The sequence below is a fragment of the Desulfofundulus luciae genome (assembly GCF_030813795.1).
GTDB classification, from domain to species: Bacteria; Bacillota; Desulfotomaculia; order Desulfotomaculales; family Desulfovirgulaceae; genus Desulfofundulus; species Desulfofundulus luciae.
This window is the reverse complement of sequence record NZ_JAUSUX010000013.1, coordinates 1-57,671: the sequence shown is the minus strand read 5'-3', so window position 1 is coordinate 57,671 and position 57,671 is coordinate 1. Positions and strand designations below refer to the sequence as shown.

The 57,671-nt window shown below is 55.6% G+C and carries 54 protein-coding genes (1 of these 54 running past the window's edge); 47 read left to right on the top strand and 7 right to left on the bottom strand.

The annotated features are described in order from the left end of the window. The 41 genes from J2Z49_RS09240 to J2Z49_RS09040 form a co-directional block, all read left to right on the top strand. On the top strand, positions 1-749 hold the 3' portion of the coding sequence (locus J2Z49_RS09240) for an ATP-binding protein (RefSeq protein WP_307402355.1). 673 nt of this gene lie to the left of the window's left edge; the window shows 749 of its 1,422 coding nt (coding positions 674-1,422); the start codon falls outside the window, past its left edge; the stop codon is at positions 747-749. Between the two features lie 61 nt (positions 750-810). Continuing rightward, positions 811-1,341, top strand: coding sequence for a YkgJ family cysteine cluster protein (locus J2Z49_RS09235; protein WP_307402354.1), 531 nt, complete (start codon positions 811-813; stop codon positions 1,339-1,341). A gap of 260 nt (positions 1,342-1,601) precedes the next feature. Next, positions 1,602-2,015, top strand: a complete 414-nt coding sequence (locus J2Z49_RS09230; protein ID WP_072866926.1) for a secondary thiamine-phosphate synthase enzyme YjbQ — start codon at positions 1,602-1,604, stop codon at positions 2,013-2,015. A gap of 112 nt (positions 2,016-2,127) precedes the next feature. Beyond that, entirely contained in the window at positions 2,128-2,376 is a 249-nt protein-coding gene (locus J2Z49_RS09225; RefSeq protein WP_013823890.1) for an AbrB/MazE/SpoVT family DNA-binding domain-containing protein, read from the top strand. Next, entirely contained in the window at positions 2,369-2,803 is a 435-nt protein-coding gene (locus tag J2Z49_RS09220; RefSeq protein ID WP_307402350.1) for a type II toxin-antitoxin system VapC family toxin, read from the top strand. Before J2Z49_RS09225 ends, J2Z49_RS09220 begins: the two co-directional genes overlap by 8 nt. A gap of 80 nt (positions 2,804-2,883) precedes the next feature. Continuing rightward, positions 2,884-3,825: an EAL domain-containing protein gene (locus J2Z49_RS09215; protein ID WP_307402349.1), complete on the top strand. Its 942-nt coding sequence runs from the start codon at positions 2,884-2,886 to the stop codon at positions 3,823-3,825. A gap of 341 nt (positions 3,826-4,166) precedes the next feature. Continuing rightward, positions 4,167-5,327, top strand: coding sequence for a tRNA pseudouridine(13) synthase TruD (truD, locus tag J2Z49_RS09210; RefSeq protein WP_307402347.1), 1,161 nt, complete (start codon positions 4,167-4,169; stop codon positions 5,325-5,327). Positions 5,328-5,412: 85 nt separating this feature from the next. Continuing rightward, complete coding sequence (locus J2Z49_RS09205; protein ID WP_307402346.1) at positions 5,413-6,153, top strand: pseudouridine synthase; 741 nt, start codon at positions 5,413-5,415, stop codon at positions 6,151-6,153. Positions 6,154-6,468: 315 nt separating this feature from the next. After that, positions 6,469-7,524, top strand: coding sequence for a TRAP transporter substrate-binding protein (locus tag J2Z49_RS09200; RefSeq protein ID WP_307402345.1), 1,056 nt, complete (start codon positions 6,469-6,471; stop codon positions 7,522-7,524). A gap of 230 nt (positions 7,525-7,754) precedes the next feature. Further along, on the top strand, positions 7,755-8,303 hold the full coding sequence (locus J2Z49_RS09195; RefSeq protein ID WP_307402343.1) for a TRAP transporter small permease: 549 nt from the start codon (positions 7,755-7,757) through the stop codon (positions 8,301-8,303). Continuing rightward, the gene (locus J2Z49_RS09190) at positions 8,300-9,592 is read left to right on the top strand and encodes a TRAP transporter large permease (RefSeq protein WP_307402341.1); all 1,293 of its coding nucleotides are present in this window, start codon (positions 8,300-8,302) and stop codon (positions 9,590-9,592) included. The genes J2Z49_RS09195 and J2Z49_RS09190 overlap by 4 nt, the downstream gene beginning before the upstream one ends. Positions 9,593-9,633: 41 nt before the next feature. Next, positions 9,634-11,454 (top strand): indolepyruvate ferredoxin oxidoreductase subunit alpha, encoded by a 1,821-nt coding sequence (gene iorA / locus J2Z49_RS09185; RefSeq protein ID WP_307402340.1) that lies wholly within the window; start codon positions 9,634-9,636, stop codon positions 11,452-11,454. Next, positions 11,444-12,034, top strand: a complete 591-nt coding sequence (locus J2Z49_RS09180) for an indolepyruvate oxidoreductase subunit beta (RefSeq protein WP_307402339.1) — start codon at positions 11,444-11,446, stop codon at positions 12,032-12,034. The genes iorA and J2Z49_RS09180 overlap by 11 nt, the downstream gene beginning before the upstream one ends. Positions 12,035-12,106: 72 nt before the next feature. After that, entirely contained in the window at positions 12,107-13,321 is a 1,215-nt protein-coding gene (locus J2Z49_RS09175) for a phenylacetate--CoA ligase family protein (RefSeq protein ID WP_407650074.1), read from the top strand. A gap of 211 nt (positions 13,322-13,532) precedes the next feature. After that, positions 13,533-15,332 carry an ATP-binding protein gene (locus J2Z49_RS09170; RefSeq protein WP_307402337.1) on the top strand — a complete coding sequence of 600 codons (1,800 nt, stop codon included), beginning with the start codon at positions 13,533-13,535 and terminating at the stop codon, positions 15,330-15,332. Positions 15,333-15,367: 35 nt separating this feature from the next. Next, complete coding sequence (locus J2Z49_RS09165) at positions 15,368-16,729, top strand: sigma-54-dependent transcriptional regulator (RefSeq protein ID WP_307402336.1); 1,362 nt, start codon at positions 15,368-15,370, stop codon at positions 16,727-16,729. Between the two features lie 40 nt (positions 16,730-16,769). Continuing rightward, positions 16,770-17,279: a CBS domain-containing protein gene (locus J2Z49_RS09160; RefSeq protein WP_307402334.1), complete on the top strand. Its 510-nt coding sequence runs from the start codon at positions 16,770-16,772 to the stop codon at positions 17,277-17,279. A 462-nt stretch (positions 17,280-17,741) separates the two neighbouring features. Further along, positions 17,742-17,984, top strand: a complete 243-nt coding sequence (locus tag J2Z49_RS09155) for a hypothetical protein (protein WP_307402333.1) — start codon at positions 17,742-17,744, stop codon at positions 17,982-17,984. A 1-nt stretch (position 17,985) separates the two neighbouring features. Further along, positions 17,986-19,158, top strand: a complete 1,173-nt coding sequence (locus tag J2Z49_RS09150) for a sulfite exporter TauE/SafE family protein (RefSeq protein WP_307402332.1) — start codon at positions 17,986-17,988, stop codon at positions 19,156-19,158. Positions 19,159-19,261: 103 nt separating this feature from the next. Beyond that, positions 19,262-19,510 (top strand): hypothetical protein, encoded by a 249-nt coding sequence (locus J2Z49_RS09145; protein WP_307402330.1) that lies wholly within the window; start codon positions 19,262-19,264, stop codon positions 19,508-19,510. A gap of 92 nt (positions 19,511-19,602) precedes the next feature. Beyond that, positions 19,603-20,268 (top strand): hypothetical protein, encoded by a 666-nt coding sequence (locus J2Z49_RS09140; protein WP_307402329.1) that lies wholly within the window; start codon positions 19,603-19,605, stop codon positions 20,266-20,268. A 24-nt stretch (positions 20,269-20,292) separates the two neighbouring features. Beyond that, the gene (locus J2Z49_RS09135) at positions 20,293-20,790 is read left to right on the top strand and encodes a CBS domain-containing protein (RefSeq protein WP_307402328.1); all 498 of its coding nucleotides are present in this window, start codon (positions 20,293-20,295) and stop codon (positions 20,788-20,790) included. A gap of 487 nt (positions 20,791-21,277) precedes the next feature. Then, positions 21,278-23,233, top strand: a complete 1,956-nt coding sequence (acs, locus tag J2Z49_RS09130; RefSeq protein WP_307402327.1) for an acetate--CoA ligase — start codon at positions 21,278-21,280, stop codon at positions 23,231-23,233. Between the two features lie 291 nt (positions 23,234-23,524). After that, positions 23,525-24,856, top strand: coding sequence for a histidine kinase (locus tag J2Z49_RS09125; RefSeq protein WP_307402326.1), 1,332 nt, complete (start codon positions 23,525-23,527; stop codon positions 24,854-24,856). Beyond that, a complete protein-coding gene (locus J2Z49_RS09120) occupies positions 24,828-25,616 on the top strand; it encodes a LytR/AlgR family response regulator transcription factor (RefSeq protein ID WP_307402325.1) in 789 nt (262 codons plus the stop codon). Before J2Z49_RS09125 ends, J2Z49_RS09120 begins: the two co-directional genes overlap by 29 nt. Positions 25,617-25,763: 147 nt before the next feature. Next, the gene (locus J2Z49_RS09115; protein WP_307402324.1) at positions 25,764-26,147 is read left to right on the top strand and encodes a hypothetical protein; all 384 of its coding nucleotides are present in this window, start codon (positions 25,764-25,766) and stop codon (positions 26,145-26,147) included. Between the two features lie 99 nt (positions 26,148-26,246). Then, a complete protein-coding gene (acpS, locus tag J2Z49_RS09110) occupies positions 26,247-26,648 on the top strand; it encodes a holo-ACP synthase (protein ID WP_307402323.1) in 402 nt (133 codons plus the stop codon). Positions 26,649-26,670: 22 nt separating this feature from the next. Beyond that, positions 26,671-28,263 carry an NAD(P)H-hydrate dehydratase gene (locus tag J2Z49_RS09105; RefSeq protein WP_307402381.1) on the top strand — a complete coding sequence of 531 codons (1,593 nt, stop codon included), beginning with the start codon at positions 26,671-26,673 and terminating at the stop codon, positions 28,261-28,263. A gap of 144 nt (positions 28,264-28,407) precedes the next feature. Continuing rightward, complete coding sequence (locus J2Z49_RS09100; RefSeq protein WP_072869616.1) at positions 28,408-28,746, top strand: P-II family nitrogen regulator; 339 nt, start codon at positions 28,408-28,410, stop codon at positions 28,744-28,746. Between the two features lie 199 nt (positions 28,747-28,945). Then, entirely contained in the window at positions 28,946-30,268 is a 1,323-nt protein-coding gene (locus J2Z49_RS09095; RefSeq protein ID WP_307402321.1) for an ammonium transporter, read from the top strand. Positions 30,269-30,880: 612 nt separating this feature from the next. Further along, positions 30,881-32,263 (top strand): ammonium transporter, encoded by a 1,383-nt coding sequence (locus J2Z49_RS09090; protein ID WP_307402379.1) that lies wholly within the window; start codon positions 30,881-30,883, stop codon positions 32,261-32,263. 62 nt (positions 32,264-32,325) lie between these two features. Next, positions 32,326-32,664 carry a P-II family nitrogen regulator gene (locus tag J2Z49_RS09085; protein WP_013824337.1) on the top strand — a complete coding sequence of 113 codons (339 nt, stop codon included), beginning with the start codon at positions 32,326-32,328 and terminating at the stop codon, positions 32,662-32,664. A 237-nt stretch (positions 32,665-32,901) separates the two neighbouring features. Then, a complete protein-coding gene (gene nifH / locus J2Z49_RS09080; RefSeq protein ID WP_307402319.1) occupies positions 32,902-33,729 on the top strand; it encodes a nitrogenase iron protein in 828 nt (275 codons plus the stop codon). A gap of 83 nt (positions 33,730-33,812) precedes the next feature. Continuing rightward, positions 33,813-34,130 (top strand): P-II family nitrogen regulator, encoded by a 318-nt coding sequence (locus J2Z49_RS09075; RefSeq protein ID WP_307402317.1) that lies wholly within the window; start codon positions 33,813-33,815, stop codon positions 34,128-34,130. A 93-nt stretch (positions 34,131-34,223) separates the two neighbouring features. After that, a complete protein-coding gene (locus J2Z49_RS09070) occupies positions 34,224-34,586 on the top strand; it encodes a P-II family nitrogen regulator (RefSeq protein WP_307402315.1) in 363 nt (120 codons plus the stop codon). 114 nt (positions 34,587-34,700) lie between these two features. Next, the gene (locus tag J2Z49_RS09065) at positions 34,701-36,161 is read left to right on the top strand and encodes a nitrogenase component I subunit alpha (protein ID WP_307402313.1); all 1,461 of its coding nucleotides are present in this window, start codon (positions 34,701-34,703) and stop codon (positions 36,159-36,161) included. After that, the gene (locus tag J2Z49_RS09060; protein ID WP_307402311.1) at positions 36,152-37,630 is read left to right on the top strand and encodes a nitrogenase component 1; all 1,479 of its coding nucleotides are present in this window, start codon (positions 36,152-36,154) and stop codon (positions 37,628-37,630) included. The genes J2Z49_RS09065 and J2Z49_RS09060 overlap by 10 nt, the downstream gene beginning before the upstream one ends. 223 nt (positions 37,631-37,853) lie before the next feature. After that, on the top strand, positions 37,854-39,212 hold the full coding sequence (locus J2Z49_RS09055) for a nitrogenase component 1 (RefSeq protein WP_307402309.1): 1,359 nt from the start codon (positions 37,854-37,856) through the stop codon (positions 39,210-39,212). Positions 39,213-39,319: 107 nt separating this feature from the next. After that, the gene (locus tag J2Z49_RS09050; RefSeq protein WP_307402308.1) at positions 39,320-40,135 is read left to right on the top strand and encodes a radical SAM protein; all 816 of its coding nucleotides are present in this window, start codon (positions 39,320-39,322) and stop codon (positions 40,133-40,135) included. Then, a complete protein-coding gene (locus J2Z49_RS09045) occupies positions 40,132-41,046 on the top strand; it encodes a beta/alpha barrel domain-containing protein (protein ID WP_307402306.1) in 915 nt (304 codons plus the stop codon). The genes J2Z49_RS09050 and J2Z49_RS09045 overlap by 4 nt, the downstream gene beginning before the upstream one ends. A gap of 129 nt (positions 41,047-41,175) precedes the next feature. Continuing rightward, entirely contained in the window at positions 41,176-42,660 is a 1,485-nt protein-coding gene (locus J2Z49_RS09040) for a methyl-accepting chemotaxis protein (RefSeq protein ID WP_307402305.1), read from the top strand. Between the two features lie 82 nt (positions 42,661-42,742). Here J2Z49_RS09040 and J2Z49_RS09035 read toward each other — a convergent pair whose 3' ends face one another. Beyond that, on the bottom strand, positions 42,743-43,315 hold the full coding sequence (locus tag J2Z49_RS09035; RefSeq protein ID WP_307402304.1) for a Uma2 family endonuclease: 573 nt from the start codon (positions 43,313-43,315) through the stop codon (positions 42,743-42,745). A 238-nt stretch (positions 43,316-43,553) separates the two neighbouring features. Here J2Z49_RS09035 and J2Z49_RS09030 point away from each other — a divergent pair, with 238 nt between their 5' ends. Further along, positions 43,554-45,299, top strand: a complete 1,746-nt coding sequence (locus J2Z49_RS09030) for an NAD+ synthase (RefSeq protein WP_307402303.1) — start codon at positions 43,554-43,556, stop codon at positions 45,297-45,299. A 61-nt stretch (positions 45,300-45,360) separates the two neighbouring features. On the opposite strand, the gene J2Z49_RS09025 is transcribed toward J2Z49_RS09030, so the two are convergent. From J2Z49_RS09025 to J2Z49_RS09010, 4 genes are all read right to left on the bottom strand, one after another. Then, positions 45,361-46,731, bottom strand: a complete 1,371-nt coding sequence (locus J2Z49_RS09025; protein WP_307402301.1) for a bifunctional diguanylate cyclase/phosphohydrolase — start codon at positions 46,729-46,731, stop codon at positions 45,361-45,363. A gap of 350 nt (positions 46,732-47,081) precedes the next feature. Continuing rightward, on the bottom strand, positions 47,082-47,213 hold the full coding sequence (locus tag J2Z49_RS09020) for a cyclic lactone autoinducer peptide (RefSeq protein WP_307402299.1): 132 nt from the start codon (positions 47,211-47,213) through the stop codon (positions 47,082-47,084). Between the two features lie 21 nt (positions 47,214-47,234). Further along, a complete protein-coding gene (locus J2Z49_RS09015; protein ID WP_307402298.1) occupies positions 47,235-47,864 on the bottom strand; it encodes an accessory gene regulator ArgB-like protein in 630 nt (209 codons plus the stop codon). A gap of 7 nt (positions 47,865-47,871) precedes the next feature. After that, the gene (locus J2Z49_RS09010; RefSeq protein ID WP_307402297.1) at positions 47,872-48,348 is read right to left on the bottom strand and encodes a hypothetical protein; all 477 of its coding nucleotides are present in this window, start codon (positions 48,346-48,348) and stop codon (positions 47,872-47,874) included. A gap of 314 nt (positions 48,349-48,662) precedes the next feature. On the opposite strand from J2Z49_RS09010, the gene J2Z49_RS09005 reads away from it, so the two are divergent. The 5 genes from J2Z49_RS09005 (at position 48,663) to J2Z49_RS08985 (ending at position 55,869) form a co-directional block, all read left to right on the top strand. After that, entirely contained in the window at positions 48,663-48,827 is a 165-nt protein-coding gene (locus J2Z49_RS09005; RefSeq protein WP_307402296.1) for a hypothetical protein, read from the top strand. A 637-nt stretch (positions 48,828-49,464) separates the two neighbouring features. Next, positions 49,465-52,017 (top strand): DUF4350 domain-containing protein, encoded by a 2,553-nt coding sequence (locus tag J2Z49_RS09000; RefSeq protein WP_307402295.1) that lies wholly within the window; start codon positions 49,465-49,467, stop codon positions 52,015-52,017. Further along, positions 52,014-52,940: an ABC transporter ATP-binding protein gene (locus tag J2Z49_RS08995; protein WP_307402293.1), complete on the top strand. Its 927-nt coding sequence runs from the start codon at positions 52,014-52,016 to the stop codon at positions 52,938-52,940. Before J2Z49_RS09000 ends, J2Z49_RS08995 begins: the two co-directional genes overlap by 4 nt. Continuing rightward, positions 52,937-53,995, top strand: coding sequence for an ABC transporter permease (locus tag J2Z49_RS08990; RefSeq protein WP_307402292.1), 1,059 nt, complete (start codon positions 52,937-52,939; stop codon positions 53,993-53,995). Before J2Z49_RS08995 ends, J2Z49_RS08990 begins: the two co-directional genes overlap by 4 nt. After that, positions 53,992-55,869: a hypothetical protein gene (locus tag J2Z49_RS08985; RefSeq protein ID WP_307402290.1), complete on the top strand. Its 1,878-nt coding sequence runs from the start codon at positions 53,992-53,994 to the stop codon at positions 55,867-55,869. Before J2Z49_RS08990 ends, J2Z49_RS08985 begins: the two co-directional genes overlap by 4 nt. A gap of 26 nt (positions 55,870-55,895) precedes the next feature. Here J2Z49_RS08985 and J2Z49_RS08980 read toward each other — a convergent pair whose 3' ends face one another. Together J2Z49_RS08980 and J2Z49_RS08975 are read right to left on the bottom strand one after the other, a co-directional pair. Continuing rightward, positions 55,896-56,900: an anti sigma factor C-terminal domain-containing protein gene (locus J2Z49_RS08980; RefSeq protein WP_307402289.1), complete on the bottom strand. Its 1,005-nt coding sequence runs from the start codon at positions 56,898-56,900 to the stop codon at positions 55,896-55,898. A 2-nt stretch (positions 56,901-56,902) separates the two neighbouring features. Next, the gene (locus J2Z49_RS08975; RefSeq protein ID WP_307402287.1) at positions 56,903-57,382 is read right to left on the bottom strand and encodes an RNA polymerase sigma factor; all 480 of its coding nucleotides are present in this window, start codon (positions 57,380-57,382) and stop codon (positions 56,903-56,905) included. Positions 57,383-57,671 lie beyond the last annotated feature (289 nt).

The following is a 57,671-nucleotide window of genomic DNA, read 5'->3' as shown; positions in this document are numbered from 1 at the left end:
CCTTCCTCTATGAAGAACCGCGTTTTCTTCTCATGCAGGAACTGCGGGAGCCGGCCAATTATTTTGCCGTGCTCAGGGCCATTGCCCACGGCAAAACCCGCCTGAATGAAATCACCCAGGCGGCAGGCCTGCGCGACCGCAGCGCCGCTTCCCGTTACCTGGACATATTAAGGGACATGGGTTTAATCCAGCGTCTGGTGCCGGTGACGGAAAAGCAGCCGCAGAAAAGCCGCCGGGGTATTTACCGGTTACAGGATCAATTTCTGCGCTTCTGGTTTCGCTTCGTTTACCCCAACCGCAGCGACCTGGAGGAGGGAAAAGCGGAGAGGGTGCTGGAAACCAGGATCAAGCCCCATTTTCCGGAGTTTGTTGGCCCGGCCTTTGAAGAGGTTTGCCGGCAGCATTTGCGCCTTTTAGGGCGGCGGGGGAAACTTCCCTTTTATCCCCACCGACTGGGCTCCTGGTGGGACGGGCAGAACGAACTGGACCTGCTGGCCATCAGTGAGGATGAAGCGGCCATTATGGTGGGCGAGTGCAAGTGGTGGGCAAAACCGGTAGGGGCGAATGTACTCTCCGAACTCCAGCAAAAGGCCAAAGCCGTGCTGCCCCATTTTCAGCGGCCGCCGCATGTGTATTACGCCCTGTTTGCCCGGAATGGTTTCACTGAAGAGCTGCGTGAGATGGCGGCGGAACGACACGACCTGCTGCTTATTGAAGCCAGTAAGTTCCATGGTGCAGGCGATTTGTGAACGTTTATTCGCTGTGATTAAGTTTTCTAAAAGGCATTCTTTCCGCTGAGGTGAGCCAATTATGGTTATTGAAATTGCGCCGGAAAAGCTTAAATTAATAGCCGCGCAGAAAGAAGATGAAAACTGGGAATTCCGTTCCTTTTTAAAGACCAGGATTGCGGGTGAAGAAGTGGATTCCCTGGTGCACAGGTTGTATAAAGATATTTCCTCGCAGGTTGACTGCAAACAGTGCGCCAACTGTTGCCGGGAATGCAGTCCAGTTCTGCACGATAAAGATATCACGAGGTTATCTCAAGGGACGGGTATTCCGGTTTCCGAATTTATAGAGAAATACTTGAAAAAAGTTGAAAACGACTATGTTTTCAACCAGAAACCCTGCCCGTTTCTAAAGGACAATCTGTGTACGCAATATTCATACCGTCCCGGTGATTGCAGGAGTTATCCTCACTTGCACAAAAAGGGTTTTGTTTTCCGGTTAATTAGGGTAATTGATAATTATGCCGTCTGTCCAATTGTATTTCATGTTTACGAGGAACTGAAGAAAGAGTTGGGCTGGAAGAAAAGGACCAGACCCGGAAGAATGCCGACGTAAGGTTAACGCCAGCACCCTGTCAGCCCTAAAATTGTAAAGCGTGACAATCCTTGTAACGGGCGTGGAACACAAAACAGGCCTCTGATCAGGAAAGAGCATCTGCGGGAAAAAAATTGATTGTTCATCGGAGGTGTGTCATGCTTACCAAACTTCTCGCCAGCACTGGCATTGGTTCTTTGTCCCCATTTCCACATTGGATGCCACCTTTAATTTCCCGTTTAATTTGCGGAACAAAAAAATTTCCTTAGGGAGCTGTTACAATGAAGTCTTACACCGAGTACCTCTGGTTCAACACTGCCCGCCGGAGGGAGTACATCAATATAACCTCTCAGGTGGAGGAGGCGGTAAAAAAGTCCGGTATTAAGGAGGGGCTGGTGCTGGTCTCGGCCATGCACATTACCGCCGGGGTCTATGTCAATGATGCCGAGGAGGGGATTATCCAGGACATAGACAATATGCTGGAGAAGCTGGCCCCCTTTGGTCCGGATTACCTGCACCACCGCACCGGGGAGGACAACGGCGACGCCCATTTGAAGAGCATCCTGGTCCACCACCAGGTGATCCTCCCGGTGACCGGCGGAAGACTTGACCTGGGCCCCTGGCAGCAGGTTTATTATGCTGAATTCGATGGCCGCCGGCGGAAAAGGGTCATTATTAAAGTGCTGGGGGAATAACCAACCTGGATCTACAACATAAGATGTGGGTTTACTTTCAGGTTTTGGATGCATTCTGTCTTGTAATAGGAATATACGTCTTGTATACTGTAAGAAATGGGAGGTGTGTTGTTTGAGCACAAGAAATATCATTAAAACCACTGTCAGTCACCGTTACCAGACCGTTATTCCAGCCGGGATTAGGGAACGCTATAATATCCGGGAAGGGACGCGCATAGCCTGGATCGACCAGGGCGGGGAGATAAAAATAATTCCTTTGCCAGCTGAACCGGGTAAACTTTTCCGGGGTGCTGGAAAGGGAAAGGATTTGCTCGGTTTACTGATGAAGTACCGGGAAAAGGAACGGAAAGTAAATGAGTGACATCAAAAAATACGTGCTGGACACCAGTGCCCTGTTGACCTATTACCAGGATGAAGCAGGAGCTGACCTGATCGAAGAGGTATTTGTACAAGCTTCCTCAGGTAAGGCAATTGTTTATATTTCGTTCATGAGTATTTTTGAGATTGCTTATCTGGTCATGTCCAGGGAGAATCTGGATGAGGCAACAAAACTGGTTCTCCAGCTAAGGGAATTGCCACTGGAAGAAGTCTGGCCTGACGAGGAGTTGCTCTGGTTGGCCGCACAAATAAAAGCAAAGGGCGGGTTAAGCGTGGCTGATGCTTTTATTGCTGGCCTGGCAAGGAAAAAAGCTGCTACGCTGGTGCACCGGGATCCGGAATTCAGCAGAGTTGATCTGGAAATTGATCAGTTGATGCTTCCGGCTAAAAATATCCCGAATTCTCAATAACCAGTTCGGATAAAAATTGGGCTGAAATCCTCTGGCAATGCTCAACATAGTTTTTTAAGCAGAGCGGCAGGAATACACGATTGTTTTTAAACATCCAGCCGCAGTGGCTTTGCCCTTTCATGGGCCAGGAGCGAAAATTTCCCACCCTGGAATATCTTGAAGAATTTGGTATTAGTGCTGGCCAGATTGTGGTGGAAATAAGCGAAACAGAATTCTGTGCAGACATCGAAAGCCTTTCCATGCTGGTTGCCAGGTATCGCGAAGCCGGTTGCCGGATTGCCGTTGATGACGTTGGCCGCGGTTTCAACAACCTGGAGAGAATTATTGCTACTCGTCCGGATTTTTTGAAGGTGGATACCCTGCTGGTCAGGAAGAGCATGCAGGAAGAGTCGGCCCGTTACTTGCTGGAAGCCCTGGGTTATTTTGCAGAAAAATCGGGGGTGAGCCTGATTCTTGAAGGAATTGAAGATGCAGAGTTGTTGCGGTTAGGGCTGGAAATCGGCGCACGTTACTACCAGGGCTTATTTTTGGCTCCCCCGGCACCTCGTTTGGCCGAAACTGCTGGCCTCGCGGAGATCTTGAAACGAGAAGTCGAAGGTTATGTGCGTGATGAAATTCAGTGGCGTAACAGACGATGGCGGGAGGCCGAAGAACTAGATAAGCTTCTGAAAAACCTTTGCTTTTCTGGCACTACTCAAAACCTCGATGAATACATAGGTAGGTTAATGCATTGCCTGCCCGGATATTGTTTTCGTATCTATGTATGTGACGGTTATGGCTATCAAAAAACGCCCAACTTCACCCGCAATCCGTGTGGCGGGTGGACCGTTTCCGGTGAATATCTCAACCGTAACTGGAGTTGGCGCCCATACTTTCCTCGTGGTATCACTTTTGCCAGACAGCTGGGCAAAGGAATTGCTTCCGAACCCTATTTCGACCTGGAAACCCGTCTAAAGATATGGACATTTTGTTATTTCCTGGCTGACGATCTGTACCTGTTTATTGACAGCCGGGTGAATTAAAAAAGATTTCAGCTAGAAAGGTTAAAAATACCTGGATGGTGCGGGACACGCCCGGCCTTCCAGTTTTTTGTGGGGGAGCCAGTCCCATTGTCCCGCAAGGAGGCATCCATGTCCAGGCCCTGCTTGATGTAAAAAGGCAACAGAAAGCCGGCCCGGCTGGGACAACTGCCTGAAGCACGTTCCGGGGCCGGCTGAAAAAAGACCATGATCATCACAATCTATTCCTCGGTACCCGTAATATGGGAACCGGTTCCCAACCATCCGGTCAACCCATATTATTCCTAAACTGGAATCTGGGGTTGTCCGGTGGTTCTACTGCTATGATACGAGGAGTAAAGACGATGAAATTAAAGGTGATCCCCGGGGATTTCGTGGTGAGGGAATTGGCCCGGCTGCCTCTCCGGGAAAAAGGACCCTACCGGCTGTACCTTTTAGAAAAGAAGGGATGGAATACAATCGACCTTTTGCTCCAGCTTGCAAAGGCACATGGCCTTCCCTACCGCCTTTTTGCTTACGGGGGATTAAAGGACAGGCACGCCCATACCTTTCAGTACGTCACGGTTAAGCATCCCGCTAATTTAACCACCGGGGACAAAAACTTTTTCTTCCAGAGCATTGGCTATATGGACAGGCCCATGGGGCCCGATCTTCTGGAGGGAAACGAGTTTGCCATCACCATCCGCGCCCTCAGCCCGGAAGAGGTATCCCGCATCACCCGCCGGGTTGATGAGGTCAGGGGTTTTGGCTACCCCAATTACTATGATGACCAGCGTTTTGGCAGCATGGACCGCCAGATGGGCTTCATGGCCGAGAGATTGCTGAAAAAGCACTATAACGGCAGCCTGCAGATCTACCTTACCGGTATTTACCCGGAAGAAAAAAAAGAGACCAAGGAACGAAAGCGCTTTTTCCGCGAACACTGGGGGGATTGGGCGACCTGCCTTTCCCGTGCCAAAACCACCATGGAAAATAGGATATTTTCCCTGCTCGCAGAGAAACCAAGGGCCTACATAGAGGCCTTGCAGATGATCCCCAGGGAAGAACTTTCGCTTCTTTTTTCGGCCTACCAGAGTTTTCTCTTTAACGAACTTTTAAGAAGGATTTTGCAGGATCTCGGGCTTGATCTTGCGGCTGTCTCCGGCGTGGCCGGACCCTATCTTTTTTACCGGCGCCTGGAAAGAAAAGAGCTTACCTATTTGAAGCCACTTTTCCTGCCGCTGGCTGCCAGCCGCATGGATTTTCCCGATGCCCGCACCGAACAACTATTTGCGGCCATCCTGGAGGAAAGAGGTATCAAGCGCAGCAGTTTCAACCTCCGCAAGGTGCGGCAGGCCTTTTTTAAATCGACTCCCAGGAATGCCGTCGTTTTCCCATGCGATTTTCGTTTGGAGCCGGCGGAACCCGATGACCTTTACCCCGGCAGGCAAAAAATCCGTCTTTTCTTTAAGCTGCCGCGGGGGAGCTACGGGACAATGCTCATCAAGAGGCTGACCATGCCTTGAACAATGATAATTACCCCTGTAATAGCCGGGATGGTATGCCCGGCTGAATAGGGCGCAGGTAAAGAATAGCGGTGGGGTGAGAAAAATGGCGGAAAAAGTGCGGCAGCGCCTGGATAAAGTGCTGGCACACATGGGGTTTGGCACGCGTAAAGAGATTAAAAAGCTGGTTAAAGAAAAAAGAGTCAGGGTCAACGGAGAGCTGGCCAATGACCCGGGATTACACGTTTTGCCCGGCCGTGATCACATTGAGGTGGACGGCGAACCCGTAGAATATAGACAGCACATCTATTTAATGCTAAATAAGCCGCAAGGTGTCCTGTCCGCCACTGAAGATAGATTTGCAAAAGTAGTAGTCGACCTTCTCCCACCTGAGTATCGTGTATTACATCTGTTCCCTGTAGGGCGGTTGGACAAAGATGCAGAGGGATTGCTTTTACTTACCAATGACGGCAAACTGGCCCATCAACTCCTGTCACCCAAAAAACATGTGCCCAAAACGTATTTTGCCGTGGTAAGCGGGATGGTTACAGAAACAGATGTGGAAGCATTTCGTCATGGGGTAATCTTGAATGACGGCTACCGTACCATGCCCGGCAAGTTAAAGATTCTTCGCTCCGGGCCGGAATCGGAGGTTGAACTCACCATTTATGAAGGAAAGTATCATCAGGTAAAGCGCATGTTTGAAGCTGTAGGCAAGAAAGTGACCTATCTTAAGCGGATTGCCATGGGACCCTTAATGCTGGATGAACCATTGAAGCCCGGAGAGTACCGTGAATTGACGGAAGAGGAAATTAGCAGGCTGCGGGAATTAAACCCGGCAAGATAGGGCCGCTTGGCGCTCATTCGCCTGGCTCCGCAAATAATAAAATTTTCTTGACATGTTCTTTCCTGGCGTGATAGCATTTTGCCAGGCAGGGTGCCGGAGGGTGCCCTGAGGTTTAACAAGCTAATAGAATAGAGTTGAGCTGAGGTGAGCTGAGATGAGTGGGTTGGGTTGATTGAACCAACACTCATCTATTTGAGTGTTGGTTTTTAATTTTCGCGAGGGGTGATTGAGGTTACGGTTAGTACGGTTAGTTATTAAGGCGTGGAGGTACCCACAAAAGGCCAACAAAAGAGCTTAGCTGAGGAGGGTTAGACTTTGAGGAAGAGTTTGTTAGGCGTTATTGCGGTTTTATTGCTGGCTGGCCTGGTGGTTACGGGCTGCAGCGGGGGTGCTGCAAAAGAGGGTAAAAAGCAAGAAGAATCCGGGGCCGCAAAGCCAATCGTCTTGAAATATGCTTTCTTTGCTCCCGCCAATACTTTCCCCGCCAGGCAAATGGAGAAGTGGAAGGAAGAACTGGAGAAGCGGACCAATAACAAGGTCAAGGTTGAGTTGTTCCCCGGGGGAACCCTGCTGACTGCCCAAAACATGTATGACGGGGTAAAGAATGGTGTGGCGGACATCGGTTTGTCCTGCCCGACCTACGAACCCGGCCGTTTCCCGCTGCTGGCCATTTCAGACTTGCCTTCCGGTTTCCCCAACTCCAGGGTAGCCAGCCGGGTGGTCTTCGATCTGATTAAGGAGTTTCCGCCCGACGCCTTTAAAGATTTTAAGATTATCACTGCTTTTGCTACTGAGCCTGCCCACCTGATGGTCACGAAGCCGGTCACCAACCTGCAGGACCTGAAAGGGAAACAAATTAGAATATCCGGAGCCCTTACCCCGGTCTTAAAGGAATTGGGCGCTTCCCCTGTGGGGATGCCCATGTCGGAGGTCCCGGAAGCTCTCCAAACAGGTATTATTGAGGGGCTGGTGAGTTCGCGGGAAGTCCTGATGGATTTGAAACTGGCGGAGAAACTCAAGTATACGACCGATTACCCCCTGACCATCACCAGCTTTGTGGCGGTGATGAATAAAGATGTCTGGAACTCCCTGCCGCCTGACGTGCAAAAGGTGATTGATGACTTGAGCCTCGAGATGGCCATTTGGACCGGCGAATACATGGATAACCACGTCAAGGAAGCCCTGGAATGGAGTAAAAAGGAACACGGCCTGCAAATAATCACCCTTTCCCCGGAGGAGAAGGCGGCCTGGGACAAAATCCTCAAACCCATCCAGGATAAATACGTTGAGGAATTGAAGGCAAAGGGCCTGCCTGCCGAGGAATACAAGAAGAGGCTCTATGAATTGAAGGAGAAGTACAGCAAGCAGTAATTCGTATTCAGCAAAACCGTAATGACGTGGATGCGGCGCGCATCTTACGCGAAGCACTGGAGTGAGCGAGGACCCAGCACTCACCGGGATACTGGCTCTTCCCAAAACCGGATGTGTCAGTTAAACCTGAAACACCGGGAGCAAAGTCATATTTGAGTGAGTGCTGGGCCGCATCCAATCGGGTTCGCTGAGCATTTACATGCGGGCTTGGTGAGGTGAACGTTTTGGGGTTGCTGGAAAAACAGGTGATGCATAAAAGGGCGGTAGCCGGCCTGCCCCGTAAGGTGGGGGCTCTTGACCGTTTAAACAGTCTGAGCCTCGTGCTCAATCAAGGGCTCGCCTGGCTGGCCGGCGGCAGTTTACTGTTGATGGTGCTGGTGGTCGTCGGTAATGCCATCCTGCGCGTGGTTTATGCGCCGTTTCCCGGTACCACGGAAATTGTCGGCTGGCTGGCGGCCGTTACTGGGGCTTTCGGGCTGGGTTATACCCAGGTTAACCGGGGCTACGTCGAGCTGGATGCCCTGGTTGAGCGGTTTTCTCCTGGTTTGCAGAAGGCCATCAGGCGTCTCATGCTTTTCATCAGCATGATCTTTTTTGCCCTGGTTGCATGGCAGATCACCGTTTACGGCCTGAATGTGGCTAAAAACGGCAACCTGTCGGAAACCATGGGGATACCCTTTTACCCCCTGATATTCCTGGTTTCGCTGGGTTTTGTGGGATTGACCCTGGCCATATTCGTTGATTTTCTCAAGGAGTTTAACGGGGGTGTCACCAGGTGAGTCCTGTCACCCTGGCCCTCATCGGTCTGGTTGTATTGTTTTTATTGATGTTTCTCCGGATGCCGATCAGTTTCTCCATGTTAATAGTGGGATTCCTGGGGTTGCTGGTGGTGGCGTCACCCAAGGCAGCCTTCAACGTTTTAACCGCAGATCTTTGGAATCAATTCTCCAGCTATACCATGAGTGTGATCCCTTTGTACATCCTGATGGGAGAAATTGTTTTCCGTACCGGGGTGAACGAGAGCCTTTTTAACGCCGCTTACAAATGGCTGGGACGGTTAAAAGGCGGCATGGCGGCCACCGTTGTCCTGGCCAGCACCGGATTTGCGGCCATCTGCGGTTCCAATTCGGCCACTGCCGCCGCCATGGGGACCATGGCTCTGCCTGAACTGAAAAAGTACAGGTACGATCAGACCTTCAGCGCAGCCACGGTGGCTGCCGGAGGAACCCTGGGCGTGATTATTCCTCCCAGTACGGTGCTGATTGTCATTGCTTTGCAAACCGAACAGTCCGTACGGCAGTTGTTCGTGGCCAGCGTGATTCCCGGCCTGCTCCTGGCGCTCTTGTTTCTGGGAACGGTATTCTTCCTTTGCCAGAGAAATCCCGAGCTTGGCCCGGACGGGCCCCGGGTGAGCCTGAAAGAGAAATTGTCCTCTTTACCCGGGTTTGTTCCTTCGCTTCTCCTGTTTGCCTTTGTGATTGGCGGGCTTTTTCTCGGCTGGTTCACCCCCACGGAGTCCGGGGCCTTCGGGGCTTTTGGCGCCATGCTGATTTCCCTCGCCATGCGTAAGCTGAATGCGGAGAACCTGAAAGCGGCGCTATTCGGTACCCTGAAATCGTCAACCATGGTGATCACGCTGGTGATCGGAGCGATGGTTTTCGGCCGTTTTCTGGCCATCACCCGGCTTCCCTACGAGGTAGCCAGCTGGGCCAGTTCCCTGCAGGTGCCGCCGGTACTGATTCTCGTGGCGATCCTGCTGGTGTATCTCATCGGTGGGGCCTTAATGGATGCCCTGGGGTTTTTGATCATATCCATCCCCATTTTTTACCCGACGGTAATTTCTTTGGGTTACGATCCCATCTGGTTTGCGGTGGTACTCTGCATTGTTACCAGCGCCGGGGCCATCACGCCGCCGGTAGGCGTGACGGTATTTGTGGTGAAAGGATTGTCGCCGGAAGTACCACTGATGTCAATTTTCAAAGGGGCATCTGTTTTCCTCATCAGTTACGCCGTCTTGCTCTCTTTGTTGGTGGCTTTCCCACAGATCATCACCTCCGTGGTTAGATAAAGATTGCTCAATCAGTTCACGCTACTGAAGGAGGCCTGTTCATGGCAGTCGCTGAAAAAATGCTCCTGATGGGTAATGAGGCTATTGCCAGGGGAGCGGTGGAAGCGGGGGTGCAGGTGGTTACGGGTTACCCCGGCACCCCTTCCTCGGAGGTTTTTGGGACGCTGGCTCATTTCGCCAAAGAATACGGTTATTACGCCGAGTGGTCCGTCAACGAAAAGGTGGCCCTGGAAGTGGCGGCCGGGGCGGCCTATGCCGGGGCCCGGGCTCTGGTAACCATGAAACAGGTTGGCCTCAATGTGGCGGCGGACCCCCTGATGACGCTGGCCTATATCGGTGTCAAAGGCGGCCTGGTCCTGGTAGTGGCGGATGACCCGGGGCCCCACAGCTCCCAGAACGAGCAGGATACCAGGAAATTTGCCCAGTTCGCCAAACTGCCCGTCCTTGATCCGTCCACTCCCCAGGAAGCCAAGGATATGACGGTGGCGGCCTTTGATCTATCCGAACAACTGGGCCTGCCTGTGATCCTCCGGCCCACCACCAGGACCTGCCACGTCTGCCAGGATGTCACCCTCGGCCCTCTGCCGGCAACCAGGAATGAATGCAGGTTTGACAAGAACCCGGGATGGGTAATCCTTCCCGGCCTTGCCTACAAAAAGCATATCTGGCTCAACCAGAAGCAAAAGGAGATAAGCCGGCTGTTCAGCAGCATGCCTTTTAACAGGGCCGAAATTAAAGGCAAAACCGGGATTATTACTTCCGGCGTGAGCTACAACTACGTGGTGGAAGCCCTGGAAATGCAGGGCTGGGAGGCATCCCTCCTTAAAATAGGGACTCCCTACCCCCTCCCTGAAGATCTGGTTTTAGAATTCCTGTCCCGGGTGGAACGGGTGCTGGTGGTTGAAGAACAGGAACCCGTGGTGGAAGACCAGGTGATCCACCTGGCCTGGCGGCACAACCTGCCGGTCGGTGTGGCGGGCAAACACAACGGGCTGGTGCCCCGGGAAGGGGAGCTGGATGTTGACAGGGTAACTGCCATCCTCTATAAGTATTTCGGTTTTGTGGGGATGGAGCAGGCTGCTGCAGGTAATACGGTGCGCCGCGCTCCTGATTTGCCTTTGAGGACCCCCGTCCTTTGCGCGGGATGTCCCCACCGGGCGGTTTTCTATGGTTTTAAGGAGGCCTTAAAGGATTACGACCCGGTTTTTACCGGAGATATTGGGTGCTATACCCTGGGGGTTATTCCACCCCTCAACGCCCTCGATACCTGCCTTTGCATGGGTGCGAGCGTCACCATCGCTTCCGGCCTTTCCCGCGTGGAACAGGGGCGCAAGCACGTGGCCTTTTTGGGAGACTCCACCTTTTTCCACACGGGGGTGGCGGGCTTGATTAACGCTGTTTACAACCGTGCCGGCATCACCCTGGTGATCCTGGACAACGGTACCACCGCCATGACAGGTCACCAGCCCCACCCGGGAATTGGAAGGAATGCCACCGGCGACCCGGCCCGGAGAATAGACATTGCCGGGCTGGTCAGGGGGTGCGGCGTGGATTACATCCGCGAGGTTGACGCTTACAACCTCCAGGAGGTTATGCAGGCCGCCAGGGAAGCCGTGGAGTATGAAGGCCCTTCCGTGGTTATCGCCAGGCGGGAATGTGTAGCCCTGGCCAAGCCCGGGGTGCGCTACCGGGTAAATACCGGCGCCTGCATCGAGTGCATGTTGTGCGTGGAAAACCTTGGCTGCCCGGCTTTATGCAGGGAGGAAAAGGTGGTCATCTCCGAAAAGTGCACCGGATGCGGCGTTTGCGCCCAGGTTTGCCCGGCTGGTGCCATCGAAGAGGTGAGCCGGCATGAAGTTTGACATGGTTATTACCGGAGTGGGTGGGCAGGGAACAGTCCTGGCCTCCCGCATCGTTGCCAGGGCTGCCATGGACGCCGGGTGGCAGGTCAGGACTTCCGAAACCATTGGGATGGCCCAGCGGGAAGGCTGCGTGGTAAGCCATGTCCGGGTAGGGGAAAATCTCGCAGGCGCCCTGATCCCGGACGGCAGGGCCGATGTCTTGCTGGGTTTTGAACTGGCGGAGGCGGCCAGGGCTCTGGCCAAGCTCAAGGCCGGTGGTAAGGCCATTGTTAATGAAGACGTCATTGTACCAACGTCGGTATCAGCGGGTTTGTCCCGGTACCGGGTTCAGGATATCCGGGAGTACCTGGAGAAGGAACTCCCGGGAGTGTGCTTTCTCAGGGCTTCGGAGGTGGCCAGGGAGGCGGGAAATAGTAAAACCGCCAATGTGGTGATGCTGGGGGCGCTCTCGACTCTCCCCGGCCTTCCCTTCAGCCCGGAGGGGTTGCTGGAAGCGGTACTGAAGACTGTGCCGTCACAGTTTAGAGAGACTAACCGGAAGGCTTTTGAAATGGGCCGCCGGGCCATGGGGGTGTGTTGAATGGCTTTAGAAGCTGCAGATCTTGCCAGGGGTCAATTCGATTTCGAGAGCTTGTATGTGTTGCAGGGATCAATGCTCCGGGAAATGATCCAGCGGGTGTACCAGAACTCCCCTTTCTATCGCAAAAAGCTGGACGAAGCAGGGGTGGACCCCGGATCCATCAAAACTGTTGCCGATCTTGCGCGGGTACCTTTCACCGACAAGCACGAACTGCGCGACGCCTATCCCCTGGGACTGATGGCCGTCCCTGAGAAACAGGTGGTCCGCATACATTCCTCCTCCGGCACTACAGGCAAGCCGATTATTGTGCCTTACACCAAAAAAGACGTGGATATCTGGGCCGAAATGATGGCCCGCTCCCTGGCCATGACAGGGGTAAACAACCGGGACAGGGTGCAGATTACTCCCGGCTACGGTCTGTGGACGGCGGGTATCGGTTTTCAGGCCGGCGTTGAACGGCTGGGTGCCATGGCCATACCCACCGGTCCCGGGAATACGGAAAAGCAAATGGAAATGATGATCGACCTGAAGACCTCTGTTTTGATTGGCACCTCCTCTTACGGCCTCCTGCTGGCTGAAGAGGCTTATAAAAGAGGAATCCTGGATCAAATCAAGCTCCGCCTGGGCATCTTCGGTTCGGAACGCTGGGGCGATAAAATGCGCCGCCGCATTGAAGAAATCTTCAATATTGAAACCTTTGACATCTATGGACTCACCGAGATCTACGGCCCGGGAATTGCCATTGATTGTCCCTGCCACAGCGGTCTCCATTACTGGTCCGACCACCTCCTTTTCGAAATCATTGACCCCGTGTCGGGTAGGCAGCTTCCCCCCGGGGAGGAGGGAGAACTGGTCATCACCACCTTGACCAAGGAAGGTATGCCCCTGCTCAGGTACCGCACCCATGACATCACCCGTTTACTGCCCCACAGGTGTCCTTGTGGAAGCGAGTATCCCATGATCGACCGGATTCTCGGCCGGACCGACGACATGATCAAGATTAAGGGGGTGAATATCTACCCGGGCCAGGTTGACCATGTCCTCAAGGTGACGGAAGGGGCCGGCAGTGAGTATCAAATAATCTTGACCAGGATCGAAGGCAAGGATCACATGCTGATCAAAATAGAAGGGGAAGAGGGAAAAGACCCCCAGAGAGTCGCCGGGGATTTCAAGCGTAACATGAAATCCAGGATTGGCATTACTGCCGACGTGGAAGTGGTTGCGCCGGGCACCTTACCCAGAAGCGAGAAGAAAAGCAAAAGGGTTTTTGACTACCGGGACATGTAAATTAACTCAGAAAACTGGCTGGTCCATAGCACCATCGCCTTAACCGGCAACATTACAGGTGTTGCCGGTCTTTTTTTTACAACGCTTTATTTTATATTTACGTAATTACTGGGAAGTTTTGCACTTCCAAAACCGTTTTATCTGGTATTACAATTAAAATAAAAAAGCAATAAGAATAAAAAGTATCTGCCGTTATTAAGAGGTGATATCATTGCGTAAATTTTTTTTCGGCAACCGGATATTATTTCTGGTAACCCTGTTGCTGATATTACCTGTTCTCCTTACCGTCTATATGATTCATATTATCAAAAACAGCGAGCTTTCCCTTCTGGAACACCAGAAGGCGGAGCTCAATCAAGCCGCTTACCTGCTTGATCAAAACCTGACTGTCAGTCTGGATGACTACCTGACTGAACATGGTCTTACTAATAAGACGCCCCAGGAAAAGACTGTTACCCTGGGAAGCTTTGTTGATAGCAAAATTAACGATGTCAAGCGCGAGTATCCCAACGTGCATTTGGGATTGTATTATGCGCCGCTGGACGTATTCTTTGACGGCACAGGCCGTTTTGATGTCAACTTTTCCCTGCGCCGTAAAAAGGCTTTTGAAGAAACCATGACCCGAAGGACCAGCCTGGTACAAAATCTGGGTCCGGAAGAGGGCGGAATTGTGGAAATTTACCGGCCGTTTACGCGCAACGGGAAGGTAGAAGGTGTAATTCGATCCGCTGAATACCTCTCGGAAGTTGGTTTTTACGGTAAAAGGCGTCATATCGAAATGATTGCCTATTCAACTATTGCTATTGTGGTGCTGACGGGTTTTGGAGGGGCCATATATATATTCCGTGACCTGGTGTTGCAGGTGCGGTTCATCAAGCAGGGATTAAAGACTCTGGAAGAAGACCTCTCCCAAACCATGCCTCCGGCTCAGGGTGAGCTTGGCGAGATCGTGGAAGGGATTAACGGTTTTGCCCGTCGCATTGCCGAGTTGAACCTGTACACCGAGACCATGCTGGCCGTAATTGATGAAGCCATCGTGGTAGTCAATGCCGGGGGTGAGGTGGTGCTGGCCAATAACCTGGCACGGGAACTTTTCGCCCTGCCCGAAGGGTATAAAGGCCATGTGTTCAACGAGCTTTTTTCAAAAACCTCACCCCTGATAGATTGCCTGCAACGGACATTAAAAGAAGAAAAAGCGTTTCGCGATCTGATGCTAAACTGGGGCAACGGCCAAAAAAATTCCCGTCAATTGCTGTTAAGCATTTTGCCTTTAAAAACTGCTTCCGGTCAGCTTCTGGGTGCCGTGATCAATTGCCGGGACCTGACCGAACGCATGCGCCTGGAGGAAAAAGTGCGGCGTCAGGAACGTCTTGCCGCCTTAGGGAAGTTAGTTACCGGTGTCGCCCACGAGATCCGCAACCCGTTGACTTCCATTAGTTGCTATATCCAGCACTGGTTACAGAATAACAGGCCGAATGCTCAGGCGCTGGCAACAATTCAGCGTGAGATTGCCCGCCTGGATTATATTGTGGAACAGTTGTTATACTTTACTAAACCCGCAGAGGCCCGGCTGGTACAGCGCGATCTAAATGTTTTGATTCGCGAATTGACTGAATTCTTCCAGGAGATGCACCACGGCAAATATAACCTGCTGCTCGACCTGAGTACCGACCTGCCGCCGGTCTGGATGGACGCTGAGCAAATGGAAAGGGTAGTGGTCAATATAATCTTTAACGCCATCCAGGCTATGCCCGAAGGTGGTACCATATCCATTACCACCGCTTACCTGCCCGACCGGCAGCAGGTGGCCATGACTATTGCCGATACCGGGTGCGGCATACCCAAAGAGAACCTGGCCCACCTTTTTGACCCTTTTTATTCCACCAGGCCGAAGGGGACAGGTCTGGGGCTGGCCATTGCCTATGAGATCGTGCAGGCCCATGGCGGGCAGATAGAAGTGGAGAGCGAAGTGGGCAAGGGAACCAGGTTCACCGTCTATCTCAGGGCATAGCAGGGAAGGAAAGTGTTTGCTTCGAGGTGAGAGTGATGGAAGACTTGATTTTAATTGTCGACGATGAAGAGAGTGTACGGCAAAGCCTTAAAGACATTCTTACGGACCACGGTTATCGTGTGGAGACGGCACGGGACGGCCGGGAAGGGTTGGAAAAAATAACCGCGCTTGATCCGGCGGCCGTATTACTGGATATCCGCATGCCCGAAGTAGACGGAATCAAGGTGCTGGAGCTGGTGCGCTTAAAGGGGCAGAACACGCCCATTATATTGATCACGGCTTACGGTTCTACTCAAAGTACCATCGAAGCCATGAAACTGGGCGCTTTCGACTACCTTTTAAAGCCCCTCCAGATTAACGACCTTATCGAGACGGTTAAAAAAGCCACAGAAATAAAGCGGTTGATGCAAAAAACCTCGCCCCCGCCCGATAAGGAAATGACCGGTCCCGGTGAGATCATGATTGGGTTATCCCCGGGGATGCAAAAGGTCTATAAGGCTATCGGGCGGGTGGCCAATTCCAATGCCACGGTGCTCATACGAGGCGAAAGCGGTACGGGTAAAGAGCTGGTGGCCAGGGCGATACATTACAACAGTGTCCGGCGGGATAAGCCGTTCATTAAAATCAACTGTGCCTCCATACCCGACAACCTCCTGGAGAGTGAGCTGTTCGGTTATGAAAAGGGAGCTTTCACCGGGGCTGTAACATCAAAACCCGGCAAATTTGAACTGGCCCAGCGCGGAACGATTTTTTTAGATGAAATCGGGGAAATGTCCTTAAGCCTCCAGGCCAAGCTGCTCCGCGTCATCCAGGAGCGGGAATTTGAACGCCTGGGAGGCACCGAAACCATTAAGGTAGACGTGCGGATTATTGCCGCCACCAATAAGGATCTGGAAAAGTGTATTGCCGAGGGCACGTTCCGGGAGGACCTGTTTTATCGCTTGAACGTGGTGGATATCTACCTGCCGCCTTTGAGGGAGCGCAAGGATGACATTCCCGTGCTGGTCGAACATATGATTAAACTCTACAACGCCGAGTACAAAAAGCAGGTAACCGGGTTTACTGACCAGGCCATGAAACTGCTGCTGGAATATGACTGGCCGGGCAACGTGCGGGAACTGAAAAATGTTTGTGAGCGGGCCGTATTGATGTCTACCGGCCCCCTGCTAACGGTGGAGGATCTGCCCCGCAACATCCGCAAAAGTTCCCGCCGCCTGCACTGGTTAAAAGGTTTGAGCGGGGATTCCTTTAAAGAAATGATCGCCGAAGTGGAGCGGGAGATCATCCTGCAGGCTCTGGAAGAACACAACTGGAACCGTTCTGCAGCCGCCCAGGCGCTGAAAATGAACCGGAGTTCCCTTTATCTTAAAATGAAGGAACTGGGCATTATCGACTAGGCCTGTTTTCTGTGCGCAAATTGTTATGGAGGGGTATGCCATGCTCTCGCTGAAGGCGCGGGAAATTATGATTCCCATTGAACAGTTTACCACCATCACCGCAGATGCCACCCTTCATGAAGGCATCCAGGCTTTGAGGCAATCTTTCCACCGTGAAGGCAGGCCCTGGCACGGTCATCGTATCCTGATCGTACTGGACGAGAATGGAAACCTGGAGGGTATTTTGACCCTCCGCGGTATTTTAACAGCAGTCGGCCTATATGAGTTACTCAGGGATCCCCTGTTTAAATCCGAGTCCTGGAGCTGGTACTTTTTAAGAAAATTAAGGGAAGGGTCTCGCATGCGCGTACGGGACATCATGCGACCTGTTCCGGTGGCCACAGTACAGGCTGATGATGAACTTCTGGACATTGTTCGTGCTTTTTTAAGGCATAACGTTAATTCTTTGCCCGTTTTAGACCGTGGGCGCTTGCTGGGCGTCGTGCGCACCGTTGATGTCTTCAAGGTATTGAGCGATTACTACCTGGAGTTGGAAGAGGAGAATAGCTGAAATTTTTTTGGGGGGGTTCAGGTCATTGTGAAAAAACTCAATTACACATTTTCTATGGGACTGCTGAAAAATTCAACATTACAAGCCGGAATGAATTGAAAGGTCAGGCGGCCTGAGCCGGGAGTTAACAGGTTAAAACAGTTTGGTTATGATGACCGTGTTGAAAAAATAATCAGTTGACCACTATTTCAACAATAAGCAAAAATTTGGTGTATCCAGGAGGCCTTAAAATACGGCCTTTTTTTTGTGAACAACGGCACAGCATTTGCACCTTTGATCACAAAAAAATTAAAAGCCGGTTAAGAGAGTGGGGAGGTGAGGCATTACAATCCCATTTTGAGGGGCAGAACTATCGCAGGGACAGGGATAAGATAAGAATGGAATGTGCACGAAGAAGGATCCTGGGTGAGAAATTCAGGAAAATTATTACAAAACAGCAAATCCCGGCAGGGGGAGATAATAATGAAAAAAAGTAACCAGATCAGGCCTGTCAGGCAGGCAATATTATGGGGAATAATCTCCCTGGTGGCATATCTGGCATTATTTTTAAACCAGGAATTCGTTACTCACTATTTTGCTCAAGGAGGTGTTTTTGCGATAGCCGTTGTCCTTACAGCCATGGCTTTCTCTTTCATTCACGGTGCGTTTGCCAGTTATCTCCTGGAAACTCTGGGTATCCGGCCCCTGAAGAAAGGAGTGCATTGAAATGGAGCGCCGTAAAAAAATAATGCGCTGGAGCCTGGTTGCCCTCGGCACATTGTTTTTGCTTTCCATCCCCTCCCTGGGTGAAGCAGCCGGGGAAGCGCTGGGCCCGGGCGACGTGGTTAAGCAGTTTATCCACCTCGACGCGCTGGGGGCATTTTACCTGATCATCCTGGGCTTTCTCGGCGGGCTGATCAGCGGTTTTATTGGCTCCGGGGGGGCATTCGTTCTGACTCCCGGCATGATGAGCCTGGGTGCACCGGCAGCCATCGCGGTAGCCAGCAATATGTGCCACAAGTTTCCCAAGTCAATGGTGGGAGCGTACAAGCGTTATAAATACGGCCAGTTGGATTTAAAGCTGGGACTGTTTATGGCCATATCGGCTGTAATAGGCGTTCAGGTAGGGATCTATGTTCAAAAGTTTATTTTTGCGAAATGGGGTGCGGCCGGTTCAAACCTTTACGTAAGTGTAGCATTTGTAACGATTTTGACCATCGTTGGCCTGTATATGCTTTTTGATGCCAGAAAGGCAATTCGGGCAAAAAGTGAAGATACCACTTCCAGATTGGCGGAAAGGATTAAAAGACTTTCCATCCCCCCGATGATCAATTTTAATGTAGCCAATACAAGGGTTTCTTTCTGGATTATCGTTCCGCTGGGGCTTGCCACCGGCATGCTGGCTGCAACGATTGCGGTGGGAGGTTTCATTGGTGTTCCGGGTATGATCTATGTACTGGGCGTGCCGCCCATTATGGCCAGTGCCACGGAGCTGGTGGTCGCCTTCTTGATGGGGTTGACCGGTACGGTAACTTGGGCTTTAAGTGGTTTTGTTGATATAAGGATGGTTCTGCTCATGCTGGCCGGTTCCTTAATAGGTGTGCAGTTGGGTGCTGTGGGCACCACCTACGTCAAGGAATACATGATTAAGCTGGTTATGGCTACTATAATGCTAATTGTCTCCATCAGCAGGGGGATAGCCATTCCAACCTACCTGCATCAGCTGGGTATTTTGCAACTCGACCAGGGTACTATAAAGCTGCTAAATAATACGAGTTTTATCATCATGTGTTTTGCCCTGGCCACAGGTGGCGTGATTGTCCTGGGCAACATGTGGAAGAGAAAGAGAGAACTCGAGGCCCAGGATACAGTTGTAGCGGTGGGTCTTAATAAAACTTAATTATTCCCGGGAGTCTGAACAAAAGCGCCCTGCTTGTGGTTGTATTCTCAATCGTTTTTTCTTTTTCACGATATATTACCCCTGGCTAAGGAGAGGATTGACCATGCAGGAGGGCAGGGTATACTTCTTGCAAGAGGGTTGCTCCGGTAAAGAAGCGTTAGCGGCCCGCCGGGGCAGGCCGTCTCCGGACCACGATCCTTCACTGCTGGAATACCTGGAGCAGGCGTTCACCCGGATCGAATTGTACCGGGCCGAAAACCACGCAGAAAAAGAAGGCGGTTTACCGCTGGTTATTATACTTGCAGCCGCTCTATCAGCTTGCCTGCTGCTGGCGCTCAATATGCCGCTGTAGGGTGGAAAAGGCTTGCCAGAGGCAATATGAAGCCGGAGGGGAGGGTAGGGCTCCCCTTCCTGTGTTACCGGAAGGATAAGGAGGGGGAAAATTTGACTGATCGCGAATTTATCCTGTCTTTTAGCAGGTTCAAGCGTGAATTTCTTCAGCAATCGGGTCTGGAGAAGGGCCAGTTAGGGGTTTTAGAAATGTTTGAAAAGTGGCTGCAGATGCGGGATAATGATAAACATGAGGAAAATATTCCGGCCTCAGGAACGTATTTTAACATAATTAAAGATTGGAGGGTTCTTCTGGAAGATATCTGCCGGCGGGTAGAAAAGTACCTTATGAAACGGGGAATAGTGATTAAATGCCTGTCTGCAGCGCACTGGGGGCAGGCAAAAGGTTCAGCCCTGTGCCTGGTGCTGCCCAACCGGCAGGATATTTTCTACCGCCTGTGCCGTACGCAGCCCCGGAAAGGGCCTTATTCCGGGCAGAAGATCATTAAGGGTGAACTGGTATTGGATGGTCACAAGCACAGCCTTTTTTTGCCGCTTCTCCACTACCAGGCCGAAATGGAACGTCGCCTGGGGTTTCGCCTGGAACGGGAATCTGCCCGTGTTGAAGAATCTGGTAAGTATCGCTTCAAAATATGCTTTCCCTTGAACAAGGAGCGCATATTAACATATGATTGTGACGAAATCGCGCGCCTGCTGACCGAATTTATTTTCGTCACCCAAGAATATATTGAAAAGATCAATGCGGCCAAGACCGGGTAACCCTGGGGGAGGTGTGCAGGTCCCATGCCCCTGCGGCTGAAGGTGCGGGAAATTATGGTTCCGGCCGAAGAATTCCCGGCACTGCGCGAAGATGCGGACGTAGTTTCGGCCTTTAGATTATTCCGGGATTACTTCTGCCGTAAAGATGGCACGTGGATTGGCTTTCAATCGGCACTGGTTTACAATAGCCGGGAACGCGCCGTTGGTATCCTTACCCTGCGGGGGTTGTTAAGGGCCCTGCAGCTCCAGGCCCTCCTGGAGGATTTGTTGAAAGGTGATCCGGTGGGTCTTTTTTTCCTGCCCCCACGTTGGAACAAGCAATTTATCACAGTGAAAGAAGTTATGCGCCCTGTTGAAACAGCCTGCATTAATGAGGATGCAGCTTTGTGGGAGGCTGCACTGTTAATGTTGAAGAAGAAGGTCAACTCTGTACCGGTAATGGCCGGGGATAACTTATGTGGCGTAGTGCGGACCATTGACCTGTTCTGGCTTATCGGTGAAATCCTGGAGGATATGGCCTGAAAATGTATGCTTGCCGGCTGCCGTTTGAATAAGATGGCTTTTGGGGGGATTTAACGCCACCGTCCATTCATCCATCCATCCAGGCGGGCATTGCCGGCAGACTCGCTTTTTGCTGTCAACATGGGCCGCCGAACGGATGGAAGAGCACGGTGAATGTTTGTTCATTTGATTGGGAAACTGGCACGCTAAAAACATTTTTCCACTCTGCCCTGGAGTTCCGGGGCAGAGTGTTTATTTTTGCCCGCCAACGGTGAACGCTGCACCCGGGGTTCGCATTTTACCATTTACATTGTTTAAAAACACGCTGGGGCTATAATTTGGGCAATTGGACATAAAATTCTTAAAATTCGCCCTGCCGTGGTGTAAAATTCTTAGGTAGAGTGAAGGCCACATTGGCGCTGGCTCAAGACGGGGGTGATGCGAAGATTTCAGTTCAGGTGGGGAGAACTGGCATTTTCATAAAAAAGAAAAAGGAGGTCCTGTTTTTATGGCCAATGAAGATAAGGTCCTTGAGGCGTTGTTAAAGGAAGAGCGGGCATTTCCGCCGCCGGCATATTTTGTCGAGGAGGCGTTGGTGAAAGATACCTCCCTTTATGAAGAGGCAAAGAAAGATCGCGAGGCTTTCTGGGCCAGGCAGGCCGAAAACATAGACTGGTTCCAGAAGTGGGACAAAGTGCTGGATACCAGCAACGCTCCCTTCTTCAAGTGGTTTGTAAACGGGAAATTAAACGTTTCCTATAACTGCATCGACCGCCACCTGAAAACCTGGCGACGAACCAAGGCGGCCATCGTCTGGGAAGGGGAACCCGGGGACGACCGGGTGCTCACCTACCAGGATCTGTACCGGGAAGTAACCAAATGCGCCAATGTGCTCAAGGAGTTGGGGGTCCGGCGGGGGGACCGGGTGACCATTTACCTGCCGATGATTCCCGAACTGCCCATTGCCATGCTGGCCTGCGCCCGCATAGGTGCTCCCCACAGCGTTGTGTTTGGCGGTTTCAGCTCCGAGTCTTTGCGTGACCGCATTAACGACTGCCAGGCCAAGCTGGTCATTACCGCCGACGGCGGCTGGCGCCGGGGCGGCATTGTACCCTTAAAGAAGAACTGTGACGATGCGCTGGCCGAATGCCCCAGTGTGGAAAAGGTGCTCGTGGTTAAACGCACCTGCCAGGACGTTAATATTGTCCAGGGGCGTGATTTCTGGTGGCATGAAATGATGGCCAGGGCACCCATCGGCTGCGAGCCGGAGCACATGGATGCCGAGGATATGTTGTACATCCTTTATACCAGCGGCACCACCGGCAAGCCCAAGGGTGTGGTGCACACCACCGGCGGCTACCTGGTTGGGGTTTCCGCCACCCACCGGATGATCTTTGATATTAAGGACGATGACATTTACTGGTGCACTGCCGACATCGGCTGGGTGACCGGCCACTCCTATATCGTGTACGGGCCCCTGGCCAACGGCTGTACCACGGTAATGTACGAGGGCAGCCCGGACTGGCCGGAAAGGGACCGCTTCTGGGCTATTGTGGAAAAGTATCGCGTCAACATCCTGTACACCGCCCCCACGGCCATCCGGGCGTTCATGAAGTGGGGTACCGAGTGGCCCGCCAGGCGCGACCTCTCCAGCCTGCGCCTTTTGGGCACGGTGGGCGAGCCCATTAACCCCGAGGCGTGGATGTGGTACTACAAGTACATCGGCAACGAGCGCTGCCCCATTGTGGACACCTGGTGGCAGACGGAAACCGGCATGATTCTGATTTCACCGCTGCCCGGTGTTACCACCTTAAAGCCAGGTTCCGCTACCATACCCTTCCCCGGTGTGGAGGCCGCCGTGGTGGATAATACAGGCAAGGATGTACCCCTGGGCAGTGGCGGCTACCTGGTCCTCAAGTCTCCCTGGCCGGCCATGCTACGCACCATTTACGGCGATCCCGACCGTTACGTGGCTCAGTACTGGAGCCGGTTTGAGAATATGTACTTTACCGGTGACGGGGCCAGGTGGGATGAGGACGGTTACTTCTGGATCATGGGCCGGGTGGACGACGTAATTAACGTCAGCGGTCACCGCCTGGGGACCATGGAAATTGAGAGCGCCCTGGTGGATCACCCGGCAGTGGCCGAGGCTGCCGTTATCGGTAAGGCCCACGAGGTAAAAGGCCAGGCCGTAAGTGCCTTCGTTACCCTGAAGGAAGGAATCCAGGGTACGCCTCAACTGATTGAAGAATTGAAAGCCCACGTGGTCAGGAAGATCGGCGCCCTGGCCCGCCCGGAGGATATTTTCTTCACCGCTGAACTGCCCAAGACCCGCAGTGGTAAGATCATGCGGCGCCTGCTGCGGGACATTGCCGAGGGGCGGGTGCTGGGTGACACCACCACCCTGGCTGATCCTGCAGTAGTGGCTAAAATCAAGGAGCAGTACGAATCACAGGAAAACTAGAGGCAATTTGTGCCTGCCGGGCGGCGGTTGTGCCAGCGCTTCCGCCTGCGGGGGCGGTTCGAATCACAGGCATTACCTCCGCCCGCCGTCCGGCGGGTCCATTATTTTTTTGTAATAAAGGCGGGCATTTGCAGTGCCTGTCTTTTTTCCGGCTCGCAGGCCGGTTTTTTTTTACGTATGAAGGAATAGACATTTTGACGTTGAATTAATATAATAGAGTTAAGCAATTAATAAAATTTTTGTGTAGAATGTTATGAATTTTTAAAAAAGAGTTATAAGGAGGGGAGGGTCGTGCAGAAGAAACTGGCCGTGGGGGTAATTGCCCGCTGGTTGCCGATCAATTTTTTAGCCACCGGTTTTGTGCTTTTATGGGATCCCCTGGCGTGGAAGCTGGTGCTGGCCATGGTCTGTGTCAATGCCGTGGCTGCCTTTTGGGTCAGTGACTATATCCAGCAGCAAAAGATAATTAACCTAAAGAGCGAACAGCATCCCCTGGATTCCACCCTCCAGATTGCCAGCGAAACACTGCCCTATTTGCGCCGGGGGTTAAACGAAGAGACGGCGGCAAAAACAGCGGAGATCATTCAAAAAATCAGCGACGTGGCGGCTGTGGCCATCACTGACCGGGAGAAAGTCCTGGCTTACATCGGTGCCGGGTCCGACCACCACCAGCCCGGGGGGGCCATCATGACCGACGCCACCCGGGAGGTGCTGGCCACGGGCGAGCTAAAGGTGGTCCGTAGCGGCCGGGATCTACAGTGTCCCGTGCCTCACTGTCCTTTGGAATCGGCGGTAATTTCCCCTCTTAAGTGTAAAGAGGAAATTGTGGGAACCATTAAGCTTTACCGGACGCAGCCGGGGGAAATCCCCCAGAACCTGGTTAAGCTGGCCGAAGGTCTGGCCCAGTTGCTGGGTATGCAGATGGAACTGGCGGAACTGGACCGGCAGGCCCAGCTGGTGACCAAGGCGGAGCTGGATGCCCTTCATGCCCAGATAAACCCGCATTTTCTATTCAATACCCTCAACACGATCATTATGTTCAGCCGTACAAACCCGGAAACGGCACGGCGCCTGCTTATCCGCCTGGCCTCCTTTTTCCGCCACGCCTTAAAGCGCCACGGCCACTTCAATACCTTGAGGGAAGAAATTGAATACCTGAATACTTACCTCATTCTGGAAAAGGCCCGTTTTCGTGAAAAGTTGCGGGTAGTCAGGAATATTGACCGGGAACTGCTGGACTACCAGGTACCGGTACTGACCATCCAGCCTTTAGTGGAAAATGCCATTAAACACGGGATTCTCCCCAAGCCGGGACAGGGTACGGTGCAAATTACGGCCCAGCGGTTGGATGAGGATATGCTGATTGTGATTAGAGATGACGGGGTGGGTATACCCCAGGAAAGGTTGCCCGAAGTGCTCCGGCCCGGGGTCGGTTCGGGCAACGGTGTAGGCCTCAGTAATGTGCATGAGCGGTTAAAGAGCCTTTTTGGCAAAGATTATGGCCTGCGCATTATCAGTGCACCCAATGCCGGAACATCGGTTTATGTGCGGGTACCTTTATTGTGCAAACTGGGGCAAGGGGAGGGGAACTTGGGTGAAGTTAAAGGCGCTCATAGTAGATGATGAATATCCGGCCCGGCAGGAATTGCGTTACGCCTTGAGCAGTTTTGATAATATTGAAATTGTAGGAGAGGCCACCAATGCCCAGGAGGCCATGACTCTGATCAAGGCTCTGGACTACCAGGTTCTTTTTTTAGACATTTCCATGCCCGGGATGAGCGGCCTTGAGCTGGGGGCCGTTATCCAGGAACTGCCCAGGCAACCGCAGGTAATTTTCGTGACCGCTTACGATGAATATGCGGTGCGGGCCTTTGAGGTCAATGCGGTGGACTACCTTTTGAAGCCGGTAGATCAGGCCCGGTTAAAAAAGGCCGTGGACAAAGTGCTGAAAAAATACCAGGAAGTTGCTCCAGCTGACACTGCGGCAGCGCTGGAAGAGGGTCTGGTTACGCCTGCCGTCCGGGGGGGTAATGGGGCGGGTCAGTTTAAAATCGACCGCATCCCCGCGGAAAAGCAGGGCAAGACGGTGCTGGTCGCCGAGTCGGATATTGTGTACGCCTTTACGGAGCAGGATTATATTTATATTAAAACTTACGCCGATAAGTTTTTTACCCGTTTCACCTTAAAAGAACTGGAGGCCCGCTTAAACCCGAACATGTTTTTCCGCACCCACCGCTGCTATATAGTAAACCTCCACAAGGTAAAGGAAATTGTGCCCTTCTTCAACGGCACTTACAACCTGGTGGTTGACGACAAGGAAAACAGCGAGGTGCCGGTGAGCCGGGCCCAGGCGAAAAAGCTGCGCAAGATCTTGGGTTTCTGAACGAGCTGTGAATCTGCAATCAAAGGAAACGGCATGGCTAACTTGGTCGTGCCGTTTTTTTGTTCAACTGCCTGCAGGTCGTGGGGCGTATAAACAAGTGTCCTTTTGTGAAAACTATGCTGAAGGACTACTGGCAGGAAGTTGTTCTTGAGTAGAAACCTGGCATGGATGGTGATTTTGATGCAGGCTGTCTGGGATATGTTAAGCGATCAAAAGATCTGGAATTTGCTGGGCGACGTGCAGCGCCCCCTGGATGAGGACATTATTCGTTTAATGTTCATTGAGCTTTTCAGCCGGGTAAAGGTTATGGAAGAGGAGAATCTCGCCTTGCGCGTTTTGCTGATGGAGCAGGGCCTGGTGGATGAGGAGCTTTACGCCCTTACCCGGCGGGCGGTGCGGGAATTTCTTAAAGAAAAAGATGACCAGCGGGCAGCAGAAAGCGAGTTCTTTGCCCGGGCGGGGATTCCTTTCCCCGAATGGGTGAACTTTAAGCTCCGGGGAACCTTCAGAAACAACGGCGAAGGGGTTTGATGGCAGGGTTTCACAACTTAAGGGAGAATTATCTTAGAAGCAAAGACCGGTATTTCCCGGGCAAAACTTCAGGGAACTCTAACCAGACGGGAGAGAAAAATGGAGCGCGATACGCGAGGCAGTATCTGCGGCATTGGTTCCGACCTGGTTTCCGTGGGCAGGATCAGGCAGGCGGTAGTGAAATTTGGGGAACGCTTTATAACCAGGGTTTTTACCGGCCGGGAGCGCCGGTACTGTGCGGCCCGCCGGGATCCCTATCCCTGTTATGCAGCCCGTTTTGCCGCCAAGGAAGCGGTGTTAAAGGCCCTGGGCACCGGCTTGACTGCGGGCTGTAGCTGGCAGGACGTGGAAGTAATTCCCGGCAGGCAAGGTGTCCCCCGGGTGGAGTTGTACGGCCGGGCCGCCCTGCTTGCCCGGGAGCGGGGGATTAAAAAGTTTCTTATCACCCTCTCCCACGATGGTTCGTACGCCGTAGCCTTTGCTGTGGCCCTTGGTGATTAACTGATTGAGCGAGGTGTTTCCCATGCGGGTGGTTACCGGAGGACAGATGCGCGAGCTGGACCGCACTGCCATGGAAGATTACGGCATACCAGGGCTGGTGTTGATGGAAAATGCCGGCCTGGCGGTAGTACGGGTCGTCCAGCAGGTGCTGGGTGAAGTGGCGGGCAAACGGGTGGCCGTGTTTGCCGGTAAGGGAAATAACGGGGGAGACGGACTGGTGGTGGCCCGTCACCTGTTTAACGCCGGGGCGGAGGTCAAGGTTTTGCTCTTAGCTAAGCCGGAGGAAATTAGCGGAGATGCGGCAGTTAATTTAGCTATCTGGAAGAAGATGGGCCAGCCGGTGTATCCCGTGGTCAGGGGCGAGGACTTGAATGCGGTGCGCCTTTTCCTGGTAGGTGCCCACGCCGTGGTAGATGCCATCTTTGGTACCGGATTTAAAGGCGCGGCCCGGGAGCCGGCGGCAGGAGTGATTGAGGCCATCAATGCCAGCGGCAGGCCGGTGGTGGCCGTGGATATACCCTCCGGGGTGGAGGCCGACACCGGGCAGGTGCATGGCCCCTGTGTGCGGGCCACCCATACCGTAACCTTTGCCCTGCCCAAGCTGGGCCTGGTGCAGGAGCCCGGGCGTAGCCACGTTGGGGAACTGCATGTGGCCGATATTTCCATCCCTTCTTTTTTACTGGAAGGGGGCACCCCCGGCCGTTACCTGATCACGGAAAAAATGGTCCGGGAATGGCTGCCTCCCCGGCCCGCCTGGGCTCATAAAGGGTCCTGCGGCCGGGTGCTGGTGGTGGCCGGTTCCCGGGGTATGACCGGCGCGGCCTGCCTGGCGGCCCTGGGTGCCGCCCGGGCCGGGGCGGGGCTGGTGACCCTGGCCGTGCCCGCAGAGCTGCAGGATGTGGTGGCGGTAAAGCTGACGGAAATAATGACGGTTGGGCTGCCCGGAACACGGGAGGGAACGGTGGCCCGCAGCGCCCGGAGCGAAATTCTGGACCTGCTGGAAAGGGCCGATGTGCTGGCCATTGGCCCGGGTCTCTCCCGGCACCTGGAAACGGTGGCCCTGGTGCGGGAGTTATTGCCGGCGATACGGGTGCCCTGCGTCATCGATGCCGATGGCCTGAACGCCCTGGCTGGCGATGTACAGTTGTTGAGCCGTATTTCCGTGCCCGCGGTGGTTACGCCCCACGAAGGAGAGATGGCCCGCCTGCTGGGACGTCCCCTGGAAGAGGTCAGCTCCCGGCGCCTGGCGGTGGCGGAGGAAGCGGCGGCGGCCTGGGGCGTGGTGGCCCTGCTGAAAGGGGCTGCTACACTGGTCGCCTGCCCCGACGGTAGTACTTACATCAATCCCACCGGTAATCCCGGTATGGCCACTGGAGGCAGCGGTGATGTCCTCACCGGCGTGATTGCCGGCCTCCTGGCCCAGGGCATGAGTGCCCCCCGGGCGGCAGCGGCGGGGGCATACCTGCACGGCCTGGCCGGGGACATGGCCGCCCGGGAAAAAGGCATGCGGGGCTTGCTGGCGGGAGATATTCTGGAACTGCTGCCATCGGCCATAGCGCAGGTGGAATGTAACGTTACCCGGCTGAATAATTGCCTGAAGATCCCCTTGTCATAAATCCGCTTTTGGTTTAAAATAAATGACGGAATTATGGTACAATGCTGTATCAACCGGGCCAATGAAGTCCCAGGACAGGATATTTTCACGTCTTGGGGCTTTCTTTTTTCCGTGATGCAGCGCCAATCGAGGGGGATTGTGCTGGTGAAAAAAATTGAAGCCATCATTCGACCGGCCAAACTGGAAGCGGTCAAGGAAGCCCTGGGGCGTTTTGGTATTCACGGTATGACGGTCAGCCAGGTGCTGGGTTGCGGGCTGCAGCGGGGGCGGGTGAGCATTTACCGGGGCCATGAGTATAGCATTAACCTGCTGCCCAAGGTAAAAATAGAAATTGCCGTTCCCGACCGGTGGGTGGATGAGGTGGTCCGGATTATTTCTGATGCCGCCCGGACGGGCGAAATAGGAGACGGCAAGATTTTTATCTACCCCTTGGAAAATGCCCTGCGCATAAGGACCGGCGAGGAGGGGGAAGAAGCATTATAAGCCCCCTCGTCAAAAACAGCAGGGCTTTCCACTCCTGTTTGTTGATGCGTTTATCTGGGTCAAACAAAAATTGCATATGTCCGCAGAAGGACATTTTATGAGCGATGGTGCTCTGTGGGGATGGGTCATCCCCCGGGGCACTTTTGTTTTAAAAGGGAACGGGCCTGAGCGAGGGTGCCCGTTCCGGGGGAGGGTTTTTATGGAGGTCAATCTTTCCATCCTGGCTACAGGCCTGGATACGGTTTGGGTACTTTTGTGCGCTGCGCTGGTTTTTTTCATGGAGGCGGGATTTGCTTTTTTGGAGGCCGGCTTCATCCGGGCGAAAAACTCCATGAACATTGTGATGAAGGTTTTCACCGACTGCACCATCGGTATGCTCAGTTACTGGGTTCTGGGCTTTGCCGTCATGTACGGCCTGGATAAAGGCGGCCTTTTCGGTGGCAGCGGATTTTTGTTGAGTGGGGGATTTGAACACCTGCAGTTACGTATACCCCTGTATGCCTACTGGCTGTTCCAGGCGGCCTTTGCCGTAGCCATGGCCTCCATTGTTTCGGGGGCGGTGGCCGAACGGATGAAGTTTGGTCCTTACCTGATTTTTACCGCCCTGGCTGCGGGGTTGATTTACCCGGTGGCCGGGCACTGGGTGTGGGGCGGCGGCTGGTTGAGCGAGCTGGGTATGCTGGATTTTGCCGGGTCGGCCGTGGTGCATGCCGTGGGTGGCTGGAGCGCCCTGGCGGCGGTTTTGCTCCTGGGGCCCCGCGAAGGGAAATATAACCCCGACGGGACGGTGAATGTGTTGCCGGCCCATAACATGCACCTGGCCTTTCTGGGCACCTTTATCCTCTGGTTTGGCTGGTTTGGTTTTAACCCGGGCAGTTCCCTGTCCGGTCTGGATTTGAACATTGCCCGTATTGCTGTCACCACCAACCTGGCCGCAGCAGCAGGCGGGACGACGGGCATGTTATTTACCATGTGGAAATACGGCAAGGCCGATCCCAGTATGGCCATGAACGGTGCCCTGGCCGGTTTGGCCGCCATTACCGCTGGGACGGCTTACGTGACGCCGGCAAGCGCGGTGATTATCGGCGGTATGGCCGGTGTGCTGGTTGTACTGGCGGTGGGTTTTTTTGACCGGGTGCGGGCGGACGATCCGGTGGGGGCCATTGCCGTACACGGTGTGAACGGTACCTGGGGTGCGCTGGCGGTGGGCCTGTTTGCGGAAAAAGGCGGCCTTTTTTACGGTGGAGGATTGCATCTTTTAGGCGTGCAGGCTCTGGGAGTGCTGGCAGTTTCCCTGTGGGCCTTTACGGCTACCGGGCTGGTGTTTTATCTCCTGAAAAAGACCGTGGGCATCCGGGTACCGGCCAGCGAGGAGTTGGAGGGGCTGGATATTAACGAACACGGTATTCCCGCTTATGCCGGTTTGGTGGCCGGTTCCCTGGGTGAAGTGGGGGTGGATGAGTTTGCACCCGACACCACCTGTGCTCCGGAAGTGGTAAGCAGGGCGGCTGTACAAAAGTGACATTCTTTCCGGTTTCTTTAAAGGGTTTTGCGACCGGTGGCGAGCATAAATGAGAAGGGCGAACAGGTCCTTTGCTTTAGTATGTAACAAGCTCCGGCATATACTGGCTGATCCTGTGTTATGAGAAAGCCTGGATAAGAGAGTGCCTTCCAGCCGTTTTCTTTAAACTTTAAAAAAGGTATTGACAACAAATTCTCCCTGACTTATAATTTGGAACAGAGGCAGGTACAGGGGAGTATCTAAGGAGGCAGGGGCACTTTCTAACAGAAGGTTCCGTTAGGAGCGGTTTATCCCATACAAACGGGTTATCCAATGGTGGAGATCAGGCAAAGGCGCTTTTTCAGGAGGTTTGTCTTCTGAAGGGCGCCTTTTTATCTTACCAGCGTGAGCTCAAAGCAAGGGTGCTTTAAAGGGAGCAATGTTGCTCCATTAAAGTACCCTTTTTACGTTTTGCAGGAAACGTCCGTCCGGTGAATTGGCGCCGTTCACCCCGGGCGATAAGATACAGGCTATCTTCGGCCGTTACAGCGGGGTCCGGAGGCTGCAACGGCTGGAGGTGCAGAAACCAGGGTTGGTTTGGATAGGAGGTTGGTGTAAGTGTACAGGCGAATCATGAATGGCCTTTACCTTTTACCCCTGGTATTGCTGGCCGCACCCGGTCTGGCCTGGGCCGGTGAAGCTCAAGTTGATACGGGAGATACCGCATTCGTTCTTATCTCTGCAGCACTGGTGATGATTATGACCCTGCCCGGGGTGGCCCTGTTCTACGGTGGTATGGTCAGGCGCAAGAATACCCTCAGCACGATCATGCAGAGCCTGTTTATCATGGCCCTGATTTCAGTACAATGGGTGCTCTGGGGTTACAGCATCGCTTTCGGTCCGGATAAGGCGCACCTGTTCGGCAGCCTGGCCTGGCTGGGGTTAAATGGCGTGGGTCAAGCGCCAAACCCTGATTATTCGGCTACCATTCCTCACCTGGCATTTATGGCTTTCCAGATGATGTTCGCGGTAATCACCCCGGCATTAATTACCGGCGCCTTTGCCGAACGGATGCGTTTCCCGGCTTTTGTAGCCTTCACCCTGCTCTGGGCCACCTTTGTTTACGATCCCCTGGCCCACTGGGTATGGGGCGTTGACGGCTGGTTGCGCAACCTGGGCGCCCTGGACTTTGCTGGCGGCACGGTGGTGCATATTTCTTCCGGCGTATCCGGCCTGATCGCGGCCCTGGTGCTGGGCCGGCGCAGGGGTTACGGCTCGGAGCCGATGGTGCCCCATAACCTGCCCCTTACGGTCCTGGGAGCGGCGCTGCTGTGGTTTGGATGGTTCGGCTTTAACGCAGGCAGCGCCCTTTCGGCCAACGGCCTGGCGGCCAGCGCCTTTGTGGTGACCAATACGGCCGCTGCAGCGGCAGCCCTCTCCTGGGTCTTTGCCGAATGGATCCACCACGGCAAACCCACCGTTCTGGGCGGCGCCAGCGGCCTGGTGGCCGGTCTGGTGGCCATCACTCCCGCCTCGGGGTTTGTCGGGCCGATGCCTGCGGTAATCATCGGCCTGGTGGCCGGCGTGGTTTGCTACCTGGCAGTGAGTGTGCTAAAGTCCACACTGGGTTATGACGATTCCCTGGATGCCTTTGGAGTTCACGGTATCGGCGGTACATGGGGCGCGCTGGCCACCGGCCTGTTTGCTTCCAGAGCTGTTAACCCTGCCGGTGTTGACGGTCTGCTCTTTGGCAACCCCCATCAGTTGTGGATCCAGTTTATCAGCGTACTGGCCAGCTGGCTGTTTGCCGCCGTTATGACTTTCGTCATTCTCAAGGTGGTGGGATTGTTCTTCAAGTTGCGGGCCAGCGAAGATGAAGAAGTACAGGGTCTGGATATTACCCAGCATGGTGAGGATGCCTACTCAGACATGGTGCTGGGCGCACCGGTGAGCCGTATTCAGAGCTTATCGGCTTCTCCTTCTACCATGGTCACTACCAGGGAAGCTGGTGTATAAGGATAAATTAAAACTGCTTTTTCCCGGGACATGGACTACTTGAAGTAAAGGGGGGAACCTCAATGACCAAAATTGAATGTATCATCCGCCCCGGTAAGCTGGAAGACGTTAAAGATGCTTTAGGAAGATTTGGCATACATGGTATGACCGTATCGCAGGTAATCGGTTGTGGCCTGCAAAAGGGTCGCACCGAGGTCTACCGGGGTACGGAATACAGCATTAACCTGCTGCCCAAAATCAAAGTGGAGATTGTCATTGCCGATAAATTTGTGGATGAGGTGGTAAAGCTGGTTACCGAAGCCGCACGTACCGGTGAAATCGGCGACGGCAAGATCTTTACCTATCCGGTGGAAAACGCCATTCGCATTCGTACCGGTGAAACCGGTGAAAGCGCCATCTGATGATTCCCTGGAAAAGGCAAATACTCCTCACAGGAGAGGCTTTCCTGGCGTTAAAACAAAGATGTTTGAAAAACTGGCATTGGCGCCCCGGGTTTAAAGGATCTACCCTCCTCCCTCTAATCCCGTGGCGCCTCTTTAATTTAGTGAACAGTGAAGTTATTGCGGGCAAAGGTGCCGGTGTTCCCCCGGGGAAACGGCACCTTTTTACATTAAATATAAAAATATGGAGGGATGATCATGACCAGAAAAATTGCCATTTACGGAAAGGGTGGTATTGGCAAATCCACCACCCAGCAAAATACCGCTGCCGCCCTTGCCCATTTCTATGGGAAAAAAGTTTTGATCCATGGCTGCGATCCCAAGGCGGACTGCACGCGGCTGATTCTTGGCGGCAAGCCGCAGGAGACGGTGATGGATACCCTGCGGGAATTCGGAGAGGACGCGGTGACCATCGACCGGGTGGTAAAGACCGGGTTCTGCGGGATCAAGTGTGTCGAGTCCGGGGGGCCGGAACCGGGTGTTGGTTGTGCCGGTAGGGGTGTGATCACGGCCATCAGCTTGATGGAAGAGCTGGGTGCTTACACGCCGGACCTGGATTTCATCTTTTTCGACGTACTGGGTGACGTTGTCTGCGGTGGTTTTGCCATGCCGGTGCGTGAAGGCAAGGCCCAGGAGATCTACATTGTGGCTTCGGGGGAAATGATGGCTCTTTATGCCGCCAATAACATCTGCCGCGGTATGGTCAAGTATGCCGAACAGAGCGGCGTCAGGCTTGGGGGTATTATCTGCAACAGCCGTAACGTTGATGGGGAGAGGGAATTGATGGAAGAGTTTTGTTCCAGAATCGGTACCCAGATGATTCACTTTATCCCGCGGGACAATATTGTCCAGAAAGCGGAATTTAACCGTCAGACGGTGACTCAGTTCGATCCGGATTGCAACCAGGCCCGGGAGTACAGGGAGCTGGCCAGAAAAATTATTGATAACGATATGTTCGTCATTCCGCAACCCATGACCATGGACGAGATGGAGAGCCTGGTGGTCAAATACGGCCTGCAGGAGTAACGGAGTGAAAATGTCAAGGCGGCATATGTAACTGAAGCCTCAAAGGAATGAGGAAAAAATTGTTACACCGGGGAGGTTATAGTATGAAAATGATCAGGGCCATCATCCGTCCCGAAAAAAGTGAGGAAGTGGTGGACGCCCTGGCTGAAGCCGGATACGTAGCCCTGACCAAAATGGATGTGGTTGGGCGGGGCAAGCAAAAGGGCATTCATGTGGGCAGCATATACTACGACGAGCTGCCCAAGGTGATGATCATGCTGGTGGTGGAGGACGGCAGGGCGGCGGAGGTGGTAGAAATAATTACCAGATCTGCTTATACCGGAAACTTCGGTGACGGGAAAATCTTCATCACCCCGGTGGATGAGGCCTACACCGTACGCACCGGTACTGCGGGGCTGTAATATGCGGCAGGGAAACGGATTCTTATTGGGGCACCGGTAAACACCGCAGGCACCGGCTCTATCCGGAGGATTTTGCATGGGGGTGAATAGGCCATGAAGGAAGTAATTGCCATTATCAGGCCCAATAAGATTAACGCCACTAAAGAAGCCCTGGCCGTGCTGGGTTTTCCGGGTCTGAACGCCTGCAAGGTGGCCGGGCGGGGCAAGCAGAAGGGAATCACGGGTGAAGTGACCTTTGCCGTCAACCCCGAACTGGAAAAACAGGAGGGCGGGATGAAATACGTACCCAAAAGGATGATTTCTCTGGTGGTGGACGACCAGGACGTACCCCTGGTCGTGGCTGCAATCATCAAAGTCAACCGTACCGGGCGGATAGGAGACGGGCGCATCTTTGTCTGCCCTGTAGAAGAGGCGGTACGGGTACGCACGGGGGAAAAGGGCCTGGCTGCCATCTGATAACAGGACGGGTCATAAAGCGTCCGGGAATTACACGCTTAAATGAAGTGTGGACGATGGTCCGTCCGGCCGGGGGACGGCTGTCGCGAAAGACGTGAGGGGAGGAATGAAATCATGCCTGTGGTAAGAATGAAGTGCAACGAAACGATTCCCGAGCGGGATAAGCATATTTACCGCACAGAAAAGGAGAAATCCATAATTCCCGCCTGTAATATCGCCACCATTCCGGGAGATATGACCGAGCGCGGGTGAGCTTTTGCCGGTGCCCGCGGGGTCGTGGGCGGACCGATTTCCGACGTCATTCAACTGGTTCACGCGCCGGCAGGTTGCGCCTGGTACACGTGGGGTACGCGGCGGCATCTATCCGACTTTTATCCCTGGGCTACGCCCACCCGCCTGACCAATGTCGCCTTCAACCGCCGCTACTGCATGTGTACCGACATGCAGGAAAAAGATGTTGTCTTCGGGGGCATGAAAAAGCTGGAACAGGCCTGCCTGGAAGCCATCCGGCTGTTCCCCGAGGCAAAGGGATTGATCATCTTCACCACCTGCACCACGGGCCTGATCGGCGACGACGTGCAGGCGATAGCCCGGCAGGTGGAAAAGAAAACCGGCAAGCTGATCTTCACTTCCGAATCACCGGGTTGTTCCGGGGTGAGCCAGTCCAGGGGGCACCACGACTTTAACACCCAGTTTTACCGGCAGATACGGCAGTTGAGGGAGCGCCGGCCGGAGCTGAAAATGTCCGAAGAAGAGAAAACTCCCTATGACATCTGCTTGATTGGCGAGTACAACATGGACTGGGATTTAAAAATAGTCAGGCCGCTCTTTGAGAAAATCGGCGTGCGTATTGCAGCCGTTTTCAGCGGCAACGAGCGCATCGAAAACCTGGTCAAGATGCCCGATGTGAAATTAAACGTGGTGCACTGCCAGCGTTCCGCCGAGTATATCGCCCACATGATCAAAGACGGGTTTAACATTCCATTTATCCGCGTCTCGCTCTTCGGGATTAAGCAGACTGCAGAAGCGCTGCGGAAAACTGCCGCCTTCTTTGGCCTGGAGGAGCGGGCCGAAAAGGTGATTGCCGGGGAAATGAAGCGGGTGGAAAAGAGCCTGGCTTTCTACCGGGAAAAGTTAAAGGGCAAGCGGGTGGCCATTTACGTCGGCGGCCCCCGGGTATGGCACTGGATCAAGCTGATGGAGGAACTGGGGATGACCGTGGTGGCCGTCGCCTGCACCTTTGCCCACGAAGACGACTATGAAAAGATCAACGCCCGGGCGCCGGAGGGAATGCTGGTTATTGACAACCCCAACGAGTTTGAGATCGAAGAGATGCTCAAGACCGAAAAGCCGGACCTGTTTTTAACCGGGCTGAAAGAAAAATATATCGCGCGCAAGATGGGCATTCCCACGGTAAATTCCCACTCCTACGAAAAAGGTCCTTATGCCGGCTTTGTCGGTATGGTTAATTTCGCCCGGGATATCTACCAGGCTCTTTATGCACCGGTTTGGAAATACCAGTGGGGCATTGATGGTGCTCCGGCAAAAGACGAGGAGGAAAGGTCATGCAGCTAAAGGAAATTCCCGTTACGGGCATACCTTACGATCAGATAAAAATCGAAAAAGTCCCGGCGGCGCCGGAGTATTGTGAGCGGCCGGCGGAGCTGATTCCCTCCGCGAACAGGGCTGTGGTGATCAATCCCAACCGCACCTGTATGCCCCTGGGAGCCATGTGGGCGGTGCTGGGAGTAAGGAAGGCGATCCCTTTTGTCCAGGGTGCCCAGGGCTGTACCACTTACGTACGGTATACGTTCTGCCGTATTTTTAAAGAACCGGCCGTTATCGCCACCGCCTCTTTCCATGAGGATGCGGCGGTTTTTGGCGGGCGGCGCAACCTGGTGGAGGGCATTCGCAACCTGGTGGTGCGTTACTGGCCGGAGCTGATTGGCGTGGTGACCACCTGTTCCAGTGAAATTATCGGCGACGATATGGTCAGCTTTATTAAAATGGCCAGGGCCAACCTGCGTAAAGAGATCGGACCTGAGAAAGCGGACCGGATCCCCATAGTGCTGGTCAACACCCCCAGCTTTGCCGGGTCCCATGTGGAAGGTTATGACCGGGCCTCCCGTGCCTTTGTGGAGACCCTGGCCACCACCAAGGGCGAACCCAACGGCAAGGTGAACATCATCCCGGGTCTATTTTACCCGGGCGACATCCGGGAAATCAAGCACCTGCTGCGCCACATGGGTGTGGAGGCGATAGTGCTCTTTGACATTTCCGATACCCTGGATGCCCCCCTGGAGCCGCCAATGTCCGTCCCCTACTATCCTCCTGGGGGTACTGCGGTGGGGGAAATCAGAGACATGGCCAATTCGCTGGCCACCTTTGCCCTGCAGCCCCACGCCGGCCAGGCCGGCGCCCGCTACCTGGAGCGCAAATACGGCGTGCGTGCCGTGGTTGGTCCACCACCGGTTGGGGTACAGGGTACCGATGCCTTTTTAAAGGCGCTGCGGGAGATAACCGGAAAACCCATCCCCAAAAGCCTCTTACAGGAAAGGGGACGGCTGGTCGATTCCCTGGCCGACACCCTGCACCACACCATGATGAAAAAGGTGGCTATCATGGGGGATCCCGATATAGTGCTCGGTGTCACCCGCTTCGTGCTGGAAATGGGGATGGAGCCGGTGGCCCTGGCCGGTGGTACGGCCAGCAAGACCTTCGTCCACGATGTGGAGGCCATCCTGGCCGAAGCGGGTTACGAAGGCGAACCGCCGCTGATCATCAATGGCGGCGACCTGTTTGAGTTTGAGGAGTACCTGAAAAAACAACCGCGCCTGGACCTGATTATCGGTAATTCCCGGGCAGTGGACATCTCCCGTGAGCTGCAGGTACCGCTGGTGCGGGTAGGTTTCCCCATCTACGATCGCTTCGGTTATCAAAAACGTCCCATTGTGGGTTACCGGGGCGGGGAAATGCTGCTTGCGGAAATTGTAAACAGCATGCTGGATTACCAGTACCCCGATGACCGTACCCAGCAGTTGTAGGGACTTTTACAGAATTCCGGGTGATAGTTGCCACGATTCACTCCTTAATGTTGTCAGGAAACGCCAGGTTTGGGTCGGGCCGGCCAGTGGGGGGCGTGAAAGCTCCCCAGGGCGCCCGGCCGGTCCCGGCTCAATTAATAAACAACACAGAGCAACGGGTGGTTTTGAGAAGAGGCCCGTTGGGCTCAAGAGGGGATGCTTTTCGATTAAGGAGAGGAAAACTATGAAAATACCCATTGATGTAATACCTGAACGGGCCGGGCACCTGGAAGTGGTGGAGATACCCGCATGTGACCGGCGTACCCTCCCCGGGGTAGTTTCCCAGCGGGCCTGCCTGCTTTACGGAGCCCGCTGGATGCTGGCAGCCATCAGGGACGCGGTTCACCTTATCCACGGGCCGGTGGGTTGTGCTTACTACAGCGGGACGGTGCGTAAAAAGAACTACAGGGTGTTTTCCACTGCCTTGGGTGAAAAGGAGATTGTCTTTGGTGCCGGGCAAAAACTGGAAGATGCCATCAGGGAAGCAGTAAGTTTGCGTCCCCGGTCTTCTGCCGTGCTGGTTTACACTACCTGCGCGGTAGGACTGATCGGTGAGGACGTGGAGGCAATCTGCAAACGGGCATCGGCCTCCCTGGGCCTGCCGGTGGTGCCGGTCAACTGTCCCGGTTTCGGCGGGGTGAGCCAGGGTAAAGGGCACGATGTCGCCGCGGCAGCCCTGCTCGAGCATTTTATCGGGCGTGCTCCGGCCGGGCCGCCCCTGGAAAATAGTGTGAACATACTTGGTGAGTTTGACGTTCAGGGGGATTTGAAGGAAATTGAGCAGTTGTTGCAGCGTCTCGGTTTAAATATTATCTGTGCCGTGTCCGGCCGGGCGACGGTAGAAAATATGGCCCGGGCTCACCGGGCCGGGCTCAATATCGTGCACTGCGGGCGTACCGGGCGCTGGCTGGCCCGGAAGATGGAGGAGCGCTTCGGCATTCCCTGGCGGAAGGTTTCCTTTTTTGGTTTGGCCGAAACCGCGGCGGCACTGCAGGCCATTGCTGCTTTCTTTAACCGCCCGCGGGAGGCGGCGTGGGTGGAAAAGGAGGCGGAAGCCTCCAGGCAGAGGGCGCTTCCTTACCTGAGACGCCTGGCAGGCAGGCGGGTGGCCCTGTTTTTTGGCGCTTCACGCATGGGTTCCATGGCCAGGGCCTTTGGCGAACTGGGCATGGAGGTGGTTTTGTGCGGCTCCCAGTTCGGCTGCCGGGAAGATTATACCGAGTCCCGCTGCTGTCTGGGCCGGGGAACGCCTATGATTGATGACGCCCACCAGCGGGAACTGGAGGAATTTTTGCACCGGTACCGGCCGGACCTGCTGGTGGGGGGCACCAGGGAAAGGTTCATGGCCCATAAGATGGGCATACCCTTCCTGGTTTTTCCACAGGAAACAAGTCCTTATGCCGGCTTCAACGGTTTTGTGAACCTGGCCCGGGAAGTGGCGGCCCTGGTGGGAGCCCCGGTGTGGCGGCTGGGTAATAACGGGTTCATGCGTGAGGAAGGCGAAGAAATGGTGGCCAGTAAATATTCAGTAAAACCGTTATGACGAGGATGCGGTGCTGTCGGCGCGTGACAGCGCCGCATCCAACCAGGTTCACCGAATATTTACGGTGGCCAGACACGTGCGGTATATGGAGAGGGGGATAAACGAGAATGAGAGATCCAGCCTGTGAGGAGATAACCAGGGAACATCCCTGCTATAATAAAGCCGCTGCCAGGTGGTTCGGGCGCGTACACCTGCCGGTGGCGCCGGACTGTAACATAAAGTGTCGTTATTGTACCCGGCTCTACGACTGCGCCAATGAAAACCGCCCTGGCGTGACCAGCCGCCTGATGACCCCGGGGGAAGCCCTGCAGCACGTAAAGCGGGTAGTGGAAAGGGACGGGCGCATCCGGGTGGTGGGCGTTGCGGGTCCCGGGGAGCCCCTGGCCAACAAGGCCACCATGCATACCCTGCAACTGGTGCATCACCGTTTTCCGGAGCTGATAAAATGTATCAGCACCAACGGCCTGCTGCTGGCTGAAAAGCTGCCGGCGCTGCGGGAAGCGGGGGTGCGGGCGGTGACGGTGACGGTGAACGCTGTTTCACCGGCGGTAGGCAGCCGGATTTACGATTACGTATCTTACCGGGGGCAGGTATATAAGGGGACTGCCGGGGCGGGACTGCTGTGGCGGGCCCAGCATGCGGGCATCCGCCTGGCCCGGGAACTGGGCATGGTCGTTAAAGTAAACAGCGTGCTTATTCCCGGAGTCAATGACGATCACCTGGAAGAGGTGGCCCGGGCGGTGAAGGCGGCCGGGGCGCATGTCATGAACATTATCCCCCTGATCCCCCAGGGGAAGTTTGCCGGCTTGCTTCCACCGCCGCCGGAGCGGGTCAACCTGTTGCGTCAAAAGCTGTCTCCCATTATTGAGCAGATGACCCACTGCCGGCGCTGCCGGGCAGATGCAGCAGGACTGTTGACGTGAAGTTCCTGGTCCCCCGCGGCAGGGTAAGTTCGCCCTGCCGCCTTTCCACTCCTCGATTGGAGGTGACTATGGTGGGAGTCCGGTTTGTGGATACGACCCTGAGGGACGGGGAGCAGGCACCGGGGGTGGCTTTTAACCTGCAGGAAAAGGTGACCATCGCCAGGATGCTGGACCGCCTGGGGGTAGCCCAGATCGAGGCCGGTACGCCGGCCATGGGGGAAGTGGAGCAGCAGGCCATTGCGGCCATTGTCCGGCTGGGTTTAAGGAGCCGGGTGAGCACCTGGAACAGGATGGTGCCGGCGGATATTCGTGCCTCCCTGGCCTGCGGGGCGCGGCACGTGCATATTTCCGCGCCCGTTTCAGACATTCAAATTAAATATAAGCTGGGGCAGAACAGGCAGTGGGTGCTGCAGCGTTTAAAGCAGGCCTGCCTTTACGCCGCAGAGTACGGGCTGCCGGTAACGGTGGGAGCGGAGGACGCCTCCCGGGCAGATCCGGAATTCGTACTGGAATTTGCCTTCCTGGCCCGGGAGCTGGGCGCTGAGCGGCTGCGGTACTGCGACACCGTGGGTATCCTGGACCCCTTCACCACCTTTGAACGCCTCGTCTGGCTGAAGGAGCGGGTGGATCTGGAGCTGGAATTCCACGGCCACAACGACTTCGGCCTGGCCACGGCCAACGCCCTGGCGGCGGTGAAGGCGGGCGTGGAGTGGGTGGATGTTACCGTCGGCGGGATGGGGGAAAGGGCGGGGAACACTTCCCTGGAGGAACTATACCGGGTACTTGCCGGACTTTACGGTCTGGACCCGGGACTGAACACCCGTTATCTCCCTCTTCTGGGCCGCTTCGTGGCCCGGGCCGCCGGGCGGCCCTCCCCGGAATACGGGGAAAAACAGGGATGTTACGCTTGAAAACAGTATCCGGGTGGTAGATTTCCCTTCGCCGTGGTGCTAAAATAGTCGGAGAAGGGCAAAGGCGCTCTTTCCCGCTTCTTTCAACGAAGAAAGATTTTTTATGATCAGAGAAAGGGGCAGGAGGGAATGGAGAGGAAGACGGGATCGGCGGTGACGCGCTTTGTCCTTCCGGTTATCTTTGGCGGGTTGGCCGGCATCATTCCGGGCTGGTGGTGGCCGCTTCCGGTGGCCGTACCGGCCGGCGCATTTCTGGGGGCACTGGTGGCTACGGTAGTGGTTACTTCTTATTGCAGGCGGGAAAACAGGAGGTTATTAGGCAAACTAGCGGCCGGGATCAAAAGCCGTCGGGCGGGTAAAGAGGCGGAAGTGGATCTTCCGGCTGTACATGATTTATGGCAGGAGATAAAGGAGCAGGTGGACAGGGCACGCATCCTGTCCAGGGATTACCGGGTGACGGCGGAACAGGTTTCCGCCGCGGTGGAACAGATGTCCCTGGTCAGCCGGAACGCCCGGCAGGCCGTGGCAACCTTTCAAAAACTGCAGGAGGCCGCCAGGGCCATCTCCGGACTCGGTCAGGAACTGGGCCGGGAGGCGGAGGCAAACCGGCGGCTGGTGGAAAAGTGCCGGGAAGTGCTCCAAAGGGTGCTGGAGGCCGTCAACCGCATCCGTTCCGATTCCTCCCGGGTGGCCGGCGAGATCGGCACGTTGAGCCAGGCCGTGAACCAGGTGGACGAAATTGTGGCCAGCATCGGGCAGATATCCCAGCACACCCGGCTCCTTTCCCTGAACGCTGCCATAGAAGCGGCCCGGGCCGGCGAGCACGGCCGGGGTTTTACCATTGTGGCCGGAGAGGTGAAAAAGCTATCCGACCGTACCCAGCAGGCCGTGGAAAGGACCGGTGCCATCCTGGAAGGGATTAAAGAAAAGGTGGTCCAGGTGGCGCTCCAGATTAGGGCCGGAGAAGAGGGGATTGCGGCCGGTGTGGAGGAAGCCGGGCACATCAGGGAGAGCATTGCCGACATTGAGCGTGGTGTGGCCGGTATGAGCCGGCGGGTCGGGGAAGCTTACCAGGAAATCGATAGTTACCTGCAGCAAATGGGTGCGGCGGTGGAGGTGCTGGAAAACAGCTTTGCCAGCATTCAGAGCGTGGGCGAGCTGCTGGCCGGGGTGGCCGCACTGGTGGAGAAAAACGCGGCTGCCGGCGACCCGGAAGAAGAGGCTGGTAAGCTGAATGAATCGGAAAAAATGCACATGGAACAGGTGATGGAAGCTTTGCGGGAACTGGCCGCCCGCCCGGAGATACAGACCCTGGACCCGGCGGCTCACGGCGCCCTCCTGCCGGACTGGCTGGCCCGGCAGGCCGGCATTGAAGCGGTTTATTCCAACCGCGGCGACGGCACCTTTATTTTCTCCCAGCCGCCGGCCGCCCTGGCCAACGCGCGAATCCGCCCCTGGTGGCAAAAGGCCATGGCGGGGGAGGAATACTTTTCTCCGGTTTATATTTCGGCCATCACCCGGCAGCCCTGCCGGACCCTGTCTTTGCCCATACGGGATGAGGCAGGCCGGGTTACAGGGGTGCTGGCTGCGGATATCACCTTGAACAATCGGTAAGATGCCGGCACGGAAATTAAATGAACCCCCATGAGGGGGGGGGAATGTCTTGCAGGGATGAGACTTTTGGAGCGGGTTAATATTAAGGCATTTGTACAAGTAGCTCTGCTACCTCTATTTTAAGTCCGTCGAGAAGAGCGGAGGTCACCACCCCCTGGCGCCTCACTTGCTGGTGCAGTATGAACCGGCCATCCTTGTTCAGGTATATTTCCACCGTTTCATCTTCCGGGTCCACGATCCAGTATTCCTTTACCCCGTATCTTTCGTAAACCCTGTATTTTTTCCGCAGGTCATAATAGGCGGTGGAGGGGGAGAGAATTTCCACTACCAGGTCGGGGGCGCCGTTAATTTTATTGTGTTCGATAATATGGGTTCTTTCTCTGGATATAAAGATGATATCCGGCTGGAAGGTTTCCTCGTGATTAAAATAAACATCCACGGGAGAAACCAGAATGGTGCCCCTGTTTTCTTTTGCCTGGTAATTCAGGAGATGGCCTAACAGGCGGACCAGGACGAGTTGGTGAAATGTAGATGGAGAAGGTGTCATAACCAGCTTCCCTCCGATCAGCTGGTAGGGTGCGCCTTCAGGCAGCCTGGCGTAATCTTCATAGGTGTATAACTCTTTTTGGGGGATCTCAATGGAGGTCGAGTTCATTAACATAATAACCTCCCGAAAGGTATTTACAGGATGCATATCCTGTCCGTTGGGTATGTTTATCCGGCTGCTGCTGCGAACCTCCTGTGCTTCTATTATAACTGTAGTTTCCTGCTTTTGCATAGTACCCACCCGGCCTTGCAAGTCATTTTTGTTTTTGTTAAAATACGGGCAGAGAAACTATCAGGGCAATGAGGCCCCGGCCATACGCTTTTTGAGCGGAGGGCGGGGTTTTATTATGGCCACAGAAAGAGGGTTCCAGTACATGCGCATAGCTCTAGCCCAATTGAATCCCACCATTGGGGACGTCGGCGGCAACGTGGGTAAAATGAGGAGGGTCGTAGAGGCGGCCCGGCAGGCCGGCGCGGATTTAGTGATCTTTCCGGAACTGGCGGTAACGGGTTACCCACCCCGGGATCTGCTTTGCCGGGAAGGCTTCCTGCACCGGGTAAAAGATGCCCTGCAGGAAGAGGTGGCCCCTTTGAGCCGGGGACCGGCCCTTTTGGTGGGCGCCCCGGTCAAGGGAGAAGGGGACTTTCTTTACAATGCCGCGCTGCTCTATGCAGGAGGAAGTTTATTCTTCCGGCAGGACAAGAGTCTGCTTCCCAACTACGACGTCTTTGACGAAAGCCGGTATTTCAGGCCTGCCCGGGAAAGGGCTCCGGTGCGGCTGGGGGATTTTAACCTTGGCCTGACCATCTGCGAAGACATCTGGAATGACAAGGACTACTGGAACCGCCGGCTTTATGAAATAGACCCCGTGGAAGAGCTGGTGGACAAAGGGGCGGACCTGATCATAAACCTGTCGGCCTCCCCATATCATTACGGCAAGATCGGCCTGCGGGTGGACATGATCCGGAGCATTGCCAGAAAATACGGCCGCCCCCTTATTTATGCCAACCAGGTGGGGGGCAACGATGAACTAATCTTTGACGGTTCCAGCCTGGCCGTGAACCCCTCCGGCCAGGTGGCCTGCCTCGCGGCCAGTTTTGAGGAGGACGTGGTCCTGCTGGAAGTAGCAAGAACAGGCGCCATGGGGGTGCTGGTGAGGACGATGGGGAGGCTCCGCTGCCCTACCGGGGAACCGGTGGATGCCGCGCCGCAGCTTTACCCCTGTCTGGAAGTTTCCCCCGGACGCCTGCCCGGGGAAGACACCGGCTACGTTTACCGGGCGCTCGTGCTGGGAATCGCCGACTATATGCGGAAGACCGGTTTCAGAAAGGCCGTCATCGGCCTGAGCGGAGGCATTGATTCCTCCGTCACTGCCGCCCTGGCTGCCGCGGCTCTGGGGCCGGAGAACGTGCTGGGGGTTTCCATGCCCTCCCGCTACTCCTCTCCCGGCAGCCGTTCCGATGCCCGGAAACTGGCGGAAAACCTGGGCATTGCCTTCCGGGAAGTGCCTATCGAAGGAATGTTCAGTGCTTTTCTGGAAGCCATGAATCGGGGTGGCGACCCGTACGGAGACCTGGCGGAGGAGAACATCCAGGCCCGCATCCGGGGCAATATCCTCATGTTCATTTCCAACCGGGAGGGCTACCTTGTCCTTACCACCGGCAACAAGTCCGAGATGGCTGTAGGCTACTGCACCCTCTACGGCGACATGTCCGGAGGGCTGGCAGTGCTGGCCGATGTGCCCAAGGTGATGGTTTACCAGTTGGCCCGCTATATCAACCGGGAGCGGGAAATTATTCCCCGCAGCGTGTTGGTTAAGCCCCCTTCGGCGGAGTTGAAACCGGGCCAGGTGGACCAGGACTCCCTCCCTCCCTACGAGGTGCTGGACGCCATCCTGCAGGCATACATCGAAGAGGAGAAGTCGGCTGATGAAATTGCCGCCCGTGGTTTCGACCCGGAGCTGGTCAGGGAAGTAATTCGCAAGGTGGACCGGGCCGAGTACAAGCGCCGCCAGGCTGCGCCGGGCCTGCGGGTGACCTCCAGGGCCTTTGGTACGGGCCGGCGTATGCCCATTGCCTGGCGGGCAGGGTAGATTTCGGATTACAGGAGTTCAGGCTGCCGGTGTCATTTTAAGCACATTCATGAGCGAGTGATTACCTGCTACGCGCCTCCTGTTTCATGATGATTTCCGTGAACAACTCCACCAGGTGAGGGTCAAACATTTTCCCGGCTTCTTGTTTTAAGACCATACACGCTTCCCGGGGGGTTTTCGCCGCTTTATAGGGGCGGTCTGTGGTCATGGCGTCAAAGCTATCGACAATGCGTAAAATACGGGCAAAAAGGGGGATTTCTTCCCCCGCCAGCCCGTCCGGATAACCCGTACCGTCGTAATTTTCGTGATGGTGACGGATCAGCGGGACAATGGCCGAGAGCAGGGTAAGGGGGCGGACAATGTTCCCGCCCCAGTCAGGATGGTTTTTAATCATCTCCCATTCATTTTGATCAAGTTTGCCGGGCTTGTTCAGTATTTCCGGTGGTATCTCAACCTTGCCTATATCGTGCAGGTACGCACCGCACTGGAGCAGGCTGACATGATTCGGGGGAAGCCCCATCCTCTCCGCCAGGGCTACGGCGTAACCGGCCACCCGCTCGGAATGTCCGAAGGTATAACGGTCCCTGGCGTTAATAATGGTAAGAAGGGTTTTTAATGAATTAAAGAGCTCTTTTTCCGAGTGGCTAAAGGCGCGCAGTTCGTCCACGACAGAGAAGTACAGGTGGGTTTTCCGGCCGTATTTGGCCCGGTAAAGGGCGTCATCCGCCACCCGGACCAGTTCCCGCGCGGTGGTACCGTCCCCGGGATAGCAGGCTATGCCCGAGGAGATGGTCATCCTCCCTGCCGGCAGGTTTTCGGCACCTTCGAAGGGAAAACCGGCCACCTCCCGCTTGATCTGCTCGTCCAGTTCCCGGGCTGCCTCCCGGTCCACCCCGGGCATGACTACTACAAATTCTTCTCCTCCATAACGGGCCGCAAAAGAAGGCTCCTTTACCAGCCGGGCCAGTATACGGCCGATGGTGGCCAGGACTTGATCACCCTTCTGGTGACCGAAGGCATCGTTATAGAACTTGAAGTAGTCTATGTCCATCATGATCAGGCTTAAAGGCCTGCCGGTTTTTTCGGCTTCTGTCAGGCGGCAGCGCAGTTCTTCCTGGAAGTACCGGTGATTGTACAATCCGGTCAGGCCGTCGGTATTGGCCAGGTGGATCAGGCTGTTCCTGGTTTCGGTTTCGATATCCGTAAGCCCGCCGATAAACCACCCCGCCAGGACGATTACACCGGCATTGACCAGATCTATCTGGAAAGCCCGGGGTGAAAAAGAACGCAGGATGGGGAATAAATCGCTGATAAGCACCACGCAGCTGGAAAAGGCGGCCACTGCCACCCCAACCTTTTTACCCCAGGTGGTAGCGGCGATAATTACCGGTATAAGGAGAAGGGATTTAGTTGCCGGAAAGGCTACAGACAAAGAAAGAGTAAGGGGTAGTAAAATGCAAATTATTAATAATTCGCTTATATGAGGAAGATACGTTACTTTTTGGTAACCAATTTTATTGATTAAATATAAAATAATAATTAGAGTAATTGTTACTAAAAAGATTGACCAGGAATTAAAAAAATATATGTATGTTTCCCACGGTGAAAAATTATATAAAGCTGGTATTGCCAGTAATGCTAATAGAATACATAGGATCTGCGTACAAGTGATATGCTCCGTTATATTTCTTTGTCTTTTTTCTTTCCATGTGATCATAAAAATACCTCTCGTAGTATAAAAGGCTTTTAGGAGAGGAAACCTCTCCTAAAACGCTGGAAACGCTATTTTTTCAGAGCACGAGGTACTTCTGGTTGGTAGAACCATGATACGCACGTAGGTTTTATACTCACGGTGGCAACAAAAAGTAACACACTAAAAAGGGCAGATAAAGCACCAAAGTATAACCTCTTCATTTGGTAGAATCACCTCCCCACTCAGGTGAATTTTAACAGCTTGTCTAACCTGGCTACAAAGCGGTGGCCGGTACGGGTCAGGGAAAATACCTGCCACAGCATACCCATTTCAGCAGCCAGGATTAGTGCCGCCATATTAGAAGCATGGAATCCGAGCAGGACAGATTGAAGCGTGACAATGCCTGCCACTGCTGATACGGAGAGGTAACGGAAACGTTGCCGTTCCCGTGGTGAGGTAATGGGCTTGGCCGGGGAATCCACCGGTGCCAGCCGCCAGACAACCGCAAAAGCCAGTGCCCCGCCGGCCAGAATTACCAGGGCCAGTAATGGGCGTGGAAAGAATGGGGTGAGATGGGTTGCCAGCGTTCCAAACAAGGGGACAGTCAGGATACTTAAAATAGTACACCGTGCGGGCGATGTACAATGGGCGCCGCCGGAAAAAGAGCGCAGGAATGCGCTTACAAAAAGTGTTGCCAGGGCGGCCGGCAGGCATCCTGCCAGCCATGCCACCAGTGATATGCCCAGCATGGAGATGACGGTCTGAAAGAGGAGCAAGAGACTATAGGCCGCAATCTCTTCCTGCTCTTCTGTTAGCGCCAGGGTTTTGCGCAGGTAACCGGCAAATTCCCGGGAGGGACTAAAACGAACCATCTAGGCATCACCTGGATGCTTGTTTGCCGTTCCGCTGGTTGAAATAATTTTTCACCAGGGCCAGCATTAATAAGGCAACCTCATAGGGAAGGCTGAAAAGGCCTCTTAACAGAGGGTTTTTAACTGCCTGTTCATATGAAAGGTTGCTTATCGCCATTAATGGCTTAACGCTTATCAGTTCTACGGTAAAAATAACAATAAAACAAATTATGATCGCAAGAAAAACCCTGCTGAGCCTGGCACCCGTGACCAGCCTGGTGTAAGCTGCCAGGGAAATGGTCAAAATCACCGTGTGCATCCCAAAGGCAATGGGCAGTAAACGCACCAGGTTGGTGACTGTCTGTAAAAGGGCTACCGCTGCGATTTTTTTCCATTCCAGCGGCAGGCCCAGGAGGGCAAAAACGGCCATGGCCATGACAATACTTTCAGGCAGGTCCTGTACGGGTAATGCCAGCAATGCCTGGGGTAATGTTTCTCCAAACATGTTTTAAGGTCTCTCCAGGTAGGAATAACCAGCCTTTTTACTTTTGTTTCGTCATAAAACAAGAAATTCCTGCCACCCGGCGAAAAAAACAAAAAATTTGCGGTAAAGTAAAAAAACATCTGCCCTCCCTGCACCTGCTAAGCCCCAAAATGAATTCTTGCCCGGAGGCACAGGTTGTGATATACTGAAAATACAAATAATTGTGTCAACGGTGACACGGGATATGGCGACGGCGCCCACGGGCCGGTCCAGTAATCAGGGCTACCGGCAGTGGGCGTTTTTTGTCGGCAACCAGAGGAAAGGGGGGAATTGAAATGACCGGGTGCCCGCTGGCCTATACCGACCCCTGCAGTGCCTGTGCCCAGTACGGTAACTGCTGCCCCAGCCAGGCGGTACAAAAGCTACAGCTCCTGGAAAGCCAGCTCCGGGAACTAAAGCGCCTTCTGGAGCAGATTATGGCCGGGAAGCAGGCAGGTTAAGGTCTAATTGTCTTTGCCACTCCGAGGGTGTAGTGGTCAACTGCTCGCTGATGAGCGTGGATTTCCCGGTGGGGAATCATACTCTTTTTTGATCTTTTACGGTCAGTTGACCCGGGGAAAAGTTATGGATGTCAAACAGAGGTCGCGGGTACAGGTATTGTCCCGCGACCGGCTTTTTTAGCTACAAGCCCGCATAATATTGCCGGGACAATTTTCCCCAAAAATTTGCCCGGCAATGGAACCAGAGGACCATCCGGTTCGTCTATGATATAGAGGTATGAGATGGTACAGGGATGTGCCGGGGGAGAAGGCCGGGTCTGGCCGGGTTGATGCAGGTGCCAGGCTTCACTGCACTTTAGCTTGCAATTAGCTAAAAGGGGAGAACAGGATGGGTTTATTACGAAAGCCTGGTTGGAATGAGCAGGATGAAACGAAAGGGGTGGGGTCAAAAGGGTTGATGTGGCAAAACTTTTCCCAACGGTTAACTGAATCGCTGGCGGGAAATCAAATTTTTTGCGCGCGTGGGGGCCAGTATCGGCCTTTGCCGGCAGTGAAAGGTTGCTGCCACGGTGTCGCCAGACAATTTTTCCGGCGACTGCCGGCGTGGCGCTGGCTGGCCGCCATACTCACCCTTGTAATGCTCTTTTGTTTTTCCCGGGTGGTTTTTGCTGCGCCGCCGGCGGCAACTGCCCGGTCCGGTCCCGTCAAAATGAACGTGGAACCGGGCTGGCGGGGACAGGTGGTGCCGGGTAGTACGGGTCCGGCGGTGGTAACCCTGAAAAATACCAGCGGGCGGGACATCAGCGGTGTGGTGGAAGTAATCAACCACTATAAGCACCAACCACCTCCGCCGCCCGGTTCTCCACCCGGTACCAAACCGGGGCCGCCCATTTTTATTCCCGCCTCAGCCTTTGGCGAGAAAGTTTCCCTGCCCGCCGGTGCGGAAAAGCGGGTGGTGCTATGGTTTCCCTGGCATGGTCCCGGGGACAAGATGATCTTCCGTTTTCTGGAGGGGCAAAAGGTCCTTGGAAGCGTAGAAATGAATGTACCGGGCAGTGCGGGTATGATATCTGGTCCCACGGCAGGTGCCGTCGGGGTGCTCGGGCAGGTGCCTCCGGCGCTGGAAAAGGTGCGCCTGACCATGCCCGACGGTGTTCCCCGGGCTCCCCGGCTAATACCGCTTACAGCGGACCTTTTTCCCCGGCATGGTGAAGATCTGAATGCCTTTGCCACCATTTTCGTTACCGGTTCCGGGGCGGGTACCCTGACGGAGGAGCAGCGGCGCGCCCTGGCCGAATGGGTGGAACTGGGAGGGCACCTGGTGCTGGCCGGCGGATTGGAGGTCAACGAGACCCTGGCTGCCCTGCCGGCCGGAGTCACCACCATCAGCAGCCGGGGGATAACCGGCCGTAATAACTGGCAGCCGGCGGTGGCATGGTTACAACAGCCTGCCCCCGGCGTTGCAGTTGCTCCCGCGGCCCGTCTGTCCGGGAAGGGGACCTGGTGGGGTCCGGCGGAAAGTCCCCTGGGGCTACAGGAAGATTACGGTAGCGGCAGGATTACCGTACTTACCTTTGACCCCAATCAAGAGCCCTTCAATCACGGCGCCCTGGGCCGGGCCCTGTGGGAAAGGCTCCTGATGGTAAGGGGTCGGGAGGAGTACAGGTTCAGCCCCAGTTTCCCCATGGCCCGGTTGGGGAACATATCTTACCTGCCCAATAACCTGCCCCAAACGGCCTTTCCCCGCTGGTGGATGGTGGGGATCTACCTGCTGTCCTTTGTGGTGGTGGCCGGGCCGTTAACTTATCTGTTGTTACGGCGGCTCAAACGGCCCGAATTCACCTGGCTGGCCGTACCACTTTTGGCTGTGGTCTTTACCGGTGGTCTATATCTTTACATGTTATGGGCGGGAACCAGTGTACTGGTCAATACGGTCCAGGTGGCCGATGCCGCCACCGGGGACCGGGTTCAGGGATGCACGGCCGTGGGCTTTTTTGCACCAACCCGGCCCACTTTTACCGCCACCCTGGCCGGTCCGGATCGTCCGGTGCAGGTGCAGACCTTTGGGGAACGGCCCTGGGAAATTTACGGCCCGCCGGCAGAGCCGCCCTATACCATTGTCCGGGGAAACGACCTGGAGGTGCGTTTCAGCGATGCATCCCAGTGGACCATGCGCACCCTTGCTTTTCGCCAGGACATGGCGGAGGCCGTTGCCGGGCTGACGGCAAAACTGCGGGTGGAAGGGTCCCGGCTGACCGGCACGGTGAAGAACGGTACCGCCCTTCACCTGGACCACGTTACCCTGCTGCTGGGCGATGATTACCGGGGTCTGGGGGACCTGGCGCCGGGTAAGGAGGTGGCCGTGGATATGCCCATTCCCGTGCCGCCTGCTTACAATCCCCAGGGGATGCCCCGTCCCAACCTGCCCACCTGGCAGATTTTCCTGCAACCGGGTGGTCGCAGTGATAAGAGTAAAGCTGGGGCTCCCCCGGGGGGGCATTATCCGCCCGATTATCAACCCTCGCCCCGGCCGCTGACCGTGGAGGAGCAGCGGCGGGCCATGATGCTGGACCAGTGGCTGGGCATGTACCGCTACGGGCCGGTGGAGAACGTGAGCCAGCCCCTGACCCTGGTGGCCTGGACCCACGACCCGTTGCAGGACGTGGAAGTGAAAAACCTGCGGGCCAAAACCCACTACCTCAGCATGATTTTCCTGCACCCGGAACTGGCGATCCCCAGAGGTGCTTTTGACTTACCCGCGGGCCTGGTTGTGCCTCAACCGGTGGATATGCAGGTGCGGGGCATCTCCGGCCATAATAACCTGATTGGCCTGGATGGCGGTTCCATTACCTATGCCTTCCGGCCGGGTTTGCCTGCCGGGGCAAAAGTAGAGGAAGTTACGGTAGAACTGCCTTTCTTCCCCACCCGGTCCACTCCCGGTATGCCCAAGGGGGCCGTGGGACCGCCTTCTTCCCATCCGGAGGATGTCGCTCCGGGAGCGCTGGAAGTGTATCACCCCGGGCGGGGGCGCTGGGAGCCGCTGGCAGGGGCCAAAAGTTTTACCCTGCCTGGAGAATATGCCAGGCCGGGCGGGGAAGTACTGCTGCGGGTAAATGGCGAGAGCTTTTCCTCCGGGAGAGGATTTTACTTCCTGCCGCCCACGGTAGCCTACAGGGGGGTGATGGAATGATCCGTACCAGCGGGCTGGTTAAATACTACGGAAGGGTAATGGCATTGCAGGGGCTGGATATGACGGTGCCTCCGGGGGCCGTTTACGGGTTCATCGGGCAGAACGGGGCCGGTAAAACCACCACCCTGCGCATCCTGGCCGGGCTGCTGCTGCCCGACGGCGGCGCAGCCGAAATAGCGGGCTACGATGTGGTGCGCCATCCCCGGGCAGTGCGGGGGGTGGTGGGGTATATGCCCGATTTTTTTGGCGTGTACGACGACCTGAGAGTGGGGGAATACCTTTTGTTTTACGCCGCTGCGTACGGCATCCGGGGCCAGCGGGCGGCCAGGTTGCGGGATGACCTCCTGGAACTGGTGGAACTGGGGGACAAGCGGGAGGCCTTTGTTGACACCCTGTCCCGGGGGATGCAGCAGCGCCTTTGCCTGGCCCGCTCCCTGATCCACGATCCCCAGGTTTTGCTCCTGGATGAGCCGGCCAGCGGTCTGGACCCCCTGGCCCGGGTGGAAATGAGGGAAATATTAAAGGAATTGTGCCGTCTGGGCAAGACCATCATTATCAGCAGCCATATCCTTTCGGAGCTGGCGGATCTCTGCACCCACATCGGTATGGTTACGGCCGGCCGGATAGTGCGCCAGGGGCTTTTGCACGAAGTGCTGGCCGCCGCACACCGGCGGAATTTTATCGTGCGCTGTTACGGGTCCCTGGCCCCGGCGCTGGCCGTCCTGGAAGCGTGGCCCGGCGTGGAAATCATCAATACCACGGAGGAACAGGTTGAATTCAGCCTGTCCGACGGCCAGGCCCAGGCGGCGGCCCTGTTGAAGGAGATGATCTCCAGTGGGGCAGCCGTAACCCATTTTGCCGAGACACAGCAGAGCCTGGAGGATACCTTTTTGCTGCTGGCCAGGGAGGGGGGCGAAGCATGAAAACATTCCTCCGGAACCAGTGGGAAGGACTGCGCAACGGCCTGGTTCCCATGCTGGGCAAGGAAATGCGTGGCCGTACCCGGGGACTGCGTTCTCCTTTGTTGCTCAGCTTTTTCCTGGGGTTGATGAGTGCCGGTACGTTGGCCTTTCTATGGCTCATGACCGATCGCACCAGCCAGATCATGCCTCAGGTGGGCCTGAACCTCTACAGCCTTCTGGTCCTGGGCATGATCCTGCTTCTGGCCTTTATTGCCCCGGCCATAGCCGCGGGAGCCATCAGCGGCGAGCGAGAGAGACGCACCTATGATCTCCTGCTGGTGACCAGAGCTTCTTTAACGGGAATTGTCCTGGGCAAGTGGCTGGCCTCGGTGGCCTACCTCCTCTTCCTGGTGCTGGCTGCCCTGCCGGTGCTGGCGGTGGTCTTTCTTTTCGGCGGGGTACCCCTGACCAACATGGGCATGGCCCTGGTGGTAGCCTTAACCACCGGTTTGGGCTACGGTGCCCTGGGCCTGGCCCTGTCGGCCATTTTGCGCCGCAGCCAGGCGGCCACTATTGTTTCCCTGGTCCTGGTCTTTATGCTGGTCTTTGGTTCCCTGGTAGTGGCAGGAGTGGTCAGTGCCGGCAGGCAGCCGGCGGGAGATATGCCCGTACCGGCTGGTGAGCCGTGGCAGTCCGTCCCCGGCCCACCCTGGTATGTTTACCTGAGCCCTCTGGCGGCCCTTTCCCCGGCCCTGCCCGGTATGGAAAATGAAGGGCTGTCCATGAGCGGCCGCATCCCCCTGGTGGGAACGCTGCTCAACGAAATCATGCGCCAGTTCCAGACGGGTCCGGTGTTCGGGACCTCTGCTTACGGGCCGGGCTACCCGGGCGTATATCCCGGGGCCCCGGTAAGGGCCGGGTTACCGTCCTGGGCCCGTTTTGCCCTCTGCCAGGGAATACTCGCGGTGATCTCCCTGGTAGTATCGGTTCTGGTCATTGCCCCCCGCAAGCCCTGGTCGGTATGGCTGGCCTCCCGGCGGGCCAGGGCCAGGGGGCAGGGAGGGATTTCGTTATGATCAAAAGCTTCCGCGGTATGTTGATGTCTTGCCAGAAAAAGCGCCATGGCTGGCCTCATGCCGACCTGGCGGATGCCCTGTCGTCGCTGTTGAGGCGGGTGCGCACCCGCTACCTGCTGGAGAGCCTGCGTCTGGCTCTTTTGTGGGGGATGGCCCTGGCTGCTGGGACACTGGTGTTGCTGCGGTTGACGCCGGTAGGCTTGCCGGGCCTGTGGGCCGCCGTAACGGGCGGAGCTTCGGCCTTGCTGGTGGTTGCCTGGCGTGCCTATAGACGTCCCGATGCCCTGGATGTGGTGCGGGTGGCCGATTCCCTTGGCCTGGACGGGCGTGCCATCACCGCCTATCGCCTCCTGGCCCGGCAGTCCCCGCCGGATCCCTGGGCCCGGGCGGCGATAGGGGAATCCCTGGCCGCCTGCCGTGAGCTGGGTCCCAGGCTGGAGCGCATCTACCCAATCATGCCCGCCGCCGGGCCCTGGGGGCATGCCAGCCTGGTGGCAGCGGTGTTGCTCGTCCTTTCCCTGATGCCCAACCCCCTTGCTTCCCATTGGGACGCCCGGCGTGAAGAACGGGCGGCCCTGGCGGAGGCGGCCAGGCAGTCCCGGCTGGCGGTGGAAAAAGTACAGCACTTAAAGCTTGGTGCCCAGAATTTGCTGCCGGAAGAAGTGCGCCGTGAGCTGGCCGCCCTTCCCCGGGCAGTGAGCAAGGCCCGGAATAGGATGGAGGCAGCTACCCGGCTGGAACGTTCGAGCCGGGAGCTGGATGATCTGCTGAGGGGCCTTAACCCCGGCGCCCGCCGGGATGTACGGGAACTGGCGGCCCTCTGGGAGCGCAAAAATGACCGGGTTTTAAAGGGCTTAGCAGCCGCTTTAGAAAACGGAGATGCCGCAAAAACCCAGGAGCTGGCCCGCCAGCTCTTCGGGGCGGCTGACGGGAAAGAAAGGGAAGAGCGGGCCCTGGCCCTGTTCCAGGGGGCGGAAGCGGTGAAAACCCCTGCCCTTCGCCAGAGCCTGCGGGATGCGGCCCGGGCCATGCTGGGGGGCAAGGACGGCGGTGAGGGTGATCCGGCGGGCAGTTCCCAGGGGGTAGGAGGCGGTAAGGGTAATCATTCCGACAGTGCCGGTGAAGCCCTGGCCTCTGCGCTGGGTGAACTGGCGGAAACAGCCCTGGCCGCTTCCCGGCTGGCCGCGGCATCCTCCGTCTTTAACGGCCTGGCCCGGCAACTTGCTGCGGGGGCTCCGGCATCTGCCCTGGCTATGGCCGGAAACGCCGGTTATCCCGGCGGTCCGGGAGCCGAAATGGCCGGGGCCGGCGGTTACCCCGGTGGAGCCGCAAATCCGGCAGGTGCAGGGACTGGTGCGCCGGGGGCGGCAACCGGAAATGCTGGGGGTACTGGTGCTGCCGGGAGCGGCAATGCCGGCGATGGCTACTATGCTTCCGGGAGCGGGGCCGGAAGCACCGGTCAGGGTCAGGGCACGGGAGATCGGACCGGCGGCGGTAACGGTGGTGGAGAGAATACCGGTTCCGGTGGACGGGGCAATGGAGGCAATGGCATCGGTAGGGGTGGTGGCGGCAACGGGACGGGCGGCCAGGGGGCCGGTCATTCCGGCGGAGGGATGGAGACAATCTATGCACCCTCCTTGCTGGGGGGCAGGGGGGAGGAATCCCGGGTGGCCGGGCAGGTGCGTCCCGGTGAAGCCGGCGAACAGGTGGGCCTGCACCAGTCCCCCACGACCCTGGGGGCCATACGTCCCTACAGCGAAGTTTATGCTGCGTATAAAGCCGAAGCCCGGGAATCGTTGTCCCGGGCGCCCCTGCCGCCGGCCCTGCAGTCCCTGGTCTGGCAGTATTTCGAGGGGGTAAAACCGGAAGAATGAAGCCGGCTCCATCCCCTGTGCCCCTGCTACTCCCTCCCGGCGACCGCCCCTACAACGGCTGCGGAAACCACCGGGTTATCCTGCAATTTTAAAAGATCGGCCGGTTTGCCGCAAACCACCAGGCCGTAGTAGCGGATGCCGTTCTTCTGTAGATAATCGGCCGTGCGCTTGAGCAATTCAGAAGAGTAACTGGGAATCCCGCTTAAACGCCGCAATTCTTCGGGAAATTTTTCTTCGGTAAACCTTAGCTCCGCGTCCTCCCCGTCCCGGAAACCGCCCAGGGGAAGGCCCACCAGCCGGTGTGCCAGGCTATGCGCCGCAAATGGGCTTTTCTTGCCCGCCACCGCAATTTCCTCGTTGCTGTAGGCGGAGATGGCGCCCCAGAGCGGCTCCACCCCCGCGGGAAGCAAGGCGGTCATCTCTTCCCTGGTGAGCAGGCGGCTAAAGGACAGGGCCATTTCTACCGTTTTATCGGCGGGTATTCCGTTCAAGCGGTCGAACTGGCGGGGAAGCTGTTCGTGGGTTACCGCCGGGTGGAAAAACCTTAACCGCGGGACCGCGCCGGGCAGCAGGTATTCCCGGCCCCCCGCCCGGAGCACGGTCTGGTCCGGGTCCCGGAACATTTCCCCGCCCCAAACCTGGTATTCCACCCTGGTGGTGCCGACGTAAACGGGGTGGTCGCCGACCATCCGGACCAGGAGGTATTCCCTTTGCTGCCCCAGCCAGCCCACATCCTGGCAGGAGCCGCGGACGGCAATGGTGTTGGGGGTGCTGTACCGGACCAGGTCGGGGTAATAACTATCGATGCGGTTCCTCTGCTCGTTCAGGAGGTGCCTGGTCCACACAAAAAGGAGCGCGAAACTGACCACCATCACCCCCAGGGCAATCAGGATCGTGCGTAAGGCGCTGCGCCACCGCACCCGGTGTAAAAAGCGCCGCTCATCCAAAAAAAACTGTTCTTCTTCGCCCCCGGCCAGTCCTCCCGAAGTTTCACCTTCTTTTTCGCCCATGTTCAACTCTTTTTCGGTCATGATCAGCCCTCCCAGAGCTTTGTGTATTCCTCTTTAAACTTCTGCCTGGCCCGGAAGAGCCTCACTTTGACGGTGCCGGGCTTCATCTTCAGGGCTGCGGCCATCTCTTCCGTGCTCAGGCCCAGGTTATACTTCAGCGCCAGCAGGGTCCGCTCCGGGGGGCTTAAGCGGTTCAGCGCAGCCACCACCGCCTCCCGGACCGCCCCGGCGAGCGCGGCTTCCTCCGGCCCCCGTGCCCCGTCCGTCAGCTCTTCCGCAGGAAAATTCACCAGCACCACCCCCTTGGGGGAGCGGCGCAGCCAGTCAATGTACTTGTGGCGGGCGACAGTGAAAAGCCAGGCCCTTAACTTTCCCGGCCGCACCCCGTCCAGGTGGAGGTAGGCCGCCACCAGCGTCTCCTGGGCCAGGTCCTCGGCATCTTCCCGGGCCAGCCCCAGGCCGCTGAAGTAGTGGTAAATCAACCGGTACAATTCCTGCCACAAGGGGCGCCTCTCCTTAAGGAACTTTTTACCTGCCGGCCTGATCACATCCGGCGCGGCGTTTTTAATGAAAAAGAATTCTTTTTCATTATATAAAGACGGTGGGAAACCAGAAAAGGTTACAGGAGATTTTACAACAAAAAAGAGGGGGGCAATAAAAAAGAATATCTTCACCATCCCCTATCCACAATTTTTCCCCTAAACTTCCATGATAATTTTTATCACAACCCACGAATGAAAATCGAGTCAGCTAGACTTTCCATTACCAACTTTTTCTGCCATACTGGAAGGT

Coding starts and splice junctions, on each gene's coding strand:
- J2Z49_RS09235 (WP_307402354.1), top strand. CDS start 811: ATGGTTATTGAAATTGCGCCGGAAAAGCTTAAATTAATAGCCGCGCAG.
- J2Z49_RS09230 (WP_072866926.1), top strand. CDS start 1,602: ATGAAGTCTTACACCGAGTACCTCTGGTTCAACACTGCCCGCCGGAGG.
- J2Z49_RS09220 (WP_307402350.1), top strand. CDS start 2,369: ATGAGTGACATCAAAAAATACGTGCTGGACACCAGTGCCCTGTTGACC.
- truD (WP_307402347.1), top strand. CDS start 4,167: ATGAAATTAAAGGTGATCCCCGGGGATTTCGTGGTGAGGGAATTGGCC.
- J2Z49_RS09205 (WP_307402346.1), top strand. CDS start 5,413: ATGGCGGAAAAAGTGCGGCAGCGCCTGGATAAAGTGCTGGCACACATG.
- iorA (WP_307402340.1), top strand. CDS start 9,634: ATGGCAGTCGCTGAAAAAATGCTCCTGATGGGTAATGAGGCTATTGCC.
- J2Z49_RS09180 (WP_307402339.1), top strand. CDS start 11,444: ATGAAGTTTGACATGGTTATTACCGGAGTGGGTGGGCAGGGAACAGTC.
- J2Z49_RS09175 (WP_407650074.1), top strand. CDS start 12,107: ATGCTCCGGGAAATGATCCAGCGGGTGTACCAGAACTCCCCTTTCTAT.
- J2Z49_RS09165 (WP_307402336.1), top strand. CDS start 15,368: ATGGAAGACTTGATTTTAATTGTCGACGATGAAGAGAGTGTACGGCAA.
- J2Z49_RS09160 (WP_307402334.1), top strand. CDS start 16,770: ATGCTCTCGCTGAAGGCGCGGGAAATTATGATTCCCATTGAACAGTTT.
- J2Z49_RS09155 (WP_307402333.1), top strand. CDS start 17,742: ATGAAAAAAAGTAACCAGATCAGGCCTGTCAGGCAGGCAATATTATGG.
- J2Z49_RS09150 (WP_307402332.1), top strand. CDS start 17,986: ATGGAGCGCCGTAAAAAAATAATGCGCTGGAGCCTGGTTGCCCTCGGC.
- J2Z49_RS09145 (WP_307402330.1), top strand. CDS start 19,262: ATGCAGGAGGGCAGGGTATACTTCTTGCAAGAGGGTTGCTCCGGTAAA.
- J2Z49_RS09135 (WP_307402328.1), top strand. CDS start 20,293: ATGCCCCTGCGGCTGAAGGTGCGGGAAATTATGGTTCCGGCCGAAGAA.
- acs (WP_307402327.1), top strand. CDS start 21,278: ATGGCCAATGAAGATAAGGTCCTTGAGGCGTTGTTAAAGGAAGAGCGG.
- acpS (WP_307402323.1), top strand. CDS start 26,247: ATGGAGCGCGATACGCGAGGCAGTATCTGCGGCATTGGTTCCGACCTG.
- J2Z49_RS09105 (WP_307402381.1), top strand. CDS start 26,671: ATGCGGGTGGTTACCGGAGGACAGATGCGCGAGCTGGACCGCACTGCC.
- J2Z49_RS09095 (WP_307402321.1), top strand. CDS start 28,946: ATGGAGGTCAATCTTTCCATCCTGGCTACAGGCCTGGATACGGTTTGG.
- J2Z49_RS09090 (WP_307402379.1), top strand. CDS start 30,881: ATGAATGGCCTTTACCTTTTACCCCTGGTATTGCTGGCCGCACCCGGT.
- J2Z49_RS09085 (WP_013824337.1), top strand. CDS start 32,326: ATGACCAAAATTGAATGTATCATCCGCCCCGGTAAGCTGGAAGACGTT.
- nifH (WP_307402319.1), top strand. CDS start 32,902: ATGACCAGAAAAATTGCCATTTACGGAAAGGGTGGTATTGGCAAATCC.
- J2Z49_RS09075 (WP_307402317.1), top strand. CDS start 33,813: ATGAAAATGATCAGGGCCATCATCCGTCCCGAAAAAAGTGAGGAAGTG.
- J2Z49_RS09070 (WP_307402315.1), top strand. CDS start 34,224: ATGAAGGAAGTAATTGCCATTATCAGGCCCAATAAGATTAACGCCACT.
- J2Z49_RS09060 (WP_307402311.1), top strand. CDS start 36,152: ATGCAGCTAAAGGAAATTCCCGTTACGGGCATACCTTACGATCAGATA.
- J2Z49_RS09055 (WP_307402309.1), top strand. CDS start 37,854: ATGAAAATACCCATTGATGTAATACCTGAACGGGCCGGGCACCTGGAA.
- J2Z49_RS09050 (WP_307402308.1), top strand. CDS start 39,320: ATGAGAGATCCAGCCTGTGAGGAGATAACCAGGGAACATCCCTGCTAT.
- J2Z49_RS09040 (WP_307402305.1), top strand. CDS start 41,176: ATGGAGAGGAAGACGGGATCGGCGGTGACGCGCTTTGTCCTTCCGGTT.
- J2Z49_RS09035 (WP_307402304.1), bottom strand. CDS start 43,315: ATGAACTCGACCTCCATTGAGATCCCCCAAAAAGAGTTATACACCTAT.
- J2Z49_RS09030 (WP_307402303.1), top strand. CDS start 43,554: ATGGCCACAGAAAGAGGGTTCCAGTACATGCGCATAGCTCTAGCCCAA.
- J2Z49_RS09020 (WP_307402299.1), bottom strand. CDS start 47,213: ATGAAGAGGTTATACTTTGGTGCTTTATCTGCCCTTTTTAGTGTGTTA.
- J2Z49_RS09015 (WP_307402298.1), bottom strand. CDS start 47,864: ATGGTTCGTTTTAGTCCCTCCCGGGAATTTGCCGGTTACCTGCGCAAA.
- J2Z49_RS09010 (WP_307402297.1), bottom strand. CDS start 48,348: ATGTTTGGAGAAACATTACCCCAGGCATTGCTGGCATTACCCGTACAG.
- J2Z49_RS09005 (WP_307402296.1), top strand. CDS start 48,663: ATGACCGGGTGCCCGCTGGCCTATACCGACCCCTGCAGTGCCTGTGCC.
- J2Z49_RS09000 (WP_307402295.1), top strand. CDS start 49,465: ATGCTCTTTTGTTTTTCCCGGGTGGTTTTTGCTGCGCCGCCGGCGGCA.
- J2Z49_RS08995 (WP_307402293.1), top strand. CDS start 52,014: ATGATCCGTACCAGCGGGCTGGTTAAATACTACGGAAGGGTAATGGCA.
- J2Z49_RS08990 (WP_307402292.1), top strand. CDS start 52,937: ATGAAAACATTCCTCCGGAACCAGTGGGAAGGACTGCGCAACGGCCTG.
- J2Z49_RS08985 (WP_307402290.1), top strand. CDS start 53,992: ATGATCAAAAGCTTCCGCGGTATGTTGATGTCTTGCCAGAAAAAGCGC.
- J2Z49_RS08980 (WP_307402289.1), bottom strand. CDS start 56,900: ATGACCGAAAAAGAGTTGAACATGGGCGAAAAAGAAGGTGAAACTTCG.